Origin of the sequence: Kitasatospora sp. NPDC092286 (genome assembly GCF_044755565.1) — a bacterium.
Classification (GTDB): domain Bacteria; phylum Actinomycetota; class Actinomycetes; order Streptomycetales; family Streptomycetaceae; genus Kitasatospora.
Genome location: NZ_JBIVRD010000010.1, coordinates 1 through 55,574 on the forward strand (window position 1 = coordinate 1; position 55,574 = coordinate 55,574).

At 73.5% G+C, this 55,574-nt stretch carries 55 protein-coding genes (1 of these 55 running past the window's edge); 15 read left to right on the forward strand and 40 right to left on the reverse strand.

From position 1 onward, the window contains the following. Positions 1–481: 481 nt before the first annotated feature. Positions 482–1,750, reverse strand: coding sequence for a tyrosine--tRNA ligase (gene tyrS / locus ACIQIB_RS12170; protein WP_363608011.1), 1,269 nt, complete (start codon positions 1,748–1,750; stop codon positions 482–484). Between the two features lie 314 nt (positions 1,751–2,064). On the opposite strand from tyrS, the gene ACIQIB_RS12175 reads away from it, so the two are divergent. Further along, positions 2,065–2,607, forward strand: coding sequence for an HNH endonuclease (locus ACIQIB_RS12175; protein WP_400757747.1), 543 nt, complete (start codon positions 2,065–2,067; stop codon positions 2,605–2,607). A 22-nt stretch (positions 2,608–2,629) separates the two neighbouring features. On the opposite strand, the gene ACIQIB_RS12180 is transcribed toward ACIQIB_RS12175, so the two are convergent. The 6 genes from ACIQIB_RS12180 to ACIQIB_RS12205 form a co-directional block, all read right to left on the reverse strand. Beyond that, positions 2,630–4,495: a PQQ-binding-like beta-propeller repeat protein gene (locus ACIQIB_RS12180; protein WP_400757748.1), complete on the reverse strand. Its 1,866-nt coding sequence runs from the start codon at positions 4,493–4,495 to the stop codon at positions 2,630–2,632. A 126-nt stretch (positions 4,496–4,621) separates the two neighbouring features. Beyond that, positions 4,622–4,924: a 4a-hydroxytetrahydrobiopterin dehydratase gene (locus ACIQIB_RS12185; RefSeq protein ID WP_363607917.1), complete on the reverse strand. Its 303-nt coding sequence runs from the start codon at positions 4,922–4,924 to the stop codon at positions 4,622–4,624. 226 nt (positions 4,925–5,150) lie between these two features. Beyond that, a complete protein-coding gene (locus ACIQIB_RS12190) occupies positions 5,151–5,909 on the reverse strand; it encodes a sulfite exporter TauE/SafE family protein (RefSeq protein ID WP_363607918.1) in 759 nt (252 codons plus the stop codon). 192 nt (positions 5,910–6,101) lie between these two features. Further along, positions 6,102–7,145: an SPFH domain-containing protein gene (locus ACIQIB_RS12195; RefSeq protein ID WP_363607919.1), complete on the reverse strand. Its 1,044-nt coding sequence runs from the start codon at positions 7,143–7,145 to the stop codon at positions 6,102–6,104. 10 nt (positions 7,146–7,155) lie between these two features. Then, on the reverse strand, positions 7,156–7,578 hold the full coding sequence (locus ACIQIB_RS12200; protein WP_363607920.1) for an NfeD family protein: 423 nt from the start codon (positions 7,576–7,578) through the stop codon (positions 7,156–7,158). Positions 7,579–7,728: 150 nt separating this feature from the next. Further along, positions 7,729–8,520, reverse strand: coding sequence for an ABC transporter ATP-binding protein (locus ACIQIB_RS12205; protein ID WP_363607921.1), 792 nt, complete (start codon positions 8,518–8,520; stop codon positions 7,729–7,731). 147 nt (positions 8,521–8,667) lie between these two features. Here ACIQIB_RS12205 and ACIQIB_RS12210 point away from each other — a divergent pair, with 147 nt between their 5' ends. Further along, on the forward strand, positions 8,668–9,471 hold the full coding sequence (locus ACIQIB_RS12210; RefSeq protein ID WP_400757749.1) for a hypothetical protein: 804 nt from the start codon (positions 8,668–8,670) through the stop codon (positions 9,469–9,471). A 15-nt stretch (positions 9,472–9,486) separates the two neighbouring features. Here the strand turns inward: ACIQIB_RS12210 and ACIQIB_RS12215 are convergent, their stop codons facing one another. The 3 genes from ACIQIB_RS12215 to ACIQIB_RS12225 form a co-directional block, all read right to left on the reverse strand. Further along, positions 9,487–10,143 carry a response regulator gene (locus tag ACIQIB_RS12215; RefSeq protein ID WP_400654030.1) on the reverse strand — a complete coding sequence of 219 codons (657 nt, stop codon included), beginning with the start codon at positions 10,141–10,143 and terminating at the stop codon, positions 9,487–9,489. Beyond that, positions 10,136–11,233, reverse strand: a complete 1,098-nt coding sequence (locus ACIQIB_RS12220) for a GAF domain-containing sensor histidine kinase (protein WP_363608012.1) — start codon at positions 11,231–11,233, stop codon at positions 10,136–10,138. Before ACIQIB_RS12220 ends, ACIQIB_RS12215 begins: the two co-directional genes overlap by 8 nt. Positions 11,234–11,540: 307 nt before the next feature. After that, positions 11,541–14,099 (reverse strand): FHA domain-containing protein, encoded by a 2,559-nt coding sequence (locus ACIQIB_RS12225; protein ID WP_400757750.1) that lies wholly within the window; start codon positions 14,097–14,099, stop codon positions 11,541–11,543. 288 nt (positions 14,100–14,387) lie between these two features. Between ACIQIB_RS12225 and serB the strand changes: the two genes are divergently transcribed. Beyond that, positions 14,388–15,650 carry a phosphoserine phosphatase SerB gene (gene serB / locus ACIQIB_RS12230; RefSeq protein WP_363607925.1) on the forward strand — a complete coding sequence of 421 codons (1,263 nt, stop codon included), beginning with the start codon at positions 14,388–14,390 and terminating at the stop codon, positions 15,648–15,650. A gap of 77 nt (positions 15,651–15,727) precedes the next feature. Here serB and ACIQIB_RS12235 read toward each other — a convergent pair whose 3' ends face one another. The 3 genes from ACIQIB_RS12235 to ACIQIB_RS12245 all read right to left on the reverse strand — a co-directional run bounded on the left by ACIQIB_RS12235 (position 15,728) and on the right by ACIQIB_RS12245 (position 17,885). Next, a complete protein-coding gene (locus ACIQIB_RS12235) occupies positions 15,728–16,255 on the reverse strand; it encodes a histidine phosphatase family protein (protein WP_363607926.1) in 528 nt (175 codons plus the stop codon). A 165-nt stretch (positions 16,256–16,420) separates the two neighbouring features. Then, complete coding sequence (locus ACIQIB_RS12240; RefSeq protein ID WP_363607927.1) at positions 16,421–16,543, reverse strand: SGM_5486 family transporter-associated protein; 123 nt, start codon at positions 16,541–16,543, stop codon at positions 16,421–16,423. Between the two features lie 55 nt (positions 16,544–16,598). Then, positions 16,599–17,885, reverse strand: coding sequence for a CynX/NimT family MFS transporter (locus tag ACIQIB_RS12245; protein ID WP_400757751.1), 1,287 nt, complete (start codon positions 17,883–17,885; stop codon positions 16,599–16,601). A 131-nt stretch (positions 17,886–18,016) separates the two neighbouring features. Between ACIQIB_RS12245 and ACIQIB_RS12250 the strand changes: the two genes are divergently transcribed. Then, the gene (locus tag ACIQIB_RS12250) at positions 18,017–18,691 is read left to right on the forward strand and encodes a FadR/GntR family transcriptional regulator (RefSeq protein WP_363607929.1); all 675 of its coding nucleotides are present in this window, start codon (positions 18,017–18,019) and stop codon (positions 18,689–18,691) included. A gap of 169 nt (positions 18,692–18,860) precedes the next feature. Here ACIQIB_RS12250 and fabI read toward each other — a convergent pair whose 3' ends face one another. Both fabI and fabG read right to left on the reverse strand, forming a co-directional pair. After that, complete coding sequence (gene fabI / locus ACIQIB_RS12255) at positions 18,861–19,628, reverse strand: enoyl-ACP reductase FabI (protein WP_363607930.1); 768 nt, start codon at positions 19,626–19,628, stop codon at positions 18,861–18,863. A gap of 2 nt (positions 19,629–19,630) precedes the next feature. Next, positions 19,631–20,350 carry a 3-oxoacyl-[acyl-carrier-protein] reductase gene (gene fabG / locus ACIQIB_RS12260; RefSeq protein WP_363607931.1) on the reverse strand — a complete coding sequence of 240 codons (720 nt, stop codon included), beginning with the start codon at positions 20,348–20,350 and terminating at the stop codon, positions 19,631–19,633. Between the two features lie 383 nt (positions 20,351–20,733). On the opposite strand from fabG, the gene ACIQIB_RS12265 reads away from it, so the two are divergent. The 6 genes from ACIQIB_RS12265 (at position 20,734) to ACIQIB_RS12290 (ending at position 26,635) form a co-directional block, all read left to right on the forward strand. Beyond that, positions 20,734–21,879 (forward strand): MBL fold metallo-hydrolase, encoded by a 1,146-nt coding sequence (locus ACIQIB_RS12265; RefSeq protein ID WP_363607932.1) that lies wholly within the window; start codon positions 20,734–20,736, stop codon positions 21,877–21,879. 152 nt (positions 21,880–22,031) lie between these two features. Beyond that, entirely contained in the window at positions 22,032–23,594 is a 1,563-nt protein-coding gene (locus tag ACIQIB_RS12270; RefSeq protein WP_400757752.1) for a TldD/PmbA family protein, read from the forward strand. Then, positions 23,594–24,991 carry a metallopeptidase TldD-related protein gene (locus tag ACIQIB_RS12275; RefSeq protein WP_400757753.1) on the forward strand — a complete coding sequence of 466 codons (1,398 nt, stop codon included), beginning with the start codon at positions 23,594–23,596 and terminating at the stop codon, positions 24,989–24,991. The genes ACIQIB_RS12270 and ACIQIB_RS12275 overlap by 1 nt, the downstream gene beginning before the upstream one ends. 31 nt (positions 24,992–25,022) lie before the next feature. Then, positions 25,023–25,670 (forward strand): RNA 2'-phosphotransferase, encoded by a 648-nt coding sequence (locus tag ACIQIB_RS12280; protein WP_363607935.1) that lies wholly within the window; start codon positions 25,023–25,025, stop codon positions 25,668–25,670. Positions 25,671–25,673: 3 nt separating this feature from the next. Next, the gene (locus tag ACIQIB_RS12285; RefSeq protein ID WP_363607936.1) at positions 25,674–26,057 is read left to right on the forward strand and encodes a DUF3099 domain-containing protein; all 384 of its coding nucleotides are present in this window, start codon (positions 25,674–25,676) and stop codon (positions 26,055–26,057) included. A 308-nt stretch (positions 26,058–26,365) separates the two neighbouring features. Next, positions 26,366–26,635: a hypothetical protein gene (locus ACIQIB_RS12290; RefSeq protein WP_400757754.1), complete on the forward strand. Its 270-nt coding sequence runs from the start codon at positions 26,366–26,368 to the stop codon at positions 26,633–26,635. 17 nt (positions 26,636–26,652) lie between these two features. Here the strand turns inward: ACIQIB_RS12290 and moaA are convergent, their stop codons facing one another. The 4 genes from moaA to ACIQIB_RS12310 all read right to left on the reverse strand — a co-directional run bounded on the left by moaA (position 26,653) and on the right by ACIQIB_RS12310 (position 30,966). Continuing rightward, positions 26,653–27,642 carry a GTP 3',8-cyclase MoaA gene (gene moaA, locus ACIQIB_RS12295; RefSeq protein WP_363607938.1) on the reverse strand — a complete coding sequence of 330 codons (990 nt, stop codon included), beginning with the start codon at positions 27,640–27,642 and terminating at the stop codon, positions 26,653–26,655. A gap of 78 nt (positions 27,643–27,720) precedes the next feature. Next, a complete protein-coding gene (locus ACIQIB_RS12300) occupies positions 27,721–29,331 on the reverse strand; it encodes a cation acetate symporter (protein WP_363607939.1) in 1,611 nt (536 codons plus the stop codon). Next, the gene (locus ACIQIB_RS12305; protein ID WP_400654014.1) at positions 29,328–29,684 is read right to left on the reverse strand and encodes a DUF485 domain-containing protein; all 357 of its coding nucleotides are present in this window, start codon (positions 29,682–29,684) and stop codon (positions 29,328–29,330) included. Before ACIQIB_RS12305 ends, ACIQIB_RS12300 begins: the two co-directional genes overlap by 4 nt. A 238-nt stretch (positions 29,685–29,922) precedes the next feature. Beyond that, a complete protein-coding gene (locus ACIQIB_RS12310) occupies positions 29,923–30,966 on the reverse strand; it encodes a zinc-dependent alcohol dehydrogenase family protein (RefSeq protein WP_400757755.1) in 1,044 nt (347 codons plus the stop codon). 157 nt (positions 30,967–31,123) lie between these two features. On the opposite strand from ACIQIB_RS12310, the gene ACIQIB_RS12315 reads away from it, so the two are divergent. Both ACIQIB_RS12315 and ACIQIB_RS12320 read left to right on the forward strand, forming a co-directional pair. After that, the gene (locus ACIQIB_RS12315; RefSeq protein WP_363607942.1) at positions 31,124–32,119 is read left to right on the forward strand and encodes a DEDDh family exonuclease; all 996 of its coding nucleotides are present in this window, start codon (positions 31,124–31,126) and stop codon (positions 32,117–32,119) included. A 31-nt stretch (positions 32,120–32,150) separates the two neighbouring features. Beyond that, positions 32,151–32,951 (forward strand): SURF1 family protein, encoded by an 801-nt coding sequence (locus tag ACIQIB_RS12320; RefSeq protein ID WP_363607943.1) that lies wholly within the window; start codon positions 32,151–32,153, stop codon positions 32,949–32,951. A 26-nt stretch (positions 32,952–32,977) separates the two neighbouring features. On the opposite strand, the gene trxA is transcribed toward ACIQIB_RS12320, so the two are convergent. Together trxA and ACIQIB_RS12330 are read right to left on the reverse strand one after the other, a co-directional pair. After that, positions 32,978–33,310: a thioredoxin gene (gene trxA / locus ACIQIB_RS12325; protein ID WP_363607944.1), complete on the reverse strand. Its 333-nt coding sequence runs from the start codon at positions 33,308–33,310 to the stop codon at positions 32,978–32,980. A 3-nt stretch (positions 33,311–33,313) separates the two neighbouring features. Then, positions 33,314–33,736: a MerR family transcriptional regulator gene (locus ACIQIB_RS12330; RefSeq protein WP_363607945.1), complete on the reverse strand. Its 423-nt coding sequence runs from the start codon at positions 33,734–33,736 to the stop codon at positions 33,314–33,316. Between the two features lie 170 nt (positions 33,737–33,906). Between ACIQIB_RS12330 and ACIQIB_RS12335 the strand changes: the two genes are divergently transcribed. Next, a complete protein-coding gene (locus tag ACIQIB_RS12335; RefSeq protein ID WP_363607946.1) occupies positions 33,907–34,677 on the forward strand; it encodes an SDR family oxidoreductase in 771 nt (256 codons plus the stop codon). Positions 34,678–34,714: 37 nt separating this feature from the next. Here the strand turns inward: ACIQIB_RS12335 and ACIQIB_RS12340 are convergent, their stop codons facing one another. The 9 genes from ACIQIB_RS12340 to ACIQIB_RS12380 form a co-directional block, all read right to left on the reverse strand. Continuing rightward, positions 34,715–35,353, reverse strand: coding sequence for an alkaline shock response membrane anchor protein AmaP (locus ACIQIB_RS12340; protein ID WP_363607947.1), 639 nt, complete (start codon positions 35,351–35,353; stop codon positions 34,715–34,717). 31 nt (positions 35,354–35,384) lie between these two features. Next, complete coding sequence (locus tag ACIQIB_RS12345) at positions 35,385–36,053, reverse strand: DUF6286 domain-containing protein (RefSeq protein ID WP_400757756.1); 669 nt, start codon at positions 36,051–36,053, stop codon at positions 35,385–35,387. Then, positions 36,050–36,397, reverse strand: a complete 348-nt coding sequence (locus ACIQIB_RS12350; protein WP_363607949.1) for a hypothetical protein — start codon at positions 36,395–36,397, stop codon at positions 36,050–36,052. The genes ACIQIB_RS12345 and ACIQIB_RS12350 overlap by 4 nt, the downstream gene beginning before the upstream one ends. Further along, complete coding sequence (locus ACIQIB_RS12355) at positions 36,397–36,588, reverse strand: hypothetical protein (protein WP_196951007.1); 192 nt, start codon at positions 36,586–36,588, stop codon at positions 36,397–36,399. Before ACIQIB_RS12355 ends, ACIQIB_RS12350 begins: the two co-directional genes overlap by 1 nt. Before the next feature lie 46 nt (positions 36,589–36,634). Next, a complete protein-coding gene (locus tag ACIQIB_RS12360; protein WP_363607950.1) occupies positions 36,635–37,156 on the reverse strand; it encodes an Asp23/Gls24 family envelope stress response protein in 522 nt (173 codons plus the stop codon). 167 nt (positions 37,157–37,323) lie between these two features. Continuing rightward, positions 37,324–38,130 carry an enoyl-CoA hydratase/isomerase family protein gene (locus ACIQIB_RS12365; protein ID WP_363607951.1) on the reverse strand — a complete coding sequence of 269 codons (807 nt, stop codon included), beginning with the start codon at positions 38,128–38,130 and terminating at the stop codon, positions 37,324–37,326. Positions 38,131–38,350: 220 nt separating this feature from the next. Beyond that, positions 38,351–38,584, reverse strand: a complete 234-nt coding sequence (locus ACIQIB_RS12370) for a helix-turn-helix domain-containing protein (protein ID WP_030059940.1) — start codon at positions 38,582–38,584, stop codon at positions 38,351–38,353. A 327-nt stretch (positions 38,585–38,911) separates the two neighbouring features. Further along, a complete protein-coding gene (locus ACIQIB_RS12375) occupies positions 38,912–40,510 on the reverse strand; it encodes an ABC-F family ATP-binding cassette domain-containing protein (RefSeq protein WP_400757757.1) in 1,599 nt (532 codons plus the stop codon). 234 nt (positions 40,511–40,744) lie between these two features. Next, a complete protein-coding gene (locus ACIQIB_RS12380) occupies positions 40,745–41,677 on the reverse strand; it encodes a hypothetical protein (protein WP_400757758.1) in 933 nt (310 codons plus the stop codon). 353 nt (positions 41,678–42,030) lie between these two features. Between ACIQIB_RS12380 and ACIQIB_RS12385 the strand changes: the two genes are divergently transcribed. Continuing rightward, positions 42,031–43,116 carry a glycoside hydrolase family 26 protein gene (locus ACIQIB_RS12385; RefSeq protein WP_400757759.1) on the forward strand — a complete coding sequence of 362 codons (1,086 nt, stop codon included), beginning with the start codon at positions 42,031–42,033 and terminating at the stop codon, positions 43,114–43,116. 41 nt (positions 43,117–43,157) lie between these two features. Here the strand turns inward: ACIQIB_RS12385 and ACIQIB_RS12390 are convergent, their stop codons facing one another. From ACIQIB_RS12390 to ACIQIB_RS12430, 9 genes are all read right to left on the reverse strand, one after another. Then, entirely contained in the window at positions 43,158–44,321 is a 1,164-nt protein-coding gene (locus ACIQIB_RS12390) for a GNAT family N-acetyltransferase (RefSeq protein WP_400757760.1), read from the reverse strand. Beyond that, positions 44,318–45,073, reverse strand: a complete 756-nt coding sequence (locus ACIQIB_RS12395) for a hypothetical protein (protein ID WP_363607956.1) — start codon at positions 45,071–45,073, stop codon at positions 44,318–44,320. Before ACIQIB_RS12395 ends, ACIQIB_RS12390 begins: the two co-directional genes overlap by 4 nt. A 53-nt stretch (positions 45,074–45,126) precedes the next feature. Next, the gene (locus ACIQIB_RS12400) at positions 45,127–46,242 is read right to left on the reverse strand and encodes a glycosyltransferase (protein WP_363607957.1); all 1,116 of its coding nucleotides are present in this window, start codon (positions 46,240–46,242) and stop codon (positions 45,127–45,129) included. Next, positions 46,239–47,153 (reverse strand): polysaccharide deacetylase family protein, encoded by a 915-nt coding sequence (locus tag ACIQIB_RS12405; RefSeq protein ID WP_400757761.1) that lies wholly within the window; start codon positions 47,151–47,153, stop codon positions 46,239–46,241. Before ACIQIB_RS12405 ends, ACIQIB_RS12400 begins: the two co-directional genes overlap by 4 nt. Next, positions 47,143–48,885 carry a lipid II flippase MurJ gene (locus ACIQIB_RS12410; protein WP_400757762.1) on the reverse strand — a complete coding sequence of 581 codons (1,743 nt, stop codon included), beginning with the start codon at positions 48,883–48,885 and terminating at the stop codon, positions 47,143–47,145. Before ACIQIB_RS12410 ends, ACIQIB_RS12405 begins: the two co-directional genes overlap by 11 nt. Then, positions 48,882–50,222, reverse strand: a complete 1,341-nt coding sequence (locus ACIQIB_RS12415; protein WP_400757763.1) for an O-antigen ligase family protein — start codon at positions 50,220–50,222, stop codon at positions 48,882–48,884. Before ACIQIB_RS12415 ends, ACIQIB_RS12410 begins: the two co-directional genes overlap by 4 nt. A 5-nt stretch (positions 50,223–50,227) precedes the next feature. Beyond that, positions 50,228–51,751, reverse strand: coding sequence for an exopolysaccharide biosynthesis polyprenyl glycosylphosphotransferase (locus ACIQIB_RS12420; protein ID WP_400757764.1), 1,524 nt, complete (start codon positions 51,749–51,751; stop codon positions 50,228–50,230). Positions 51,752–52,085: 334 nt separating this feature from the next. Continuing rightward, positions 52,086–53,240, reverse strand: coding sequence for a glycosyltransferase (locus ACIQIB_RS12425; protein WP_363607961.1), 1,155 nt, complete (start codon positions 53,238–53,240; stop codon positions 52,086–52,088). 230 nt (positions 53,241–53,470) lie between these two features. Next, complete coding sequence (locus ACIQIB_RS12430; protein WP_363607962.1) at positions 53,471–53,911, reverse strand: SRPBCC family protein; 441 nt, start codon at positions 53,909–53,911, stop codon at positions 53,471–53,473. Between the two features lie 141 nt (positions 53,912–54,052). Between ACIQIB_RS12430 and ACIQIB_RS12435 the strand changes: the two genes are divergently transcribed. After that, complete coding sequence (locus ACIQIB_RS12435; protein WP_363607963.1) at positions 54,053–54,946, forward strand: HipA family kinase; 894 nt, start codon at positions 54,053–54,055, stop codon at positions 54,944–54,946. Between the two features lie 134 nt (positions 54,947–55,080). Here the strand turns inward: ACIQIB_RS12435 and ACIQIB_RS12440 are convergent, their stop codons facing one another. After that, positions 55,081–55,574, reverse strand: the end of a protein-coding gene (locus ACIQIB_RS12440; RefSeq protein ID WP_363607964.1) for a S8 family serine peptidase. It continues 994 nt past the right edge of the window; only the last 494 of its 1,488 coding nucleotides appear in the window; the start codon falls outside the window, past its right edge; it ends in the stop codon at positions 55,081–55,083.

Below are 55,574 nucleotides of genomic sequence, written 5' to 3' on the forward strand. Positions count from 1 at the left end.
TGGCGTTGACTTTTGGCACGCTGTTGAGTTCTCAAGGAACGGACACTTCCTTCAGGCCGCCTTCCAGCGGGCCCTCCGGGCGCTTCGTTCTTTCGCATTTCCAGCTTACCAGATGTTTTCCGCTCCGTTTTCCGGAGTTTCATTCATCCGATCCTGGCCGGCCAGGTCCGCTTTTCTGCGGCGACCCCCACATTAGCGCATTTCAGGATTAACCCGAAATTCCCGCTCCCACCCGTCGACAAAAACGCCGAACAACCCAAATGAATGGGCATCGAGTGAGAGTTGGGCTTGCTGAGTGTGATGGCCGCTCCGGCTGGTCCGCGGTGGCCTCTCGGCCTCTCGTGCACCTGCCCGCTTCAAGCGACTCGTCCAACATTAGGCCAGTCGGACGACCTCGTCAAACCCTGAGGGCCGGATCTGACCAGATCCGGCCCTCAGGGTTGAAAACCGCAGTTCAGCAGCGGTGTGGTTTCGGCCAGGCTCAGCCGGCCGCGGTGAGCTCCACCGCCGCCAGGTTGCGCTTGCCACGGCGCAGGACCAGCCAACGGCCGTGCAGCAGGTCCGACTCGGCCGGCACCGCCTCCTCGTCCGTCACCTTGACGTTGTTGAGGTAGGCGCCGCCTTCCTTGATCGTCCGGCGGGCGGCCGACCGGCTCGGCGACAGACCGACGGCGACCAGCAGGTCGACGATCGACTGCAGCTCGGTGACCTTGGCCTTCGGGACCTCGGCCAGCGCGGCGGCCAGGGTCGGGGCCTCCAGGTCGGCGAGGTCCCCCTGGCCGAACAGTGCCTTGGAAGCGGCCACCGCGCGCTGGTACTGCTCGGCGCCGTGGACCAGGGTGGTCAGCTCCTCGGCGAGTGCCCGCTGCGCGAGCCGGGCGGCGGGCCGCTCGGCGGTCTCGCGCTCCAGCTCCTCGACCTCCTCCTTCGTGCGGAAGCTGAAGATCCGCAGGAAGGTGGGGACGTCCCGGTCGTCGGCGTTCAGCCAGAACTGGTAGAAGGCGTACGGGGTGGTCAGCTCGGGGTCGAGCCAGACCGTGCCGGACTCCGTCTTGCCGAACTTGGTGCCGTCGGCCTTCACGATCAGCGGCGTGGCCAGCGCGTGCACCGACTTGGCGTCGGCCTTGCGGATCAGGTCGGTGCCGGCGGTGAGGTTGCCCCACTGGTCGCTGCCGCCGGTCTGCAGGCTGCAGCCGTAGCGGCGGTTCAGCTCCAGGTAGTCCATGCCCTGGAGGATCTGGTAGCTGAACTCGGTGTAGCTGATGCCCGCGTCGGAGTTGAGCCGCCGCGCGACGGCCTCCTTGGCGATCATGTTGTTGACGCGGAAGTACTTGCCCACGTCACGCAGCAGGCTGATGGCCGACATCCCGGAGGTCCAGTCCAGGTTGTTGACCATGCGCGCCGCGTACGGGCCCTCGAAGTCGAGGAAGCGCGAGATCTGGCCGCGCAGCCGCTCGACCCAGCCGGCCACCGTCTCGGGGTCGTTGAGGACCCGCTCGGCGGTGGGCTTCGGGTCCCCGATCAGGCCGGTGGCGCCGCCGACCAGACCGAGCGGGAGGTTCCCCGCCTGCTGGATGCGGCGCATGGTGAGGATCTGTACCAGGTTGCCGAGGTGCAGGCTGGGGGCCGTCGGGTCGAACCCGCAATAGAACGTGACCGGGCCGTCCGCGAATGCCTTGCGCAGTGCGTCCTCGTCGGTGGACAGGGCGATCAGACCACGCCACTGCAGCTCGTCGACGATGTCCGTCACGGTCACGATTCTCCTTCGATCGGGCGTCCGCCCGGTGCGGACCCGGTTCGTCCGGGCCCCGGTACGGAGCGACTCCAGCGTCACAAAGCCTACGCGGTCCGGGCCAGGGCTTTTCCGTCGAGGCGTCCGGCCCGGCACCGGGTCGGCGCGGGCCCGCCCCGTCCACCGCCGGCCACGCCCCGCCCCGACACCGGAAATTCCGTTGTTCGTCGGCCCGGGGCCCCTTCAGAGTGGTGCCAACGCCGCGCGGCGGCAGTGACGTGTGTGGGGACGGTCGTGCCGCCGTGGCACGCCGGTGGAAAGGGTGGGCCGAGGTGCGCAACACACTGGTTCTGAACGCGAGCTACGAACCCCTGACGACGGTGTCGCTCCAGCGCGCCGTGGTGCTGGTGCTCCAGGACAAGGCGGTGGTGGAACAGGCGCACCCGCTGCGGACCATGCGCGGTACCGGCGTCACCGTCCCGGTGCCCCGGGTGATCAGACTGCAACGGTACGTACGCGTGCCGTTCCGACAACAGGCCCCGTGGTCACGCCGCGGTGTGCTGGGCCGGGACCAGCACCTGTGCGCCTACTGCGGGCGCCGGGCCACCACCGTGGACCACCTCCAGCCCAAGTCGCGGGGCGGGGCCGACAGCTGGCTGAACACCGTGGCCGCCTGCGCCGAGGACAACCAGCGCAAGGCCGACCGGACACCGGAGCAGGCCGGCATGCGGCTGCTGCGCAAGCCGTTCGTACCGACCCCGCAAGCCACGCTGATGACGGCGCTGGGCCTGCGCGGCCCGGAGGCCCGGGACCTCGCCGTCTGGCTGCCGGCCGGAACCGTCCCGGCCGGGCCCGCGGTGCCGTCCGCGGCCTGAGGCCGTCCGGGCGGGTAGCGGGTCAGCCGGTCGCCTGGTACCCGGACGCTATGCCGAAGTTGGCCGAGTGTTCGGGTACCGCGACGACCTTGCCGCCGCCGATCAGCACCCGGCCGGAGACCAGCAGTGAGCCGGTGCCCTGCGGGAAGCTGCCGCCCATCACCTCGCCGCCGCCGTCCAGCGTGAAGCGGCTCAGGTGGGCGGGCCGTTCGCGGCGTTCGTCGGCGGCCAGCACCAGCGCCCGGTCGTCGATGGCGACCGCCCGCAGGACGCCCTTCTCCAGCGCCGCCGTCTTCCAGCGCGGCTTGCCGCTGTCCAGGTCGTAGCCCACGACCGAGACCGGTCCGCCACCGTTCGCCGGGACGACCGTGGTCACCATCGTCCGGTCCTGGAAGAACACCCGGGGTGTGGCCGAAAACGTGCCCTGGGCGACATCGAGCCGGCCCTCCCCGGTGGCGACCGGGATCTCGGCGGCCGGGTCGCCCGTCGGGCCCCAGGCGAGCACCTTGTCGTCGTCGGGTTTCCCGCCGGTGGCCAGGACGACGGACGGTTCGGCGGAGAGCACGGTCACCGTCTTCGGCTGGCTGTTCAGCCCCCGCCACCAGTTCACCTTGCCGTCGGCGGTGTTCAGCGAGACCGCCTGGTCGACGGGGGTGGAGTCGGCGCAGGAGCTGGCGACCATGACGGTCCGGCCGGTGACACCGCCGGAGAGGGTGCAGAACTTGCCCTGGCCGGTGTACTGCCAGACGTCCTTGCCGTCGGCGGACTCCCAGGCGATCACCCGGTCGTCGCCGACGGCGATCACCTTGTCCTCGGTGACGCCGATCCGGGCCGCGTAACCGCCCTTGGCGTCCGAGACGCTCTTGGTCCAAGCGGTCTTGCCGGTCTTCGCGTCGACGGCGGCGACCAGCGTGCAAGGGCTCTTCGGATCGGCCTTCGGGCGGAACAGCACCGCGCCCAGACCGGCCCCGTTCACGCTCGGCGACAGCCCGCAGGGCACCGCCCCGGCGGCCGGCGGCTCGACCGACCAGGTGGGCCGGCCGGCCGCCAGGTCATAGGCGTGGACACCGCTGGAGTCGGCCCGGACCACCGCGTCGGCCAGCAGCCAGCTACCCACCAGCGTGTCGTCGGCGCCCGGCTGCACGGCGCCGGCCGGCTGGGCGGACCAGGCCTTGGCGTGGGAGACGGCGAAGCCGGGATCACCGTCGGCGGAGGCGTTCTCGCTGCCCTCGGCGGCGACCGCCAGACCGGCGGCGACCAGCACGCCGAGCGCGGCGACACCGGCGCCGGTCCGCACCATCAGGGCCCGCCGGCCGGGCGCGTGTTCGGCCGAGACCACGGCGTCGGCGGCGGCCCGGGCCTTGGCCGTGAAGGAGGAACGGCCTGCGGAGCCGCCGGCCCGCCGGCCCGCCGACCGCGACCCCGGCCTGGCGGACGCGCCGGGTACGGCGGCCTCCGACGGCGCCGCGGGCCCCGGCTGGGGCGCCGGCTCCGGGTCGGGTTCCGGCTCGATGTGCACATAGCCGTCGGCGGAGTACTCGGCTCCGGCCGGGGCGTAGAGCTCGTCCCCGGCCGGCGGCTGCGGGACGGCGTACGGGGCGTACTGCTGCTGCTCGTGACCTGGGTACGGGGCGTACGGCTGGTACGGGCCGTCCGGGTGGCCACCGTGGCCGTACCCACCCTGGCCGTACCCGTTCCCCCCGTACCCGGCGTCGGTGCCGTAGCCAGGGGCGGTGCCGTAGCCAGGGGCGGTGCCGTACCCGGCGTCGGTGGCGTACTCGGCGGTCCCCTGCCACTGCTGCTGCTCCGGGTACCCGCCCTGCCACTCGGGCTGCGGCTGGGGGTACCAGGGCTGCTGCTGGGCGTCTCCGAGGGGATCCTGCGCCATCCGTTCCGTCCCTCCCGACCGCCTGAAGTGCGGCAGCCAGCATCTCACGCCGGGCGGAGCGGCCCGTTCCGCCCTCCGGAGAGGCCTCCGGAGGGCGGCGGGCGAGGCGCGGTGCGGGCGGGCCGGCTACCCCGCCTCGGCGCGGAAGGCCTCGTCGATGCGGCCGGCGAGCGCGAAGTCCAGCGCGGTGAGACCGCCCGCGCTGTGGGTGGAGAGCGCGAAGTGCAGGGTGCGCCAGCGGATGTCGATGTCGGGGTGGTGGTCCATCGCCTCCGCGGCCTCGGCGACGGCGACGACCACCCGGATCGCCGCCGGGAAGTCCGGGGCGTCGGCGGTCCGGACGATGCTGTCACCGTCCCTGGACCACTCCGGCCGTCCGGCCAGCGCGGCGGTGATCTCGTCCTCGGTCAGGCGTGCTCTGCTGCTCATCGAACCGCTCCCGTGGGTCGGGGGTGAAGGGTCGGGCCTTCCGCCGCGAAACGGACCGGGTGGCGGCCAGGGCCCCGGTGCGGTCCGGACGGGAAGGCGCACGTAGGAGCATAGGGAGGCGGGCTCCCGCGCGGTCGGCGACACCTCGCGGCGCCCGCCGGTGTCACGCGTCTCCCCCGCTCCGGGGCCCTCCGGGCCGTCCGCGGGCACCGGGCGCGACGGCGGATCAGCCGATCAGCAGCTTGGTGACGGCGACCAGCCCGACCACCACGATGACCCCGCGCAGCGCGGGCGGCGGCAGCTTGCGGCCCACCTTGGCGCCGATCAGCCCGCCGCAGAGCGAGCCGACGGCGATCAGCCCGGCGGCCGTCCAGTCCACGGTCGAGGTGAAGAGGAAGAACACGGCGGCGACCGCGTTGACGATCATCGCCAGCGCGTTCTTCACGCCGTTGATCCGCTGGAGGTCCTCCTGGAGCAGCATGCCCATCAGCGCCATCAGCAGGACGCCCTGGGCCGCGCCGAAGTAGCCGCCGTAGATGCCGGTGAGGAAGACGCCGCCGAGCAGCACCGCGCTTCCGTCGGGGTCTCCCCCGGGCCGGCGGCGGGCCGCGACCGCCCTGGCCACCCGGGGCTGGATCACCACCAGGACGAGGGCCAGCAGGATCAGCGCCGGGACGATCGCGTCGAAGGCGCCGCTGGGCAGTCTGATCAGCAGGACGGCGCCGACCAGTCCGCCGAGCAGCGAGGCGGTGCCCAGCCGGAGCAGTCGTCGGCCCTGGCCGGCCAGCTCCCTGCGGTAGCCGATCACGCCGCTCAGCGAACCGGGCACCAGGCCGAAGGTGTTGGAGACGTTGGCGGTGACCGGCGGGATGCCGACGGCGAGCAGGACGGGGAAGGTGATCAGGGTTCCGGAGCCGACGATCACATTGATCATCCCGGCCCCGACACCCGCCACCAGGACGGCGATCGCCTCCCAGAGCGTCATGGGTCACCTCTCGTCTCGGTCCTGTCCGAGGCGATCATGCCGGACCGGGTACCGGGCCCACCAGACCCGACCGCGATCCGGGATGTGGGACCCGGCCCGCGCCGCACCCTCGGGAACGGCCGAGGGCCCGCCTCCCGTACCGCACGGGAGGCGGGCCCTCATCGCATCAGGCGCGTCCGGAGACGCTCCGGATCACTCCGGGTCGATCTTGCGGTACTCGCGGGCCGGGTCCACCCGGGGGCGGGCGGCGCCCTTGGTGTCGGTGTCCAGCGGGCGCGGCCCGGCCGCCGGGTCGAGCGGGACCTGGGTGGCGGCCGGCGCCGCCGGGACGCTCGGCGCCGCGACCGCGCCGCCGTTCGCCCCGCCGGTCAGGCCGTTGAACGCGCCGCCGAGGCCCTTGAGCGCGTCGCCCACCTCGCTCGGGATGATCCAGAGCTTGTTGGAGTCGCCCTTGGCCAGCTCGGGCAGCGTCTGCAGGTACTGGTAGGCGAGCAGCTTCTGGTCGGCGTCGCCGTCGTGGATGGCCTCGAAGACCGTCCGGATCGCGGCCGCCTCACCGTCGGCGCGCAGCACCGCGGCCTGGGCCTCACCCTCGGCCTTGAGCACCTCGGCCTGCTTCTCACCCTCGGCGCGCAGGATCTGGGCCTGCCGGGCGCCCTCGGCGGTGAGGATCGCGGCGCGCTTGTCACGGTCGGCGCGCATCTGCTTCTCCATCGAGTCCTGGATGGAGGTCGGCGGCTCGATCGCCTTGAGCTCGACGCGGTTGACCCGGATGCCCCACTTGCCGGTGGCCTCGTCGAGCACCCCGCGCAGGCCGGCGTTGATGACCTCGCGCGAGGTCAGGGTGGACTCGAGGTCCATCGAGCCGATGATGTTGCGCAGCGTGGTGACGGTGAGCTGCTCGATCGCCTGGATGTAGCTGGCGACCTCGTAGGTGGCCGCCCGGGCGTCGGTGACCTGGTAGTAGATCACCGTGTCGATGTTGACCACCAGGTTGTCCTGGGTGATCACCGGCTGCGGCGGGAACGGCACGACCTGCTCACGCAGGTCGATCCGGTTGCGGACCCGGTCGATGAACGGGACGACGATGTTCAGCCCTGCGTTGAGCGTCCGGGTGTAGCGGCCGAAGCGCTCCACGATCGCGGCGCTGGCCTGCGGGATGACCTGAATCGTCTTGATCAGCGCGATGAATGCCACCACGACCAGGACGACCAAAACGATAAGGACGGGTTCCACGGACTCTCCCCTAGACGACCAGGGCGGTCGCGCCCTGGATTTCGACGACATCGACCTGCTGCCCCGGTTGGTACACGCTGCCGGGGTTGAGCGCACGGGCCGACCAGATCTCGCCGTTCAGCTTGATCCGCCCGCCCTCCCCGTCGACCGTTTCCGCGACGACCGCGGTGGCGCCCTGGAGCGCCTCGATGCCCATTTTGATGTTCGGGCCCTTCTTGAGCTCCCGGTACGCGATCGGGCGGACCACGACCAGCAGCGCGACCGAGACCGCGACGAAGGTCAGTACCTGCCAGACCGCTCCGGCGCCCAGCCCGGCCACTCCGGCCGCCGCCAGCGCGCCGACCGCGAACATGGCGAACTCCGGCATCGCGGTGATCACCAGCGGTATGCCGAGGCCGACGGCGGCGAGGAGCCACCAGATCCAGCTGTCCACGTGTCCATCCTAGGGAGCGAAGGGCCTTAGGGCGGAAAGTTCCCGCAGGTGGAGGGGCGGAAACCGGTCGCACGTGCGACCGGCCCCGGTTCAGCGGACTTCAGTGGCCGTCAGCGGGCTCACCGGAGACCTCATGAGGCGTCAGCGGCCTCAGCCGAGCGGCAGGCCCTGGGCGGACCAGCGGTCGCCGTGCCGCTCCAGGGTCAGCGGCAGGCCGAAGCAGAGCGACAGGTTGCGCGCGGTCAGCTCGGTGTCGATCGGGCCGGCGGTGAGCACCTTGCCCTGACGGATCATCAGGACGTGGGTGAAGCCGGGGGCGATCTCCTCGACGTGGTGGGTGACCATGGCCATCGCCGGCGCGAACTCGTCCTGCGCGAGCGCGCCGAGGCGGCGGACCAGGTCCTCACGGCCGCCGAGGTCGAGGCCGGCGGCGGGCTCGTCCAGCAGCAGCAGCTCGGGGTCGGTCATCAGCGCGCGGGCGATCAGGGTGCGCTTGCGCTCGCCCTCGGAGAGGGTGCCGAACTTGCGGGCGGTGAGGTTGACCATGCCGAGCCGGTCGAGGAGCGCGAGCGCGCGGGACTCGTCGGTCTGCTCGTACTTCTCCTGCCAGCTGACCGTCATGCCGTACGCGGCGGTGAGCACCGTCTGCAGCACGGTCTGCTCGGCGGGCAGCTTGTCGAACATGGCCGCGCCGGCCAGGCCGATCCGCGAGCGCAGCTCGAAGACGTCGACCTCGCCGAGCTTCTCGCCGAGGACGGACACCTTGCCGGCGGTCGGGAAGAGGTACGTGGAGGCGATCTGCAGCAGGGTGGTCTTCCCGGCGCCGTTGGGGCCGAGGATGACCCAGCGCTCTCCCTCGGAGATGGACCACGAGACCTGGTCGACCAGCGCGCGCCCCTCCCGGACCACGGATACGTCCACCAGCTCCAGCACGTCGCTCATGCCTACGCCTTCCCCAATACAGAAATACGGCCGTCGGGTGCGGGCGGGCAGCCACTCCGGCGGCCGGTGGGCACGGAGTGGGTGCGCCGCACGCGCATGGGCAAACCTACGCCACGCGGATGACCGCCGATTCCGTAGGCTGGCCGGATGCTCGTGACTCCTGCCGACAATCCGTACGAAGAGCCCCGTTCGGGGCGGTTGACCGCCTGGGGCAACGCTCTGCTGAACGGCCTGGTGCCGCCCGACAACGCCGCCGCCGCGGTGCTCGGCGCCGACGAGAGCCACCGGGTGACCGGGCTGCCCGGGGACGGGCCCGGGGAGCTGCACGGGCTCACCTGGGCGCTGGGGCGGCTCCGGGTGCTGGGGGTGAAGGGCCTGCGGCTGGCGCTGCCGAGCGCCGGGCACCCGCTGGGGCTGACCGGCCCCGCGTCGTTCAACCAGCGCGCGTTGGACGCGGGCGAGGCCGTGCTGGCGGTGGGGGTGCCGCTCGGGCTGGTGCCGGAGATCGAGGTGTTCGGCCCGGCCGGGGACCGCTCGGCGACGGTCCTGTGGCGCTGCTCGGAGGTGGACGACGTCCCGCCCGCCGATGTGCCGTCGCTGCACGAGGCCGAGCGCGAGCTGGTGGACGGGCTGCGCGAGGCGACCGTCCTGCTGGCCCGGCTGGATGTCGCCGGGGCCGGCCCCGAGGCGCTGCGGGCCCTGGACGCCTACCGCCGGCGCGGCCACGTCGAGCTGCTCGCGCCCGGCTACCCGCCGCGGGCGGTCCGGGTGCTGGAGTCGGCCCGCCAGGTGTCCGCGCTGCTCTCGATCGCCTCGGGCGGCCACGGGGCGGCGGTCAGCGCCTCCGAGATGGCCGCCCGCCAGGGTGCCCTGGCGCCCCTGCGGCGGACCGCCCGGCGGGCCCAGGTGGCGGCGTACAACGCCCTGGTGGACGAGCGCGGGGACCGCTGAGCCCGCGGGCCCCGCTCAGGCCTCCCTGGCCGCCCCGTTGCGGACGGCCCAGAGCGCGGCCTGGGTGCGGTCGGCGAGGTCCAGCTTCATCAGGATGTTGGAGACGTGGGTCTTCACCGTCTTCTCGGAGAGGTGCAGGCTCCGGGCGATCTCCCGGTTGGAGCGCCCGTCGGCGATGTGGCCGAGCACCTCGCGCTCGCGTTCGGTGAGGGTGCCGCCGCGGCCCTGCGGAGCACGGGGGCCGTCGTCGGCGAGCAGCGCCTCGGCGAGTTCGGGCTGGAGCAGGACGTGGCCGGCGTGGACCGAGCGGATCGCGCCGGCCAGCGCCTCCGGGTCGACGTCCTTGTAGACGTACCCGGCGGCGCCGGCCCGCAGCGCGGGGACCATCGTGCGGTGCTCGGTGAAGCTGGTGACGATCAGGATGCGGGCCCGGCTGCCCTCGCCCTTGAGGGTGCGCAGCGCCTCGATGCCGTCCACGCCCGGCATCTTGAGGTCCATCAGGACGACGTCGGGGTCGAGCTCCCGGGCGCGGTCCACGCCCTCGGCGCCGTCGGCGGCCTCGCCGACCACCTCGATGTCGTCCTGCACCTCCAGGAAGGTGCGCAGGCCGCGGCGGACCACCTGGTGGTCGTCGACCAGCAGGACGCGGATCGCTGGCGTGGTGTCAGGCACCGGGGACCTCCATCTCGACGACCGTTCCCTTCCCGGGGGCCGATTCCAGGGTGAGCGTGCCGCCGACGGCGGCGGCACGGTCGCGCATCGAGGCCAGGCCGAGGTGGCGGCCGGCCCGGCGGACGGACTCCGGGTCGAAGCCCCGGCCGTCGTCGCGGACCCGCAGGACGGCGCCGCGGGCGGACGTGCCGGCCAGGGTGACGGTGACCCGCCCGGCGCCGGAGTGGCGCAGCGCGTTGTGCAGGGCCTCCTGGGCGACCCGCAGCAGGGCGGCCTCCTGGGCCGGCGGCAGGGCGCGGACTCCGTCGGCGGCGAAGACGAGGTCGGCGCTGTGGGCCCGGTCGAGGACCTGCACCTGGGAGGCGAGGGTGGCGCTGAGGCCGTCCTCCTCCAGGGCGGCGGGGCGCAGTTCGACGACGACGGCGCGCAGTTCGTCGGCGGCCTCGGCGGCGAGGCGGGCGACCTCGGCGAGTTCGGCGCGGGCGCGGGCCGGGTCGCGCTCGACCAGGGTGGCGGCGGCCTTGGCGGTGAGGCGCAGCGAGAAGAGCTTCTGCGAGACGGCGTCGTGCAGGTCGTGGGCGATCCGGGCGCGTTCGCCGGCCAGGGTGAGTTCGCGGCTGCGCTCGTAGAGGCGGGCGTTGGAGAGGGCGAGGGCGGCGTGCGCGGCGAGTATCCGGAGCAGTTCCTCGTCGTGGTCGGTGAAGCCGCCGCCGAGCCGCTTGTTGGCGAGGAAGATGACGCCCATGACCTGCGGCTCGTCCTCGACGGCGTCGGTGTCGAGGATCGGCATGCCGAGGAAGGCGTCCATGTCCGGGTGGGCGGCCGGCCAGCCGCCGAAGGCGGGGGCCCGGCGGACGTCGGCGAGCCGGGTGGGCCCGGTCTCGTGGAGCATCTTGGCGAGGACGCCGTGCTGGCGGGGCAGCGGGCCGATGGCCTTCCACTGCTCGTCGGTGATGCCGTCGACGACGAACTGGGCGAAGCCGCCGTGGTCGTCCGGTACGCCGAGGGCCGCGTACTCGGCGCCGAGCAGGTCGCGGGCGGAGGCGGTGATCCGGCGCAGGACCTCGCGCACCTCCAGGTGGCGGCTCATCCCGAGCAGGGCCTGGCTGACGGCCTCGATACCGGCCAGGCAGGGCTCGCAGGCGGGCAGTGGACCGGTGGGCGGCGGGCCGACCGGTATCCGGCCGACGGGGAGCGGTCCGGCCGGGGGCCGGCGGTCGCTGGACGCGGGGGGCATACCGCCAAACTACCGCCGCGCGGCCGCCGCCCGCGTCGGTCCGAGGGCGCGCGGGGCGCAGGTCCGAGGACCTACGCCCCGGGCCGGAGCGGCACCGGAACGCCGGGGGGCGGCCCTCCCGGATCGGGGAGGGCCGCCCCGGTGGAGCGGGCGAAGGGGGTCAGCCCTTCTGCATGACCTCGGGCTCGTGGCGGCGCTGGAGGCGGGTCACGATGACGCCGATGACGACCGACATCGCGATCAGCACACCGGCGTCGAGGAGCAGCTGGCCGACGTTGTGGCCCCAGACCGCGTCGTACTCGGGGTTCTGGAGGTCCTTGTTCCAGGGGCCCATCAGCTTGGACAGGTCCAGCGTGGTGGCGACCACGCCGACGCCCCAGCGGGCCGGCATCAGCCAGGCGAACTGCTCCAGGCCCGGCTTGCTGAAGATCTGGAAGAGGCAGCCGGTGAAGACGACCTGGATGATCGCGAACATGACCAGCAGCGGCATGGTCTTCTCGGAGGTCTTCACCAGCGCGGAGATCATCAGGCCGAACATCATCGAGGCGAAGCTCAGCAGGATCAGGCCGGTGCTCATCTCGATGATCGGCAGGCTCTTGACGATCAGCCCCTCGGAGGGCAGCTTGCGCGGCAGGAAGCCGACGGCGGAGATGACCGCGCCCTGGATCACGCTGAAGAAGCCCAGCACGATGATCTTGGACATCATGTACGCCGAGCGGGAGAGCCCGGTGGCCCGTTCCCGTTCGTAGATCGCCCGTTCCTTGATCAGCTCGCGGACCGAGTTGGCCGCCCCGGAGAAACAGGCGCCGATCGCCAGGATCAGCATGATCGTGGCGGCCCCGCTGTTGATCCCGAGCTGCGACTTCGGGTTCCTCGCCAGGCCCGCCTCGTTCGGGATCAGCACGCTGACCAGCCCGACCACCGCCGGCAGCAGGACGGAGAGCGCCAGGAAGCCCCGGTCCGAGGCGAGCACCGAGGCGTAGCGGCGGATCAGCGTCCACAGCTGCGAGCCCCAGCTCTGCGGCTTCGGCGGGCGGACCGCCTCCCGCACGATCTGGGCGGACTGCGCGGCCGCGGAGTCCACGTCCGCGGAGTACTGCTGGTAGTGCACCGAACCGCGGTAGCGGCCGGCCCAGTCGTGGTCCGGGTAGTTCTCGAAGGCCTGGAAGACATCGGCCCAGGTCTCGTACCCGAAGAAGTGCAGCGCCTCGTCCGGCGGGCCGAAGTAGGCCACCGAACCGCCCGGAGCCATCACCAGCAGCCGGTCGCAGAGCGCGAGTTCGGCCACCGAGTGGGTGACGACGAGGATGGTGCGGCCGTCGTCGGCGAGGCCGCGCAGCATCTGCATGACCTCGCGGTCCATGCCCGGGTCGAGGCCCGAGGTGGGCTCGTCCAGGAAGATCAGCGAGGGCTTGGTGAGCAGTTCCAGCGCGACCGAGACGCGCTTCTGCTGGCCGCCGGAGAGCGCGGTGATCCGGTTGTCGGCGCGCTTGTCCAGGCGCAGCTCGTACAGCACCTCGTCGATCCGGGCCTCGCGCTCGCGCGCCTCGGTGTCGCCGGGGAAGCGCAGCCGGGCCGCGTACTTGAGGCCGGTGCGGACGGTCAGTTCCTTGTGCAGGATCTCCGACTGCGGCACCAGGCCGATGCGCGAGCGCAGCTCGGCGAACTGCTTGTAGAGGTTGCGGCCGTCGTAGAGGACGTCGCCGCGGTCGGCCGGGCGGTAGCCGGTGAGGGCGCGCAGCAGGGTTGACTTGCCGGAGCCGGACGGGCCGATGACGGCGACCAGCGACTTCTCCGGCACGCCGAAGCTGACGTCGTTGAGCAGGATCTTCTTGGCGCCCTTGTGCTCGACCTCGACGGTCAGGTGGCGGGCGGAGAAGGAGACGGCGCCGGTGTCGACGAACTCCTGCAGCTGGTCGCCGACCAGGACGAAGCTGGAGTGGCCGACGGTCAGCCGGTCCTGCGGGCCCATCAGCTGGCGCTGGACGGGCTGGCCGTTGAGGAAGATGCCGTTGTGGCTGCCGAGGTCGATGATCTCGTAGCGGCCGTCGGGCAGTTGGCGCAGCTCGGCGTGGTGGCGGGAGACCTGGAGGTCGGAGACCACGACGTCGTTGTCGAGCGCGCGGCCGATCCGGACGGTGCGCATGGCGGCCGTCAGGTTGCGGATGACCGTCGGCTGCGGGCCGCCGTCGTGCTGCGGCGCCTGCTGCTGCGGGAAGCCGCCGTGCGGGGGCGCCGGCGGGGCGAAGTCCTGCCGCGGCGGGAACGGCTGCTGCTGCCCGCCCCACTGCGGCGGCGGCTGCGCCGGGGGCTGCTGGACGGGCGGCTGCTGGGCCCACTGCTGCTGCACCGGGGGCTGCGGCGTCGGGGCGGCGGCGCGGCTGGTGACGGCCTCGTGCCAGGCGGGGGCCGGCGCGGCGGCCTGGGCGGGCGCGGAGAAGTTCAGCCGGAGGCCGTTCTCGGCGTTGCCGAGGTTGACCGCGGCGCCGGGGAACAGCTGGGCCTGCAGGGTGCGGGCGCCGCCGGTGTAGGTGCCGTTGGTGCTCCCGTGGTCGTCCAGCTGCCAGCCGGTTCCGTTGAAGGAGATGGTGGCGTGCTGCCAGGAGACCCTGGCATCCTCGAACGGGAAGTCCGACTGCGGGTTGCGCCCGATGCTGTAGGACCGCCCCGGCTCCAGAGTCCGCTGCTGTCCGTTGATCTCAATGACGAGTTGCGGCACTGCTCGCCTGCCCCGCTCTCTCGGTCCCCCGATTGTGACCCCGGCCGGGGCCGCGATGATCGTGAATCTGACGGGGGAATCATTCCAGCCCCTCGCCCGGGGACGAAAGTCGCCCCTGACGACTGTGACCAGGCGGAAACGATTCGCCGACGGACCCGTACCACACCCCCGCGTCACCTCTCCGTCACCCATCCGTCACCCGGGTCGTACGCACACCTCCGATACGTCCGTCCGCGAGGTGGACGGGTGCCGTGGCGGCGGCGGGCGGCGGGTAGCGTGGGGGGCACCATGAACGCATCGCCCTTGGCCGCTGAGCCGCTTCCCGCCCCGCAGCCCCGGACCGAGGACGAGCGCACCCTGCTCGTCAAGGTGTTCGGCAAGGACCGTCCCGGCATCACCGCCGGCCTCTTCACCACCCTCGCCGGGTTCGGCGTCGAGGTGATCGACATCGAGCAGGTGGTGACCCGGGGCCGGATAACGCTCTGTGCCCTGGTGACCCCCCCGGCCGGCGGCGCGCCCGGCGCCGAGGGCAGCCTGCGGGCCACCGTGCACCGCTGGGCGGAGGAGCAGAAGCTCCAGGCCGAGATCATCTCCGGCATCGGCGACAACCGGCCGCGCCGTGAGGGCCGTTCGCACGTGACCGTGCTGGGCCACCCGCTGACCGCCGCCGCGGTCTCCGCGCTGACCTCCCGGATCACCGCCTCCGGCGGCAACATCGACCGTGTCTTCCGGCTCGCCAAGTACCCGGTGACCGCCGTCGAGCTGGCCGTCTCCGGTGTCGCCACCGACGAACTGCGCGCCGAGCTGGCCCAGGAGGCGGCCACCCAGCGGGTGGACATCGCGGTGGTCAGGGCCGGCCTGGAGCGCCGGGCCAAGCGGCTGGTGGTGATGGACGTCGACTCCACGCTGATCCAGGACGAGGTGATCGAGCTGTTCGCGGCCCACGCGGGCTGCGAGGAGAAGGTCGCCGAGGTGACGGCGGCGGCGATGCGCGGCGAGCTGGACTTCGCCGAGTCGCTGCGCGCCCGGGTGGCGCTGCTGGCCGGGCTGGACGCCGGCGTGACCGAGAAGGTGCGCGCGGAGGTCCGGTTCACGCCGGGCGCGCGCACCCTGATCCGCACACTGCAGCGGCTCGGTTTCCAGGTCGCGGTGGTCTCCGGCGGGTTCACCCAGGTCACCGACCACCTGGTGGAGCAGCTGGGGCTGGACTTCGCGGCGGCCAACACCCTGGAGGTGGTGGACGGCAGGTTCACCGGCCGGGTGGTCGGCGAGATCGTGGACCGGGCCGGCAAGGCCCGCTGGCTGGCCCGGTTCGCCGAGCAGGCGAAGGTGCCGCTGGAGCAGACGGTGGCGATCGGCGACGGCGCCAACGACCTGGACATGCTGAACGCGGCCGGGCTCGGGGTGGCGTTCAACGCCAAGCCGGTGGTGCGCGAGGCCGCGGACACCGCGGTGAACGTGCCGTTCCTGGACACCGTGCTGTACCTGCTGGGCATCACCCGCGAGGAGGTCGAGGCGGCCGACGCGCTGGACGGTACGCCGACCGAGTAGCGCGCGGTCGGCCGGGCGGGCCCCGGGACGGACGAGAGGGGCCCGAGGAGCACTCCTCGGGCCCCTCTCCCCCGAGGTCAGTCCTGCGGCGTGAAGTAGGAGACCAGCGCGGCCACGCCCGGCTCGACGCCCTTCCACGAACCGCTGAAGCTGAGCACCGCGATGGCGGCGGTCGGGAAGCCGCCGAGCCGCAGCCGTTCCAGCGCCTCCCGGTCGCCCTCGTCCCCGGCCAGCACCTGGGTCAGCCCGAGCACTCCGGGGTTGTGGCCGACCAGGACCAGGTCGGCGTACTCCTCCGGGGTCTCCTGAATGACGGTGATGATCTCGCCGGGGCTGGCCTCGTACACCCGCTCCTCGTACACCGTCTTGCGCGACCGCTTGGGCAGTTCGTGCGCGGCGAGCTTCCAGGTCTCGCGGGCGCGCAGAGCGGTGGAGCAGAGCACGTAGTCGGGGTTGATGCCGGAGTCGGCGAGCCAGCGGCCGGAATCCGGGGCCTGGTGGCGGCCCCGGTCGGCCAGCGGCCGCTCGTGGTCGTCGACGCCGTTGGGCCAGTCGGCCTTGGCATGGCGGAGAACGATGATCCTGCGGGGCGTGTCGGCGCTCATACCCAGCAAGCTTGGCAGAAAAGCCGCTGCGGGGCGCGGTGCTGCCCGATGGCGCCACCCTGAGGGGTGCAGGGTGTCATGATGCGCCGTTCGCCGGGGTTCGTCCGCCGGACGGGCGCCGGACGGCCGGGGCGCCGAGGGGCGTCCCGGGTACGGCGCGCCCGGTCAGCCCAGGCTCTGGGCGACGCTGGCGACGATCACCAGCAGGACCACGATGCCGACGATCGCCGCGGCGATCTGGCCGAGCTTCTTGTGGCCGTCGGTGGGGTTGGGATCAAGTACGGGCATGACCGGATTCTCCCACCCCGGTCATGCCCGTCGGTCACCGACCCCTCGGTGTTGGTCAGTTCTTGACCGGGACCGCGGCCGGGTGGACCGCCTCGTCCTCGATGTGCCGGGCCATCGCGGCCCGCAGGCCGAACAGCATCTGCGGCACCAGCAGCAGGGCCAGGAAGCCCAGCGGCAGGTACCACTCGCCGGTGGCCTGGTAGAGCCGGCCGATCAGGATCGGGCCGGGGATGGAGATCAGGTAGCCGACGCCCTGGGCGAAGGCGGAGAGCTGGGCCACCCCGCCGGCCGTCCGGGCGCGCAGCCCGATCATGGTCAGCACCAGCGGGAACGCGCAGTTGGAGAGGCCGACCAGGACCGCCCAGGCCCAGGAGGCGGAGGCGGGGGCCAGCGCCAGGCCGGTGTACCCGGCGATGCCGCAGGCGGCGAGCACCACGACGAACAGCCGCTGGTCGCCCCGACGGGCGGCGAGGTTGGGCAGCACGAAGGAGACCGGCACGCCGATCGCCATGGTGATCGCCAGCAGCACCCCGGAGGCGCTCTCGGAGACGCCGGAGTCCTGGAAGATCTTCGGGAGCCAGCCCATCACCACGTAGGCGCCGGTGGCCTGGAGGCCGAAGAAGCAGGCCATCGCCCAGGCGGTCCGGCTGCGGGTGATCGGCAGCCGGACGGTGGTCGTGCCGCCGGCCCTGTCGCCGCGCTCGCGCCGGGACAGCATGACGGGCAGCCAGAGCAGCAGGGCGAGCGCGCCGAGCGCGGCCCAGACGCCCAGGCCCACCCGCCAGTCGCCGCCGAGCGAGCTGGTCAGCGGCACGGTGACGGCGGCGGCCAGCGCGGTGCCGGCCGACAGCGACATGGAGTAGAGGCCGATCATCGGGCCGACCTTCTCCGGGAAGTACCGCTTGATCACCACGGGGATCAGCACGTTGGAGACCGCCACACCGACCAGCGCCAGCGCGGTCAGCAGCAGGAAGACCGCCGTGCCGCCGGCGAACGAGCGGGCCAGCACGCCCGCGGTGATCGCGCCCATGCCGGCGGTGATCACCGCGATCGGCCCGGCCTTGCGGGCCATGCCCGGCGCGGCGAAGCCGAACAGGGCGAAGCAGAGCGAGGGGACGGCGGTGAGCAGGCCGGCCAGCGTCGGGTTCATCCCGAGGTCGGCACGGACCTGGTCGAGCAGCGGCCCGAGGCTGGTGACCACGGGGCGGAGGTTGAAGGCGGCGACGGCGATCGCGACGGCGAACAACCAGCCGACGCGCGTGCCACGGGTGGCGGGGGGCCGCTCGGTCTGCGGCCGGGCCTCGGTTCGGGAGGAGGCGGTGGTGTCTGCTGCGGGAGGCATGGGAGCCATCATAGAATGATGGGATGAATTAGCGCATCCTCGAATTGGCATGATGTCCCGACCCACCCGTCGGTCCGGCCCACCCGTCTGCCGCCGGCCCCCGCCGATCCCGAATCCGCAAGGAGTCCCCCGTGGCGCTGTCCTCGCCGAGACGCACCCCGCTGTCCGATCAGGTGATCTCGCAGCTGCGCGCCCAGATCACCTCGGGCGAATGGCCCGTCGGCTCGCGCATCCCGACCGAGGCCGCGCTGGTCGAGCAGCTCGGAGTGGCCCGCAACACCGTCCGCGAGGCCGTCCGCGCCCTCGCCCACAACGGCCTGCTGGACATCCGCCAGGGCTCCGGCACCTACGTCCTGGCCACCAGCGAGCTGGCCGGCGTGATGCACCGCCGCTTCGCCGACGCCGACCTGGCCCAGGTCGCCGAGCTGCGGGTCACCCTGGAGGCCTCGGCGGCCGGGCTGGCCGCCACCCGCCGCACCGAGCGCGACCTCGGCCTGCTGGAGGCCACCCTGGCCCGCCGTGAGGACGCCTGGCGCTCCGGCGACGCCGAGGACTTCGTCCAGGCCGACGCCGCCTTCCACCAGGCCGTCGTCGCCGCCGCCCACAACGACGTGCTCGCCGCCGTCTACGCCGACCTCGGCGAGGTCACCCGGGCCCATCTGCGCCACGACGTCGGCCCCGAGCTGATCGCCGAGCGCTACCTCGGCCACGACCGGATCGTGGACGCCATCCGGGCCGGCGACCCCCACCGCGCCTCGGACGAGGCCGGCCGCGCCATCGGCGCCTGCACCCCGGCCGAGGCCTGACCCGGTCCCGGCTCCCGGGTTCCCGCGCCCGGCAACCCCGGGCCGGACAGCCCCTGGTGAGAGCGGGCCCCGGCCCTGCCGCCCGAAGCGGCGAAGAACGCGACCCGCCCGGTACCCCTTGCGAGGGATACCGGGCGGGTCGGGTGTTGGACCGGGTGCGCCGCCGCCGTCAGGCGCCGATCGCGTGCAGGCCGCCGTCCACGTGGACGATCTCGCCGGTGGTCTTGGGGAACCAGTCGGAGAGCAGGGCCACGACGCCGCGGCCGGCCGGCTCCGGGTCGGTCAGGTCCCACTTCAGCGGGGAACGGCTGTCCCAGGTGGCGGCCAGGTCGCCGAAGCCCGGGATGGACTTGGCGGCCATCGAGCCGATCGGGCCGGCCGAGACCAGGTTCACCCGGATGTTGCGGGAGCCGAGGTCACGGGCCATGTAGCGGGAGGTGGCCTCCAGCGCGGCCTTGGCCGGGCCCATCCAGTCGTACTTCGGCCAGGCGAACTGGGCGTCGAAGGTCAGGCCGACCACCGAGCCGCCGTCCTGCATCAGCGGCAGCAGCGCCGTGGTGAGCGACTTCAGCGAGAACGCCGAGACGTGCATGGCGGTCGCCACGGACTCCCACGGGGTGTTCAGGAAGTTGCCGCCCAGGGCGTCCTGCGGGGCGAAGCCGATCGAGTGGACGATGCCGTCCAGGCTCGGCAGGTGCTCGCGGACCTGGTCGGCGATGCCCGCCAGCTGCTCCTCGCTGGAGACGTCCAGCTCCAGCACCTTGACCGGCTTCGGCAGCTTCTTGGCGATGCGCTCGGTCAGGCTCGGCCGCGGGAACGCGGTGAGGATGATCTCGGCGCCCTGCTCCTGGGCGAGCTTCGCGGTGTGGAAGGCGATGGAGGACTCCATCAGCACACCGGTGATCAGGATCCGCTTGCCCTCAAGGATTCCACTCATGATCAGTGACCCATGCCCAATCCGCCGTCGACGGGAATGACGGCTCCGGTGATGTACGCGGCCTCGTCCGAACCGAGGAACCGCACGGTGGAGGCGACCTCGGCGGGCGCCGCGTAGCGGCCCAGCGGCACGCCCGAGACGATCTCCGCACGGCGCTCGTCGCTGAGCACCGCGGTCATGTCGGTGTCCACGAAGCCGGGGGCGACCACGTTGACGGTGATGTTGCGCGGGCCGAGCTCGCGCGCCAGCGACCGGGCGAACCCGACCAGGCCGGCCTTGGAGGCGGCGTAGTTGGCCTGACCCGGCGAGCCGGAGAGGCCGACCACCGAGGAGATCAGGACAACACGGCCCTTGCGCGCCCGCATCATCAGCTTGGAGGCGCGCTTGACCACCCGGAACGTGCCGGTCAGGTTGGTGTCCAGGACGGAGGTGAAGTCCTCCTCGGACATGCGCAGCAGCAGGGTGTCGTGGGTGATGCCCGCGTTCGCGACCAGCACCTCGACCGCGCCGTGCTTGGCCTCGACCTCGGTGAACGCCGCATCGACCTGCGCGGCGTCGGTGATGTCGCAGCGCACCGCGAGGACCTCGTACTTCTCCAGCGCCTCGGGTACCTCACCCGAGCGGCTGGTGATGGCGACCTTGTCGCCCGCCTCGGCGAAGGCCAGGGCGATCGCGAGGCCGATGCCCCGGTTTCCTCCGGTGACGAGAACCGAGCGGCTCAACGATCCACCTCTCTCCGTTGGATCCGCGTACGGCGAAACGCGCACGCAGTGTGACGGTATCGGTCGGCCCGGGGCGGCGACGAATCGGTCTCCCACAGCGCCTTACCGGCGGAACTGTCGCAATCCGACAATCCGCGTCCGAGGCGGCGGCCGGCCGCCTCCAGGTCGTTGTGCTGCCGCGGTCCCGCCGTTGTCGTGTCCGCTGTCGTATCCGCTGTCGTGATCCGCGGAACGGGAACAACAGGGACGGCCGGGAACAACACGGGCGGGCACGCCCGTTGCCCCGGTGGTGCGGGACAACCCGGGGCCGGCCGTACCGACTTCTGGACGGGCCCCGCCGTGCGGGGCCCGGCGCCCCGGCGACGAACGAAGGCAGAGCACGGATGAGCGAGGCACAGCCCGGTACCACCCGCCGGCGCGGACGACTGCTGGCACTGGCCGTCCTGGCGGCCGGCGCGGGAGCGGCCGCCTGGTCGCTGCGCGACCTGCCGGCGGCGTTCGGGCGGCGACCGGACGGCGACCGCGAGGAGCGGGTGCGCGACTCGCCGCAGTACCGCGACGGGGTCTTCCACAACGCGCCCTCCACGCTGGCCCGGGCCGGGTCCGCCCCCGACTTCGACCGGGACACCGCGCGCCGGATGCTGTTCCAGCGCGAGGGCCGGGTACCCGCCAACCCGGTCCCGACCGTCCGCCCGGCCGACGGGTCGCGCCCGGCCGCCGAGGGCGTGGAGATCACCTGGTACGGACACGCCTCCGCCCTGGTGGAGATCGAGGGCTCCCGGGTCCTGCTCGACCCGGTCTGGAGCGACCGCTGCTCCCCCGCCGCGCACATCGGCCCCAAGCGGCTGCACCCGGTGCCGGTGGAGCTGGAGGAACTGCCGCGGGTCGACGCGGTGCTGATCTCCCACGACCACTACGACCACCTGGACATGGCGACGGTCAAGCGTCTCGTCCGCAGCCAGTCCGCGCCGTTCGCGGTCCCGCTGGGCATCGGCGGCCACCTGCGCCGCTGGGGCGTCCCGGAGCACCGGATCATCGAACTGGACTGGGACGAGACCTGCACCCTCGGCGAACTGGTGCTCACCCTGACCTCCGCCCACCACTTCTCCGGCCGCGGCCTCACCCGCAACACCACCCTCTGGGGTTCCTGGGTGATCGCCGGGCCCACCCGCAAGGTCTTCTACACCGGGGACTCCGGCTACTTCGAGGGCTACGCGAAAATCGGCGACCAGCACGGCCCGTTCGACGCCGCCCTGGTGCAGATCGGCGCGTACGACGCGGCCTGGGCCGACATCCACATGACGCCCGAGGACGCCGTCCGTGCCCACCGCGACCTCGACGCGGGCCTGCTGGTGCCGGTCCACTGGTGCACCTTCAACCTGGGCCTGCACCCGTGGGCCGAGCCGGTCGAGCGGCTGCTCGTCGAGGCCAAGGCGCAGGCCGTCCCGCTGGCGGTGCCGCGCCCCGGCGAGCGGGTGGACGTCGACTGCCCGCCGGAGCTGGACGGCTGGTGGGAGAGCGTCTCCTGACGCACGGCCCGGAAGGTCCCCGCGGCGCCCGCCACCGGCGCGTGTCACCGGGGAAATGAGCTGGCCGAAACCCCATGGACGGGAAATGATTCGGTGCGGGCATCCCTGTGCGGGGGTGCCCGCACCGCCATCCCCCCGACCAGGGAGCCCGATTGACTCCGAAGCCCCCGACCAGCAGCGCCCGTGCCCCGCACGGGCGCGCCGTCGACGCGCTGTTCCTCGCCTACCCGCTGCGCACCCTCGCCGACGCGGCGCTCACCCGGGCCCGTGAACTCGGCGCCGCCCACGCCGACTTCCGTCTGGAGCGGGTCCGCAGCGCCTCCTGGCGGCTGCGCGACGCCCGCCCGGCCGGCACCTCCGACAGCGTCCAGCTGGGCTTCGCCGTCCGGGTGCTTCTGGACGGCGCCTGGGGCTTCGCCGCCGGGGTGGACCTCACCCCCGCCGCGGCGGCCGGGGTCGCCGAGCAGGCCGTCGCGGTGGCCCGGCTCTCCGGCGGGATCGGCCGCGCGGCAGGCTCGAAGGAGCTCGTCGAGCTGGCGGACGAACCGGTCCACCCGGACGTCACCTGGGTCTCCTCCTACGAGGTGAACCCCTTCGAGGTGCCGGACGCCGAGAAGACGGCCCTGCTCGCCGACTGGAGCTCCCGGCTGCTCGCCGCCGAGGGCGTCTCGCACGTCCAGGCCACGCTGCTGACGGTCCAGGAGAACAAGTTCTACGCGGACACCGCCGGCACCGTCACCACCCAGCAGCGGATCCGGTTGCACCCCACGGTCCAGGCCACCTCGGTCGACGAGCGCACCGGGGCCTTCGACTCGATGCGCACCCTGGCCCCGCCGGCCGGGCGCGGCTGGGAGTACCTGACGGGCACCGGCTGGGACTGGAACGCCGAGCTGGCCGAACTGCCCGTCCTGCTGGCCGAGAAGATGAAGGCGCCGAGCGTCGAAGCCGGCCGCTACGACCTGGTCGTCGACCCGTCCAACCTCTGGCTGACCATCCACGAGTCGATCGGCCACGCCACCGAACTGGACCGCGCGCTGGGCTACGAGGCCGCCTACGCCGGCACCTCCTTCGCCACCTTCGACCGGCTGGGGTCGCTCCGGTACGGCTCCGAACTGATGCACGTCACCGGCGACCGGACCGCCGAACACGGCCTCTCCACCATCGGCTACGACGACGAGGGCGTCGCCACCCAGTCCTGGGACCTGGTCCGGGACGGCATCCTGGTCGGCTACCAGCTCGACCGGAGCATGGCCAGACTGAAGGGCTTCGAGCGCTCCAACGGCTGCGCCTTCGCCGACTCCCCCGCCCATGTGCCGGTCCAGCGGATGGCCAACGTCTCGCTCCAGCCGGCCGCCGACGGCCCCGACACCCAGGGGCTGTTCGCGGGCGTGGAGAACGGCCTGTACATCGTCGGCGACCGTTCCTGGTCGATCGACATGCAGAGGTACAACTTCCAGTTCACCGGCCAGCGCGCGTACGCCATCAGGAACGGCGAACTCGCCGGCCAGGTCAAGGACTTCGCCTACCAGGCCACCACCACCGACTTCTGGGGCTCGATGGCGGCCGTCGGCGGCCCGCAGACCTACGTGCTCGGCGGCGCCTTCAACTGCGGCAAGGCGCAGCCCGGCCAGATCGCGGCGGTCAGCCACGGCTGCCCCTCGGCGCTGTTCCGCAACGTCAACGTGCTCAACACCCAGCAGGAGGCGGGTCACTGATGACCGCGACGCAACCCCACGAACTCGTCGAGCTGGCGCTCGGCCTCTCCCTCGCCGACGGCTGCGTGGTGATCGCCGACGAGGAGTCCACCGCCAACCTCCGCTGGGCCGGCAACGCGCTGACCACCAACGGCGTCACCCGGGGCCGCCGGCTCACCGTGATCGCCACGGTGGCCGGCGCCGAGGGCACCGCCTCCGGCGTGGTCTCCCGCGAGGCCGTCGCGCCGGACGAGGTGGAGAGCCTGGTCCGGGCCGCCGAGGAGGCCGCCCGCGCGGCCGGCCCGGCCGAGGACGCCCAGCCCCTGGTGGCCGACCGGCCGTCCTCGCCCGGCTTCACCGAACCGCCCGCCGAGACCTCGATCGAGGTGTTCGCGGCCTTCGCGCCCGCCCTCGGCGAGGCCTTCGCCCGGGCCGCCGCCCAGGGCGAGCTGCTGTACGGCTTCGCCCGGCACGAGATGGTCTCCAGCTACCTGGGCACCTCCACCGGCCTGCGGCTGCGCCACGACCAGCCCACCGGCATGGTCGAGCTGAACGCCAAGACCGCCGACCTCTCCGGCTCGGCCTGGGCGGGCACCGGCACCCGGGACTTCACCGACGTCGACGTCACCGAGCTGCACGCCCAGCTGACCAGGCGGCTCGCCTGGGGAGCCCGGAGGATCGACCTGCCGGCCGGCCGGTACGAGACCCTGCTGCCGCCCTCGGCGGTGGCCGACCTGCTGGTGTACATGAGCTGGTCCTCCGGCGGCCGGGACGCGGCCGAGGGCCGGACGGTCTTCTCCCGGCCCGGCGGGGGCACCCGGATCGGCGACAAGCTCGCCGGCCTGCCGCTGACGCTGCGCTCCGACCCGGCCGAACCGGGCCTGGAGACGGCGCCGTTCGTGCTGGCGCACTCCAGCGGCGGGGACTCCTCGGTCTTCGACAACGGCCTGGAGCTCACCGCCACCGAGTGGATCCGCGAGGGCGTGCTGACCGATCTGGTCACCACCCGGCACTCCGCCGCGCTGACCGGCCTGGCGCTGCGGCCGGCCGGGGACAACCTCGTCCTGGAGACCGCCGACCAGGCGTCCGCGCCGACCCTGGACGAGATGATCGCCCGCACCGAGCGCGGCCTGCTGCTCACCTGCCTCTGGTACATCCGCGAGGTGGATCCGGCGACGCTGCTGCTCACCGGCCTCACCCGGGACGGCGTGTACCTGGTGGAGAACGGCGAGGTCGTCGGCGCGGTGAACAACTTCCGGTTCAACGAGTCGCCGGTCGACCTGCTCGGCCGGATCACCGAGGTGGGCCGCACCGAGCGCTGCCTGCCGCGGGAGTGGAGCGACTGGTTCACCCGGGCCGCGATGCCGCCGGTGCGGGTCCCGGATTTCAACATGAGTTCGGTCAGCCAGGCGTCCTAGGGCGCCTGACCACGGGGGAAGGATCGAGAGAGTGGACGAGAAGCGCACGGTCAGGACCAGCAAGATGCTGTCGCGGATCCTGCGGCACGACCCCGGCCGGGTCGGGATCACCCTGGACGCGGCCGGCTGGGTCCGGGTGGACGTCCTGCTCGCCGCGCTGGCGGCGAAGGGGAACCGGCTGACCAGGGCCGAGCTGGACCACGTGGTGGAGACCAACAACAAGCGCCGGTTCGCCTACTCCGAGGACGGTCTCTCGATCCGCGCCAGTCAGGGGCACACGGTGGCGGTCGACCTCGGTCTGACCGCCACCGAGCCGCCGGCGGTGCTGTACCACGGCACCGCCACCCGGAGCCTCGACCCGATATTCCACGAGGGCCTGCGCCCGATGGCCCGGCAGGACGTCCACCTCTCGGCGGACACCGAAACGGCCACCAGGGTCGGCGCCCGGCACGGCCGCCCGGTGGTCCTGACCGTGGACGCGGCGGCGATGGCGGCGGCCGGCCACGAGTTCCGGGTCAGCGCCAACGGCGTCTGGCTCACCGCCGCGGTACCGCCCGAGTACCTCGGCCGGCTCCGCCAGGACGCGCCCCTCCGCCCCGGTCTCGTCGGCGGCCCCGGCGCGGCGTACCGTGAGGAGGCCGCGCGGCGAGACGCGCGGGTGCCTGGACGAGGACGGTAGGACATGGGCAAGAGCGCCGGCGATGGAGAGGTCTACCGGATCACGGGTGCGCGCAGCAGCCTCACCGAGGACGTCCGCGGGCGGCAGCGGCGCTATGTGGCCTCGATGCTGCTGCGCACCGTCTGCGTGCTGCTGGCGGTGGTCCTGTGGGACGTCCAGCGGGTGCTGGCGTTCGTCGCGCTGGCCGGCGCGGTCCTGCTGCCGTACTTCGCGGTGCTGATCGCCAACGCGGGCCGGGAGAAGGCGCCTGGACTGCCGAGCACCTTCGACGTGCCGGCCGGCACCCCGCTGATGCTCGGTCCCGGCGGTCAGGGTGGGGCGGGTGCGACGCATGGTACGCCCGGTGCGAAGGGCGATCCCACCGATTCTTCACAGGACTTGAGCTGACTGCCCGTTTTGCTCTGGTATCCAGCAATTGCCTTAGAGGAAAGCTCAAAAGAAGCTCAGATTAATCATGCAAGACCTCCCCTTAAGTCACCCCTACCGTGACATACTGCGTACGCGCTCCGCATCCCCCGTCGGAGCGACGGACCGACGCCGGGCGGCTCCCCCCGTGGCTGCCCGGCGTCGCCATGCCCGGATCCGGGTGGCGCCCCGCGTGGCGTACGGGCGGCCTCGGGCCGCGAACGGGGGCGTGCCGGGCGCGTGACAGACTGGCGGTACAGACGACCCGCCTACCGCTGAGGACGGCCCCGATGGACTCCCCGCAGACGCAGACGCCGGTCTGCTCCGCCAAGGGCTGCCGGGCGGACGCCCGCTGGGTGCTGGTCTGGAACAACCCCAAGCTGCACACCCCGGACCGCCGCAAGACCTGGCTGGCCTGCGAGGAGCACCGCGAGCACCTGTCCCAGTTCCTCGGTGTGCGCGGCTTCCTCAAGGAGGTCGTCGCCTTCGCCGACTGGACCCCCGAGAGCACCGGGAACACCGGGAACACCGGGGACGAGCAGGCCCGGCCCCTTCCGTAGGCACCCTGGGCCACGCCCTACCCGCCGATCGCCGACATCGGCCGATCGGGCTGGAGGAACTCGGGGTTGTCGATCCCGGCACCGGCCTTCTTGCCCCACATCGCCGCGCGCCACAGCGCCCCGATCTCGGCGTCGTCGGCGCCCGAGCGCAGGGCGGTCCGCAGATCCGTCTCCCCGGTCGCGAACAGGCAGTTGCGCACCTGGCCGTCGGCGGTCAGCCTGGTCCGGTCGCAGGCGCGGCAGAACGGGCGGGTGACGGAGGCGATCACGCCCACCCGGCCGGGGCCGCCGTCCACCAGCCAGCGCTCGGCGGGTGCCGCGCCCCGCCGGACCGAGGGCTCGGGGGTGAGCGCGAAGCGGGCGGCGAGCCGCTCCAGGATCTCCTCGGCGGTGACCATCGACGTGCGGTCCCAGCCGTGCTGCGCGTCCAGCGGCATCTGCTCGATGAACCGCAGCTCGTACCCGCGCTCCAGGCACCAGGCGAGCAGCTCCGGCGCCTCGTGGTCGTTGACCCCGCGCATCAGGACGGCGTTCAGCTTGACCGGCGCCAGCCCGGCGGTCTCGGCGGCGGCCAGCCCGTCCAGGACGTCCTGGTGCCGGTGGCGGCGGGTGAGGGTGTGGAAGGTGTCCGGGTCGAGGGTGTCGAGCGAGACGTTGACCCGGTCCAGCCCGGCGGTGCGCAGCGCCTCGGCGGTCCGGGCGAGGCCTATCCCGTTGGTGGTGAGGGAGAGTTCGGGGCGCGGTTCGAGCTCGGCGCAGGCGGCCACGACGGCGACCAGTCCGGGCCGCAGCAGCGGCTCGCCACCGGTGAAGCGGACCTCCCGGACGCCGAGGTCACGGACGGCGAGGGCGATCAGCCGGACGATCTCCTCGTCGGTGAGCAGGTCGGGCTTGGCCAGCCACTGCAGGCCCTCCTCGGGCATGCAGTAGGTGCAGCGCAGATTGCACCGGTCGGTGAGGGAGACCCGCAGGTCGACGGCGCGGCGGCCGAAGGTGTCGAGCAGCACGGCGGTCCCTTCCGGAGAATGCGGCCGGCCCGGCCACCGTCACGGCGGGGCCGGGCCAGCCTAGTCATCGCCCGGCTGTCAGTGGGCGCCCAGTCCGGTCAGCGACCGAACCTCCAGTTCAGCGTACTTCGCCGGATCGGCGCGTTCCTTCGAGAGGAGGGTGGCGACCCAGCCCGCCAGGAAGCCGACCGGGATGGAGACCAGGCCGGGGTTCTCCAGCGGGAACCAGTGGAAGTCGTGGTTCGGGAAGAGCGAGGTCTTGGCGCCGGAGACGACCGGCGAGAAGAGCACCAGCACCACCGAGGTGACCAGCCCGGCGTAGACCGAGCTGACCGCGCCGGTGGTGGTGAACCGCTTCCAGAACAGCGAGTAGAGCAGGGTGGGCAGGTTGGCCGAGGCGGCCACCGCGAACGCCAGGGCGACCAGCGCGGCGGTGTTGAGCTTGCCCGCGAAGAGACTGAGCACGATCGCGACCGCGCCGATCGCGACGGCGGCCCATTTGGCCGAGCGCACCTCCTCCTTCTCGCTGGCCCGGCCGCGCCGGATGACGTTGGCGTACAGGTCGTGCGCGAAGGAGGCCGAGGAGGCCAGGGTGAGTCCGGCGACCACCGCGAGGATGGTGGCGAACGCGACGGCGGAGATCACCGCCAGCAGGATCGCCCCGCCGGTGGAGCCCGCACCGCCGCCGAGTTGCTCGGCGAGCAGCGGGGCGGCGGTGTTGCCGGAGGACTTGGTGTCCTCGATCGCCTTGTGGCCGACCAGCGCGGCCGCGCCGAAGCCGAGCGCCAGGGTCATCAGGTAGAAGGCGCCGATGATGCCGATCGCCCAGAGCACCGACTTCCGGGCCGCCTTGGCGGTGGGCACCGTGTAGAAGCGGACCAGGATGTGCGGGAGTCCGGCGGTACCGAGCACCAGGGCGATCCCCAGGCTGATGAAGTCGAGCTTGCTGGTGCCGGTGGCGCCGTACTTCAGCCCCGGTTCGAGGAAGGCGGCTCCCTTGCCGCTGGCGTCGGCGGCGGCGCCCAGCAGCGCGGAGGGGTTGAAGTGGTACTTGGCGAGGACCAGCACGGTCATCAGCGCGGTGCCCGCGATCAGCAGCACGGCCTTGACGATCTGCACCCAGGTGGTGCCCTTCATCCCCCCTATCACCACGTAGATCACCATCAGTGCGCCGACGGCGACGACGGTCAGGCGCTTGGCGCCGTCCCCGCTGACGCCGAGCAGCAGCGCCACCAGCGTCCCCGCGCCGACCATCTGGGCCAGCAGGTAGAAGATCGACACCACGATGGTGGAGACCCCGGCGGCGGTGCGGACCGGCCGCTGCCGCATCCGGAAGGCGAGTACGTCGGCCATGGTGAAGCGGCCGGAGTTGCGCAGCGGTTCGGCGACCAGCAGCAGGGCGACCAGCCAGGCGACCAGGAAGCCGATCGAGTAGAGGAAGCCGTCGTAACCGGAGAGCGCGATGGCGCCGGCGATGCCGAGGAAGGACGCGGCGGACATGTAGTCGCCGGAGATGGCCAGACCGTTCTGGAAGCCGGTGAAGCCGCGGCCGCCGGCGTAGAAGTCGGCGGCGTCCTTGGTCTGCCGCCCGGCCCAGACGGTGATGCCGAGGGTGGCCAGCACGAAGAACCCGAAGAGGGTCATCGTCAGGCCGCGGTGCTCGGTGGCGGAGCTGGCGAGCAGGGTCATTCGGCGGCCTCCCGGGGGGCGTGGACCACGGCGCCCTGGGCTTCGCGGATCGCGGCGGCGGGCGGGTCGAGCCGCCGGTCCGCGTAGCGCGCGTACCAGGCCGCGATGGCGAAGGTGGTGACGAACTGCAGCAGCCCCAGCACCAGGGCGACGTTGATGTGCCCGACGACCCTGGTGCCCATCAGGCCGGGCGCGTAGCTGGAGAGCAGGATGTAGAGCAGGTACCAGAGGACGAATCCGATGGTGACGGGGAACGCGAAGCTCCGGAACGAGTGCCGCAGGGCACGGAACTCCCTGCTCTCATCGATGAGTTGGACTTCCGTAGGGACAGTGGTGATCGACGGCGATTCCACTCTGACTCCTCACTCCTTCGGCGTGGCGGTCGCACAGGTGGAACGAGCGGACGTGAGCGGAGTCACAGTCCGGCTGCGCGCCGCGCAATGCTAGGAGGGTCGCACCCGCCCCGGAAGGGTTTGACCGTGTTCAGCCGACCATTCACCCCCTCGTGCTGCCCAATTGGCCGAAAACCATCACTTCCGGGCATGCGAAAGGGCGGCACCGGCCTGCGGTGCCGCCCCTGGTGACGCCGGATCAGAAGGCGATCCGCACCTTGAGGGCGGAGCGGTCGTCCATCGCCCGGTAGCCGTCCGGGACGCCGTCCAGGTCCACCGTGCGGTCGAAGACCAGCCCGGGCTCGATGGCGCCGGAGAGAACGTCGGGCAGCAGCTCGGGGATGTAGGCGCGGGCGGGGGCGACACCGCCGTTGAGCGAAACGTTTCGGCCGAACATCTGACCGATGTCCACGCCCGCGCTGCCGCCGTGCGGCACACCGACGTAGCCGACCGCGCCGCCGTCCCGGGCGATCGAGACCGCGGTGCGCATCGACTCCTCGGTGCCGACGGCCTCCAGCACGGCGTGCGCGCCCTGGCCGCCGGTCAGCTCCTTGACCGCCTCGATCCCCGCCTCGCCGCGCTCGGCCACCACATCGGTCGCGCCGAAGCGGCGGGCCAGGTCGGTCCGGGCGGTGTGCCGGCCGAGCGCGATGATCCGGCCCGCACCGAGCCGGCGCGCGGCCAGCACGCCGCACAGGCCCACCGCACCGTCGCCGACCACCGCGGCGGTGGACCCCGGCCGCACCCTGGCCGAGACCGCCGCGTGGTGCCCGGTGGCCATCACGTCGGAGAGGGCGAGCAGGTTGGGCAGCAGCTTCTCGTCCGCCGCCGCCTCCCTGGGCAGCCCCACCAGCGTGCCGTCGGCGTACGGGACGCGCACCGCCTCGCCCTGACCGCCGTCCGAGCCGACCTGGCCCCAGAAGCCGCCGTGCGGACAGGAGGTCTGCAGACCCTCGCGGCAGAACTCGCAGGTGCCGTCCGACCAGACGAACGGGGCCACCACGAGGTCGCCCGGCCTGAAGCCGCGCACCTCGGACCCGGCGTCCTCGACCACGCCGAGGAACTCGTGCCCGATCCGCTGCCCGGCCGTCCGCGCGGCCACACCCCGGTACGCCCACAGGTCGCTGCCGCAGATGCAGGCGTTCACCACCCGAAGGACGACATCGGTGGGCTGCTGGATCACCGGGTCCGGTACGTCCTCGATCCGGATGTCGTTGGGGCCGTGGATCACGGTGGCGCGCATGAGGGTTCGTCCTTCGCAGAGGCCGTCGCCGGGGGTGGCGAACGACCGGGAGATATTCGACCGGATGTACGACGAATACGTCGACCACTCTATTCCGGCCCGTCCGCCACCTCATTTCGACCGGACCCGGCCCGGACGGCGCTTATTCTGTTTGACCATGCATGCGATCCAGCCCGAGACGTACGGCGCGCCGCGGACCGTCCCCGTCCCCGCCCAGCGCTCCGCCGCCCCCACCGAGGGCTTCGCGGTGGTCGACGTCGAGACCACCGGCCTCGGCCGCTCGGACCGTGTCATCTCGGCGGGCGTCTACCAGCTGGACCCCGACGGCGAGGTCACCGACCACTGGTACACCCTGGTCAACCCCGAGCGGGACCCGGGACCGGTCTGGATCCACGGCCTGACCGACGAGCTGCTCGCGGACGCCCCGACCTTCCCGCAGATCGCCGGGGCACTCGCCGAGCGGCTGCGCGGCCGGGTGCTGGTCGCCCACAACGCGCTCTTCGACTGGAACATGATCTCCCGCGAGTTCTCCCGGGCCGGCCTGCACGCCCCGGTGGACCAGCGGCTCTGCACCATGGTCCTCTCCCGCGACCTGCGGCTCCCGCTGCCCAACGGCAAACTGTCCTCGCTCGCCGCCTACTTCGGTGTCCAGCAGCGCCAGGCGCACAACGCCCTGGACGACGCCCGGGTGCTCGCCGAGGCCTTCCGCCCCAGCCTGCACCTGGCCCGCCAGGGGGGCGTCCCGCTGCCGCTGCAGGCCTGCGTGGCCGTCACCGACCTCGGCGAGGACGAGCCCGCGGCGCCCGGCCGCGCCTCCTGGACCGGCTCCTCGTACCGCCAGGCCAGGAAGCGCCCGCCGTGCCCGTACCCCAACCCGGGGCGCTGGGAGGACGGCAAGCCGCTGGTGCAGGGCATGCGGGTGGCGATCACCGGCGACACCGCCACCGACCGCGAGCTGCTGGAGGACCGCGCGGTGGAGGCCGGCCTGCACATCGCCACCTCGGTGAGCCGGCTCACCAGCCTGCTGGTCACCAACGAGCCCGGCAGCTGGAGCGGCAAGGCCCGCAGGGCCCGCGAGGTCGGCACCCCGGTGGTCACCGAGGACGCCTTCCTCCAGTTGCTGCGCGAGGTCGCTCCGCACCCCGGTGCGTGATCGCGCCGTGAGGTGGGCGTACCGTGCCCGTGTGTACCGTTTTCTGCTCTCCCGGCGCTGGCTGATCACCCTGCTGATCGCCCTGCTCCTGATCCCCGCCACGATCAGGCTGGGGTTCTGGCAGCTGCACCGCCACGAGGCGCGGGTGGACCGCAACGAGCTGATCACCCAGGCCCTCACCGACCGGCCGGTCCCGTTCGACACCCTGTCGGCGACGCCCGGTTTCACGGTGCCCAAGGACCTGACGTGGCGCGCGGTGACGGCCACCGGACAGTACGACCCGGCGCACGAGTTCGTGGTCCGCAAGCGGACCGACTCCAGCGGGGACAAGATCGGTTACTTCGTGATCACCCCGCTGGCGCTCGCCGACGGCAAGGGCACCGTCCTGGTCAACCGCGGCTGGGTGCCGTCCGGCGACTCCGCCACCGCCTACCCGCCGGTGCCGGCCGCGCCGGCCGGCGAGGTCGCCCTCACCGGCCGGCTGCGTGCCGACGAGACCGCGGCCGGCAGCGGTATCCGCGACCGGGCCGGCCTGCCCGACCGGCAGTTCAACCTGATCAGCACCGAGCAGCAGGCCAAGGAGACCGGTGCCACCCTCCTCGGCGGTTACCTGGAGCTCACCGACACCGCCCCGGCCCCCGGCGACCAGCCCCAGCTGCTGCCCGAGCCCAACCACTCCGACATCGGCCCGCACATGGCGTACGCGATCCAGTGGTGGCTGTTCACCGCGATGATCCCGGTCGGTCTCTGGGTGATCGTCCGCCGCGAGGCCAGGGATCGCGCCAAGGAGGCCGCCGAGGCCGAGGTGCCGCCGGTGGCCGTACCGGCCTGACCTCCGGCGGCCCCGCCGGAGCCCGCTCAGAGCACGTCGTCCAGCTCCCGCAGCAGCCGGGTCTTGGCCCGGGCACCGACCACGGACTTCACCGGCTGCCCGTCCCGGAACACCATCAGCGTCGGCATCGACAGCACCCCGTACGCCGCCTGCGTCTGCGGATTGCTGTCCACGTCCAGCTGGACCACGGTCATCCGGTGCCCCTCCTCGCGGGCCAGGTCGGCCAGCACCGGCGCCATCATCCGGCACGGCGGGCACCAGTCCGCCGTGAAGTCCACCAGCACCGGCCCCTCGGCCGCCAGCACCTCGGCCGCGAACGTCTCGTCCGTGACCGCCGGCACCCCTGTGATCTGCACCATCGTCTACGTCTCCTTCCAATCGGTCGCCAACTCGCAGAGCGGCGCCTGCCCGGCCCCGGCCGCCAGCTCGTCCCGGGCGAGCTCCGCCCGGGAGAACTGTTCGGCCACCTGCGCACGGACCTCCTGGAGCCGGGCGATGCACTCGTCCAGCTCGGCCAGCTTGCGCCGGTAGACCTCCAGCGAGGCCGGGCAGGAGTCCCCCTCCGGGTGACCGGCCTGCAGGCACTCCACGAACGGCCGGGTCTCCTCCAGCCCGAAGCCGAAGTCCTGGAGGGTGCGGATCTGCCGGAGCAGCCGCAGATCGTCCTCGCCGTAGGCGCGGTAGCCGTTGCCGGCCCGCCGGGCGGGCAACAGCCCGAGCTGCTCGTAGTACCGCAGGGCCCGGGTGGTCGTCCCCGCCCGCCTCGCCAGCTCGCCGATCCGCATGACCGCACCGCTCCTTCCGGCCGCCGTCCGAACGCCGCCGTCCGGACGCCGCCGTGAACGACGGTAGACCTTGACGCCGACGTCAAGGCCAGCCCCCGGGGTCACTCCCCCGGAACCCCGGCCCGGCGGGCCCCTACCCGCCCGCTGCCGCCACCCGGCAGGATGGGGGCATGGATCTTGGACTGAAGGACAGGGTGTACGTGGTCACCGGCGCCACCCGGGGCCTCGGCCTCGCGGCCGCCCGGGAGCTGGCCGCCGACGGTGCCCGGGTGCTGGTCAGCGGCCGGGGCAAGGAGTCGGTGGCGGCGGCAGTCGCCGAACTGGACGCGCTCGGCGGCCGGGGGGCCGCACACGGCCTGGTGGCCGACAACGCCGACCCGGCCACCGCCGCCCGGCTGGTGACGGAGGCCGCCGAGCACTTCGGCCGGCTGGACGGCGTACTGATCAGCGTCGGCGGCCCGCAGGCCGGCCCGGTCTCCACCGCCGCCGAGGAGGCCTGGCGCGACGCCTTCGAGTCGCTCTTCCTCGGCGCCCTGCGGATCGCCCGGGCGGCGGCCGACGCACTCGGCGCGGGCGGTGTGATCGGCTTCGTGCTCTCCAGCTCGGTCCGCCAGCCCATCCCCGGCCTCGGCATCTCCAACGGCCTGCGCCCCGGCCTGGCGATGGCCGCCAAGTCGCTCGCCGACGAGCTGGGGCCGCGCGGCATCCGGGTGGTCGGCCTGCTCCCGGCCCGGATCGACACCGACCGGGTCCGCGAACTCGACGCCCTCGGCGGCGACCCCGAGGCCGCCCGCACTCACCACAGCGCCGCCATCCCGCTCGGCCGGTACGGCACCCCGGAGGAGTTCGGCAAGGTCGCCGCCTTCCTGCTCTCCCCCGCCGCGTCCTACCTGACCGGCGTCATGGTCCCGGTCGACGGCGGCGCCCTGCGCGGCCTCTGACGTGACCGGAGGGGGCGGCCCACGCCACCCCCTCCGGTCACCGGACCCGCGGCTGTCTGCGCCGGCCTCGGCGGCGCGGCTCGGTGTGCTTCGCCCGCAGCACCCGGACGCGGAGGTCGGCCCGCAGCGCGGTCAGCCCGAGGCTGGCCGCGGCGTCGGCGCGCGGACCGGTGTCGAAGTGCTCGACCAGCGCCGCCGGGTCCCCGCCCGGGGTCAGCCGGACGGCGCCGCGCAGCCGCGGCCCACCCGGCGCACGCACCAGCCGGACGCCTGCCCGCTCGACCTCGGGGAGCACCACCGTGCCCGTCTCCAGCGCGTCCTCCAGCGCGTGGGTCCGCAGCCGCAGCCGCAGCCCGGGCGCGCCGGGCGTGGGGACGTCGATGCTCGCCGGGCCGCTGCGCCGCAGCTGGGCGAAGAGCCACCAGATCATGCCGGCCACCAGGACGGTCAGTCCGCCGATCACGGCGGGCCACCACCAGGAGGCGTCCACCCAGCGGGTCCGGGTGCGGACGCTGACCACCGGCTGGTCCGGCGAGGTGAGCGGCCACCACGACGGCGGATCCACCCCGAGCCGCCCGTACAGGTCGAGCCCGCCGGCCAGCACCAGCACCCCGACCGCCAGCAGCACCACCCCGGCCACTCCCAGCAGCACCCGGTTCACGGTGGACCGGCTCATCCGTCGGCTCCTCTCTCCGCCCGTACGCCGCTCATCCGCCCGCTCCGCGCGTTCCGGACCCCGGACGGTCCGCCCGGACGTCGAGCCGCAGCGGCCGGGCCAGGGTCACCCGCGCCAGCTCCTCCCGCAGCCGGGCCTGGACGAAGGCCGGATCGGCGGGACCCACCAGGGTGACCCGGACCCGGCGGCGGTTGATCCGGATCACGATGTGCTCGACACCCGGCAGCCCGGCGGCGCGGTCGGCCAGCAGATGGCCCACCCCGGCGCGGTCGATGGCGGCGGCGGTCTCACCGTGCGGCCGCAGCGCGAGCCAGCGGCGCAGGCCGGGCGCGAAGGCGAGCCAGAGCAGCCGACCGCCGAGCAGGGCGGCGGCTCCGGCACCGATCAGCACCCAGAGGTCGTCCAGGTGCCGGGTGGCCAGCTCGTCGGCGGTCTCGGCGCGCCACCGGAGGGCGGGGTGCCCGGTGCGGACGGCGACCACGTCGTAGAGCAGCGCCCCGGCGATCACCAGGACACCGGTGGCGACCAGCGCGGCGGCGGCCGTCCGCGCGGACCGCGGCCGGGGCACCCGGGCCGCGACGGTCCGTGGCTCGCTCGGCGCCCCGGTGGACGGCTCGGTGGGCGGCTCGGTGGGCGGCTCGGTGGGCGGGCCCGGCTCGGCCGCCCCCTCCGACGGTGTCCCGGGCGTCTGCTCGGTCATGCGCGGCCCCCGGTCACCAGCCGCTCGACGACCACCACCACCCCGGCCACCCTGGTCCCGGTCAGCCCGCCGACCTGCGCGGCGATCCGCTCGCGCACGGCCCGGGCGAGCGCCGCCAGGTCGGCGGGGAAGGGCAGTTCGACGGCGACCCGGACGGTGACGGTGCTGCCCGGCGTGGAGACGGACACCCTGGGCGGCCTGCCCCGCTCCGCCCGGCCGTGCCACGCCTCGGTGAGCGCCTCGCGAGCGGCCCGGGCGGCGATCCGGGCGTAGACGCGGTCGGCGACCCGCAGCCGGCCCCGGGCGCCGGGGTCACGGGGGGAGGTGGTCGCGAGGGCCGCCATCAGCGGCGCCGGTCGCGGCCGCGCAGCAGGTCGCCCAGGTCACCGAGCTCTATGTCGCCCTCCAGCAGTCGCCCGACCACGAAGCCGACCAGCCCGAGCGCGGCCACCAGCAGGAAGGCCGCGAACCCGCCGAAATATCCGGCGAAGCCCAGGGCCATACCCACCACCAGGCCGACGATGGCCAGGTTCATCCGCTCCTCCTCGTCCTCCGCCGCCGGCCGGGTCCGGCCGGTCGGGCTACTTCAGCTTGGGCCGCTGGCCGGAGGAGAGGGTCTCCTCTTCCTCCTCCTCGACGTCCGGTTCGTCGGGGAGATGGACGTCGTTGACGGCGATGTTGACCTCGACGACTTCGAGGCCGGTCATCCGCTCGACCGAGTCGATGATGTTCTCCCGTACCTGGCGGGCCAGTTCGGGGATGACCACGCCGTACTCGACGACCAGGGCGATGTCGATGGCGGTCTGCTTCTCGCCGACCTCGGCCTTGATGCCGCGTCCGATGCTGGACTTGCCGCCCGGCACCCGGTCGCGCATCGCGCCGAAGGTGCGGGAGAGACCCGAGCCGAGGGCGTGGATGCCGGAGACCTCGCGGGCGGCCATACCGGCGATCTTCTCCACCACGCCGACGGCCAGCGCGGTGCGTCCGCGCTCGCTCGCCGACCTCTTCCCCTCGGCGAGCGAGGAGGACGAGGAGGACGAGGCCGAGGAGGCGGCGGCGGAGGGGTTCTTGTGCAGCGTGGCGGGCGTCGGAGTGTCAGGCATGAGCGCTTCTCCCGTCGTACGGCCATAGCTATATCCCGAATCACTCCAACTCTGGCATTTCGCCACGATTCCCGCCCCCGGAACGGCGGCCGGCCGGCCCGGGGAACGCCGAGGGCCCGGCTCCCCGGGATCGCCCCCGGAGCCGGGCCCTGCCCGCGCGGTGGGCGTCAGTCGCCGAGGCCGGCCAGATCGCGCAGGCGACGGGCCTGCGCCACCCGTTCGGCCGAGCGCTGCTCGTCGTACGAGCGCCCGCCCGCGCCCTGGAGCAGGGCCTTGGTCTCGATGACGGCGTCCCGCGGCGCGGCCAGCAGCGCGGCGGCGAGATCACGGGCGGTGGCGTCCAGCTCGGCGGCGGGGACGGCCAGGTTGGCCAGCCCGGTGGCGGTCGCCTCCTCGGCGCCGACCCAGCGCCCGGTGGCGCAGATCTCCAGCGCCCTGGCGTAGCCGACCAGTTCGGTGAGCGGCTTGGTGCCGGCCAGGTCGGGGACGAGGCCGAGCGAGGTCTCCTTCATGGCGAACTGGACGTCGTCGGCGACCACTCGCAGGTCGCAGCCGAGGGCGAGCTGGAAGCCGGCGCCGACGGCGTGGCCCTGGACGGCAGCGATCGAGACCAGGTCGGGGCGGCGCCACCAGGTGAAGGCCTCCTGGTAGGAGGCGATGGTGTCGTCGAGGTCGCGGTCCGCGGCGGCGGCCAGCTGGAGGAAGGTGCGCTCGCCGGGGATGCCCTCGGGGGTGAACATCGCGCGGTCCAGGCCGGCGGAGAAGGAGACGCCCTCGGCGCGCAGCAGCACCACCCGGACCTGGCCGGGCAGCTGCCGGCCCACGGACGCCAGGGCGCGCCACATCGCGGGCGACTGGGCGTTACGCCGTTTGGGCTGACAGAGGGTGACGGTGGCGAGCGCGCCGTCGATCTCCAGACGGACGCCGTCCTGCTCCCAGCTCGGGGCCTGCGGGTCGGTGGCGGGGGCGGTCATGCGGGGACCTCCGGTGGCGAGGGACGTGGCTACCGGAGAGTAACAAAACTGGCGGCGCAGCGGCAGACGCCGGCGCGGAAAGATCGGGGCGCCGGGACGGACGCCACCGCGGACATGACGATCGGCGGCCGGTTCGCTGTGGCCGGGGGCGGGCGATCGATGCCGCCTCCCCGGTCGGCGCCCTGCCGCCGAGTCATCCGCTCATAGAATTGACGGACCGTCAGGAACCAGCCCCGGCAGTAGCTTTGTTCTTGCCACGCGTGGCACCACCGCGGCCCCGGAGGATCACTCCGGACTCGCTCAGCATCCGGTGCACGAAGCCGTACGAACGACCGGTCTCCTCCGCGAGAGCACGAATGCTCGCCCCGGAGTCGTACTTCTTCTTGAGATCGGCCGCGAGCTTCTCACGCGCGGCACCGGTCACCCGGCTGCCCTTTTTCAGAGTCTCGGCCACCCGTGCCTCCTCGTAGCGTTGCTCGGTCAGATTCCCATGATCACCCATCCACAGCGTCCTGGCCACCCATTCGACAAGGTCGATGTCGGGAATGCGCGGTCCGTCGGTGGTGATCCGAGCGCACAAGGGCGCTCACGCAGAGTGCACGCCCCCGGGGCGATACCGCCGTCCGGAGCGAAACGGCTGATCAGCAGCGTCGGCCCGACCACGATCGAGTGGCGGGCCGACAGGAGCTACTCAAACGGAATGCCGGACCTCTTCATTCCCGGACACGCCGTAAGGACTAGTTTTTCTGGTCCAAAAAGCGGAGGAGGTGTCTACCGCCGGTCAGGCGAGCGAGACCAGATCGGCGTACGCCGGGCTCCACAGGTCCTCCACACCGTCCGGCAGCAGGATGATCCGCTCCGGCTGGAGCGCGTCGACCGCGCCCTCGTCGTGGGTGACCAGCACGACCGCGCCGCTGAACTCGCGCAGCGCGCCGAGGATCTCCTCGCGGCTGGCCGGGTCGAGGTTGTTGGTGGGCTCGTCGAGCAGCAGCACATTGGCACTGGAGACCACCAGCGCGGCCAGCGCGAGCCGGGTCTTCTCACCGCCGGAGAGCACCCCGGCGGGCTTGTCGACGTCGTCGCCGGAGAACAGGAACGAACCGAGGATCTTGCGGATCTGCACCAGGTCCGTGTCCGGCGCCGAGGAGCGCATGTTCTCCAGCACCGTGCGGTCCGGGTCCAGGGTCTCGTGCTCCTGGGCGTAGTAGCCGATCTTCAGGCCGTGGCCCGGGACGACCTCGCCGGTGTCCGGCTTCTCCACCCCGGCCAGCATCCGCAGCAGGGTGGTCTTGCCGGCGCCGTTGAAGCCCAGCACGACGACCCGCGAACCGCGGTCGATCGCCAGGTCGACATCGGTGAAGATCTCCAGCGAGCCGTACGACTTGGACAGGCCGCTGGCGGTCAGCGGGGTCTTGCCGCAGGGCGCCGGGTCCGGGAAGCGCAGCTTGGCGACCTTGTCGTTCATCCGGACCTGCTCCAGCCCGGAGAGCAGCTTGTCCGCGCGGCGGGCCATGTTCTGCGCGGCCACCGTCTTGGTCGCCTTGGCGCGCATCTTGTCCGCCTGCGCGTTGAGGGTGGCGGCCTTCTTCTCGGCGTTGGCCCGCTCGCGCTTGCGGCGCTTCTCGTCGTCCTCGCGCTGCTGCTGGTACTGCTTCCAGCCCATGTTGTAGACGTCGATCGCGGAGCGGTTGGCGTCCAGGTAGAACACCTTGTTGACGACCGTCTCGACCAGGTCGACATCGTGCGAGATCACGATGAAGCCGCCCTTGTAGGTCTTCAGGAAGTCCCGCAGCCAGACGATCGAGTCGGCGTCGAGGTGGTTGGTGGGCTCGTCGAGCAGCAGCACGTCGGAGTCCGAGAAGAGGATCCGGGCCAGCTCGACGCGGCGGCGCTGGCCACCGGAGAGGGTGTGCAGCTGCTGGCCGAGGATGCGGTCCGGCAGGCCCAGGGCGGCGGCGATGGTCGCGGCCTCGGCCTCGGCGGCGTACCCGCCCTTGGTGAGGAACTCCGTCTCCAGGCGCGCGTACTTCTTCATCGCGTTCTCCTGGGTGGCGCCCTTGCCGTTCGCCATCCGGTCCTCGTTCTCGCGCATCTTCCGCAGCACGGTGTCCAGACCGCGCGCGGAGAGGATGCGGTCCTTGGCGAGGACGTCGAGGTCGCCGGTACGGGGATCCTGCGGGAGGTAGCCGACCTCGCCGGAGCGGGTGACCGCACCCGCGGCCGGCATGCCCTCGCCGGCCAGCACCTTGGTGAGGGTGGTCTTGCCGGCGCCGTTGCGCCCGACCAGACCGATCCGGTCGCCCGGGGCGACCTTGAAACTGGCGGACTCGATCAGGATCCGGGCACCGGCGCGCAGCTCAAGGGCGTTGACGGAAATCATGGCTGGGGACTACTCCTGGGACGTGGGCGGGCGCCTGGGCATGGCCCGGGGCCGGGCAGCGGGAAGGGGCTTCGTCGGTGATCGGCGGACCGCACGGGGGCGGCGCCGCTCGCCCGCTAGTGCCCGGAGAGAACAGCCATGACGGCAAGTCTACCGGGCCGCGCGAGACGGCCTCCGGGAATTACCGTGGCGGGGTACCGGGACCGGGGCCGGGCCCGGGTCTCCGGACGCGCCCTACGGCTGCGGATCACCCGCCGGGGCCGCGCAGGAACCCTCCGGGCGGACGGCGGCGAACGGCTCGGCCGGGCTGCCGCAGGCCGCCTCGGGGGCCGCCGCCTTGGTGTCGAACACCTTGGGGCCGACGATCGGGCCGTCCGAGATCAGCACCCGGCGGCCGTCCAGCGCCTTCAGCGACACCCCCGGGCCGGCGCTGAGCTGCCAGCCGGTGCTGTCCAGCCGGTAGCCGCTGACGCCGCCGGAGACCGGCTGACCGCCGCCGCCGCTGGTGCAGCTGCGCGGGACCAGCACCGCGTAGTCCGTCCCCACCGTGCGCGTCGGGTCGTAGACGCAGTTGCCGGGCGGCTTGGAGTTGTAGCGCAGGTCACCGTCGGCGTCGCGGAGGCCCATGGTCAGGTTGGGGGTGACCACGGCCACCCACGGCGAGGTCTCCTGGACGGTGTACAGCGCGGTGGCGGCCCGCTCCGCCGCGAGCTGCTTGCGCTGCTCGTCGGTGCGCTTGTCGGCGCCCGGCTCGCCCTCGCCGCGCAGCCAGTCCGCCAGCCCGGGCACGGCCCGGTGCCAGCGCACCTCGTGGTCACCGGGCCGGACCGAGGTGATCAGGCCGTCGTCCCAGAGCACCACGGCGTTCTCCCCCGCCATCGCCTGGTACAGCGCGGTGGCGCCCTCCCGGCGGTAGGACCAGGCGTGCTCCCCGGTGGCGCGGTTGTACGCCTCCAGGCCCGGGCCCACCCGCAGCTCCAGGTCGGCCGCGCCCGGCGACTGCGCGTTGACCGTGCTGGCGCTCGCGCCACCGGGCTCGGCCACCCGGTCCCCGAACGGCACCGGCTTGTTGGCATGCGCGGCAGCGCCCGCCACAAGGACCAGCAGCACCGCCAGGGCAGGGAGGATCGATCGGGGGGTGAGTACACGCAGCGGCTTCCAGGACACGGGCGGAGCGTACCTTTCTCCCCCCGCGCGAGTCAGCCGGGCATGGCCGTGCGCCCGTTCCGCGGACCGCTCGATGGCCGGATCGCACCCCTCGCCCGGTCCCACCCCCGACCTGCGCCGTCGGGCCCCGTCCGGTCGGGGCGCCAGCTCCGCGGGGCGCCCCGGTAGGGCCCCCAGGGCCGCCCGGACTGTTACAGAGGTGATACACGGCCCGCTGCGGCAGACGGCGTTCGAATATCGCCCACTTTAGGGTGACATTCGGCTTTTCCGACGCCCGTTGGGCCTACTGTCTGCGAGCGGGGGACCACGGTCCGTCCATCCCGCACCGCTCCGCGACGCCCGGAGGAAGACCCATGCGATTCGGCCGCCTGGCGCTGGCCGCCGCCTCCCTGCTGCTGCTGACCACGGCCAGTGTCCCGGCCGGGACCCCGCTCAGCCAGACCGAACGGCACACCCTCTCCTCGGACGCCATCCAGCCCCGCGGCGCCGCCACCCGCCCGGCCGTCCAGCGGGCCGGGCACGAGCCGCCGTTCGGGGCCTTCGTCGGTTCCTGGGACACCTACATCCCGCAGATCGACCACTTCGCGAAGTGGCTGAATGACGCCAATCTGCAGGTCGGCCACACCTATCTGGCCGGAAACAGCTGGGCGGACGTCGAGGGCGAGGCCATGGTCCTCGGCATGTGGTCGCAGTGGCGGCTGGCGGACCCGGCCCGGATACTCGTGCTCGGCGTGCCGATGCTGGTGCCCAGCGAGGCGAACGTGCCGGACGGCGAGGTGGCCAGGCTGCTCGGCCAGGGCGTGCAGGGTGACTTCGACGGCCACTTCCTCAAGCTCGCCCGCCGTCTGGTCGCGCTGGGCGGCGCCGACGCCGTGCTCACCCTCGGCTGGGAGATGAACGGCGTCACCTACACCCACCGCTGCAAGCCCGACCCGACCGCCTGGAAGGCGTACTGGCGGCGGATCGTCGGGGTGATGCGCTCGGTGCCCGGGCAGCGGTTCCGCTTCGACTTCACGCCCAACCGGGGGCTGGACGCCATCCCGTGGACCAGGTGCTACCCGGGCGACGACGTCGTGGACATCATCGGCATGGACAGCTACGACCAGCCGGCCGGCGCCACCTTCGACGACTACGTCCGCGAGCCGTACGGGCTGCAGGACCAGGTGGAGTTCGCCGCCAAGCGCGGCAAGCCCGTCTCGTACCCGGAGTGGGGGCTGTTCCGCAACGGGGACAACCCGGAGTTCGTGCAGCGGATGGTGGAGTGGATGCGCACCCATGACACCAGCTACCAGACGGTCACCGACTACTGTCCGCACGGGTTCTGGCAGTGCGACCGGAACCCGCGGTCCACCGCCCGGTTCCGGCAGCTGATGTCGGGCTCCGTGGGGGCGCCCGCCACGGCGCCCCCGAGCACCACCCCGGTGCCGGGCCCGCGCTGAGCGGGGCCCGGCACCGGGGGCGGCCCGGGCCGGCGGCCGGTTCAGCTCCGGCGATGCGCCACCAGCGCCTCCTTGAACCTCGGCAGGCGGGTGGTCAGCACCCGCACCACCGCCTGCCGGGCCCGGACCGAACCGGCCCTGACGGCGGCCGCCGGGGCCGGACCGCGCGGGCCGAACAGCAGCCGCTGGTTGGCCAGCTGGTCCGGCCGCCAGCGCTGCTTGTACGGCTCCTGGCCGCGCAGCAGGCTGAGCACCGGAACGCCCGCACCGACCGTCTCCTCCAGCGCCGCGCCGAACAGCAGCCCGGCGATGTCCAGCCGCTCGCGCAGCCGCGGGTGCGCGCCGTACAGGTAGAGGCCGCCGAAGGACGGGCAGAGCAGCAGCAGGTTCACCGCGACCAGCTCGTCGTCCAGCCAGTACTGGTGGACGGCGGCGCGGCCGGTGGCGACCAGGCCGGTGGTGGACTCGGTGAGGTGGCGGGCGAACCGCTCGGTCCGGTGCTCCGGGGTGACGCCGCGCTGCTGCCACTGCAGGAAGTGCAGCCGCAGCAGGGCGTCCAGCGCGTCGGGCACGTCCTCGGGCGGCGTCGGGCGGACCTCGACCCCGGCCTCGGCGATCTTGCGCAGCTTCACCCGGGTGCGCTGGGCGGTCTTGCCGGGCACCCGCTTGAGCAGCTGGTCCATCGGGACGGCCGGCAGGTACTGGCAGAGCGAGTCGGCGAACCGGCGCCGGCTGCCCCGCCACTGCTCGAACACCCGCTGCACCGCCGCCTCCGGGTGCACCTCGCGCAGCTCCAGGCTGTGCCAGGGGCGGGTGAGCGGCAGGGCCTCGGCGAACGCGGCGGCGGCGCGGTCGGCGCAGGCGTCGTCGAGCAGGATGTCGGTGAAGTCGATCAGGCCGTCGCCGAGCCCGGTCAGCCCGCCGAGCGGGCCGCCGCGCCGCCGGAAGGCGCCCGCGCCGACCAGCCGGCCGTCCTCGCGGACCAGGACGACCAGCAGCTCGCCGGGGCGGCCGTACTGGCGCCACCAGGAGCACTGCCAGGCGGCGGCCTGGAAGAAGGTGGCCGTCCGGCAGCGGCCGGCCAGGTCGTCCCACTCCTCGGCGAGGGTCTCCAGGGCGTCGTCCTCGCGGCGCAGCTCGCTGGTCCAGCGCGGGGTGCCGGTCTGGGCGGGCAGGCCGGTGGCGGCCACCGCCTCGGTGCTCATCGGGGGCTCCCGGCGGCGGTCTTCGGCTCGGCGGGGGCCTGGAGCGCGTAGACCCCGGGCTCGCCGGGTCCGTCCGGGTACGCCTGCGGTGCGGTCTGCGCGGCGCCGGTCCGGGGGCGCGGGGTGGTAACGGACCCGGGCACCGGCGGGGCGGCCGGCACCGGCTCGGCGGGCCGGGGACCGGGCTCGGCCCCGGGGCTGCGGCGGCGGGTCGCCAGCACCAGTGCGCCGATCAGCAGGCCGGCCGCGCCGCCGACCGCGACGTCCAGCCGGGCCGAGGGTGTGGTCGGCTTGCCCGGCTCGGCGGCCGGGGCCAGCGGGACCAGCCGGACGCCGGTCTCCTTGCTGTTGGCGTTGGCGAGGGCGACCAGGGAGCGGGCCACCGCGTCGGCGGTCTCGACGGCCTCCCGCGGCCTGGCCCCCGTCCCGGTGATCTCGATCACCGGGGCGTCCGGGGAGGTGGTCCCGTGCACCAGGGTCTCCAGCTCGGAGAGCCGGTGGCCGGTCTCGGCGGCGGCCGTGCCGAGCACCTGCGGCTGGCCGGCCAGCCGGCCGTACGCCTGGGCGAAGTTGACCGCGACGGCGTTCTCCCCGGGGTTCTGCGGCACCACGACCACATAGGAGTTGGCGGCGTACGACGGGTGCGCGACGGCGGCGTACCCGGCGCCGGCGGCGGCGCCCAGCGGCACCGCCAGGGCCACCGGCCACCAGCGAAGGGCCAGGGTGCGGACGCTTCGGCGCGATTCGGACATGGGGTGCTCCGTAGGGTGTGGGGCGGTCCGGGGTTGCACGGGCCGCCGGCCGGTCAGGCGGGTGCCAGGCGGTCGTAGAGGGCGCCCAGGTCGGCGGCCACCCGGACGATGTCGTAGTGGCCGACCGCCGGGGGGTGGGGCAGCGGGGCGGTGCTGTGGATGTTGAGGTGGCGCAGGTCGCGCAGCGCGGCGGTGTACGCGGCGGCCTCGGAGGGGATCCGGCGGGCCTGCGGGGCGGCGGCGGGCGGCAGTTCGTCCAGGGCCGGGCAGGCGCTGTGGCGGACCGGGAGACCGGCCGCGAGGCCCTCCAGGACGCCGAGGCCGAAGGTCTCCTCGGTCGAGGGCGCGGCCAGCACGTCCAGGGCGGTGAGGAGTTCGGGCACGTCGTCGCGTTCGCCGGTGAGCACCAGCCGGTCCCGGACGCCGAGCCGGGCGGCCCGGCGCTCCAGGGCGGCGCGCTCCGGGCCCTCGCCGATCAGCACCAGCCGGGTGCCGGAGTCCACCGCGGCCAGGGCCTCCAGCAGGACGTCGAAGCGTTTGCCGGGCACCAGCCGGCCGACCCCGCCGACCACCCAGCTCCCCTGCGGCAGGCCGAGTTCGGCCCGTACCCGGCGGCGCACTGCGGCCCGTTCGGCGTCCGGCCTGCGGTAGCGGGCGGCGTCGATGCCGTTCGGGATCAGCTCGACCCGGGCCGGCGGCACCCCCCACGCGTACAGGGTCTGGGCGACCTGCCGGGAGACCGCGACGGTGGTGGTGCCGAGCCGCTCGGCGGCCAGGTAGAGGCCCTTGACGCCACGGGTGACCGGACGGCCCTCGATCGCCCCGGCGTGCAGCGAGTGCTCGGTGGCCACCACCGCCCGGACCCCGGCGAGCCGGGCCGCCGGCCGTCCGTAGAGCCCGGCCCGGTAGAGGTGGGTGTGGACCAGGTCGTAGCCGCCGGCGCGGATCAGCCGGACCAGCCGGGGCAGCGCGCCGACGTCCCGGTTGCCGCGCATCGCCAGGTGGTGGACGGTCACCCCGTCGGCGCGCAGCGCGTCGGCGACCGTGCCGGGGTTGGTCAGCGCGGCCACCTCGCAGTGCTGGTGCGCGGGCAGATGCCGCAGCAGCAGCTGGAGTTGGCGTTCGGCGCCGCCGGAGGCGAGGCCGGTGACGATGTGCAGCACCCTCACCGGCCGGCCTCCCGGCGGGTGGCGACGCGGCTGCGGCGCAGTTCGGTGACGGTGTCGCGCAGCCGGTGCCGGCCGCGTTTGGCGCGCAGCCGCCAGGCGCCGTCGCGGTCGCCGACGTAGCAGCGGGGCAGGGCGTAGCGGCCGGTCAGCGGGGAGTGGGCGATGGCGCAGGCGTGGTCGTAGCCGGCGTCGCGGACGGCGAGGGTGGCGGGCAGGTCGACGGCGCCGTACGGGTAGCAGAAGCCGGTGACGGGACCGCCGACGACCTCTTCCAGGGCCCGGCGGCTCTCCCTGGTCTGGGCGGCGAGCACCTCGGCGGGCAGGCCGGGCAGGGCCTGGTGGCCGAGACCGTGCGAGCCGATCTCCCAGCCGGTGGCGGCGAGTTCGGCGACCTGCCGGCCGGTGAGCAGCTTCTTGCGCGGGCCCTCGGTGTCCCAGTCGTTGTCCCGGCCGAGCAGGTCGGCGACCACGTACGCGGTGGCGGTGAAGCCGTACGCCTGGAGGATCGGCACGGCGTGCCGGGCGAAGTCGGCGTAGCCGTCGTCGAAGGTGAGGCCGACCAGCCGGTCGCCCCGGCCGGCCGCCCGGGCCCGCAGGAGTTCACGGACCGAGACGCCGCGCCGGCCGCGCCGGTGCAGCCAGTCCATCTGGTCGGCGAACCGCTCGGGGCTGACGGTGAGCCGGTACGGGTCCTCCTGCTCGACGGCCACCGAGTGGTACATCAGGATCCACGGGTGGGGGGCGCCCGGGCCGGGCGGTCCGGCGGCGGGGCGGCGGCTTCTCGGCAGCCTCGCCGAGGGGCGGAGGACGTCGGTGCGCGGCGGGTCGGTGCGCGGGCCCGCCGACGCCGGCAGGACGGAACCGCGTACGCCCGGCCGGGCCGGACGGGCGGAACCCCGTTCAACGTCCATGGGAGGGCTTCCCTTCGTCGACGACAGGTGACGGGTTCAGGGCCCGCACGGCGGCGAGGACCGGGCCGCGCACCTCGCGGGCACCGAGGCCGGTGCCGAGGGCGGCGAAGGCCAGCGCCACGGTGAGGCCCCCGAGCAGGGTCGAGAGCAGCGGGTCGGCGGGGAGCCCGGCGACGGCCGCGCCGGCCGCGGCGGCGCCACCGGCGGCGGCCAGCAGCAGGGCGTGGCCGCCGAGCACCCGCCGCAGCCGCAGCGCGATGCCCCGCAGGACGAGGCCGCGCAGCAGCAGCACGGCGGTGGTGGTGATGCCGGCGGCGTTCCCGGCGGCGAGTCCGAGGGCGCCGAACCGGGGGGTGGTGAGCAGGCCGACCACGGCGGTGACGGCCAGGCCGAGCACCATGGCGGCGGCCGGGAGCCAGTCGAGCAGCCGGCGTCCGCCGTCCTCGGCGCCCGGCTCGCCGGCCCGGCGGACCACCGGACGCAGCGAGAAGTACGGGCGGATCATCACACCGATCAGTGCCTGGGCGGGCAGGCCGAAGCTGTAGACCCGGATCACGGCGGCGGTGGCGGCGGTGTCCCGTGGGCCGAAGGCGCCGCGTTCGAAGAGCAGGGCGACCGTCGAGGGCGCGCAGGCGAGCAGGAAGGCGGTGCCGAGCAGCACGACCGCGGCGGCCTGGCCGAGGTCCTTCTCGACCCGGTCGCGGGCGGCGGCGAGGTCACCGGCCGCGAGCGCGCGGGCGACCAGCGGGAAGGTGACGGTGCAGATCAGGAGGGCGGCCGTCATGGCGAGCTGGGAGACCTTGGCCGCGTAGTTGAGATGCGAGATGGTGCCGGGCGGCAGGGCCGAGCCGAGGAAGCGCTCGATGAAGACCTGGGCCTGGCGGGTCAGGGTGAAGGCGGCCACCGGGAGCAGGGCGAGCGGGATCAGCACCAGCGAGTCGGCGGGGCGCCGGCCGCGGACGGGGCGGCCGGCGCGCAGCCGGCGCAGGAACGGGCCGACCAGCAGCCCGGCCATCAGCAGACTGCCGGCGGCGACGCCGATCGCGGCGGAGCGCACCCCCCAGAACGCCTGACAGCTCAGCAGGACGCCGAGGATGCCGACGTTGTAGGCGACGTAGATCCCGGCGGGGGCGGTGAAACGGTGGTGGGCGCGGAGCGCGGCGGCGAGGTAGCCGGCCACGCCGAACGGCAGCACGGTGAGCGCGGTGATCCGGGTGCAGCTGACGGCCAGCCCGGGGTCGGCCAGGCCGGGGGCGAGGAACTCGACCAGCCGGGGGGCGCCGAGGGCGGTGCCGAGCGAGAGAGTGCTGAGCGCGAGCAGCAGCCAGGGCAGCGTGGAGCGGACCAACTGCCGTACCGGGTCGGGACCTTCGGGGTGCTCCTCGCGCAGCACCAGGGCCAGGGCGAAGGCGGGCACCATGAGGAAGGACATGGCGTCCTCGATCAGCAGCGGCGCGGCGGTCTCCGGGACGGTCCAGGCGACCAGGAAGGCGTCGGTGCCCTGGTTGGCGCCGAAGTAGCGGGCCAGCAGCAGGTCGCGGAGGAGTCCGAGGGCGGAGCCGGCGGCACTGAGCACGGCCGTGACGCCGAAGGCCTTGGCGAGGAAGCCGCGCCGGGGGGCGGTCGCGGCGCCGCCGGGCCGGGCGGGCCCGGCCGGGGCGGCGGGCCCGCCGGCCGGGGCGGTGCGGGGGGCGGGCAGCGCCGGTGTCAGCGCGGGGCGGTCGGTGGTCACCGGGCGACCGCCCCGGGGGTGCCGGCACGGGCGGTGCGGGCGGCGAGGCCGAGGACGACGGAGGTCAGCACGGTGGTGGTGCCGCCGATGTCGGAGTAGAGGTAGTCGACCAGCACCCAGACCAGCAGGGCGAGGGCGCCCAGCCCGGGCCCGCCGCCCGGCCCTCCCGGGTGGCGCAGGCAGCCGATGAGGAGGCCGAGGAAGAGCGCGGTGTAGGCGACGATGCCGATCAGGCCCTGCTCGCTGAGGACCAGGAAGTACATGTTGTGCGGGGAGAGCAGCGGTTCGCGCTGGAAGCCGATGGTGGCGTCGGCGGCGTCGCTGCCGGAGGAGAGCCGCAGCGGGGCGTGGCTGTCGCGCAGCTGCTGGAAGGCCTTGGGCCCGGCGCCGCCGACCGGGTGGTCCTGCCAGATCCGGGTGGCGGTGGTCCACAGGTCGTAGCGGTCGGAGACCGACTGGTCGGGGGCGGCCGAGACGGAGCCGATGCTGCTGAGCCGGTCGGTGACGCCGGAGGCGCCGAGACCGAGGCCGCCGACCAGGACCACGACGGCGGCGAGGCCGAGTACGGCGCTGCGGACGGCGAGCCGGGCATCGGCACGCAGCAGCAGGACGACGGCGGCGGCGCCGGTGGCGATCCAGCTGCCCCGGCTGAACGAGACGGCGAGCGGGAAGACGAGGAAGGCGGCGGCCGCGTACATCGCCCGGCGCAGTCGGCGGTCGCCGCCGGGGCCGCGTTCGCCGAGAGCCAGGGCGAGGGCCGCGAGCAGGCCGAAACCGACCACGGTGGACATCGCCATGATGTCGAGCGCGCCGAAGGTGCCGACGGCCCGGATCGGCCGGCCGGTGTAGGAGGCGCCGGTGCCGGTGAGGTACTGGTGGGCGCCGACGGCGCCCTGGATCAGCGCGGCGGCGACGAAGGAGCCGAGGACCAGCCGCTGGTCGGTGCGGTCGCGCAGGGCGCACAGCACGCCGACGGGCACCAGGACGAACACCTGGGTGAGCCGGACGAAGCCGGTGAGGCTGGTGGCCGGGTCGATCGAGCCGACGGTGGCGACGGCGGCGGCGAACACGATCCCGCCGAACAGCGCGCAGGCGGCCGGGCCGAGCACGGGCGCCCGGCCGCGCAGCAGGTGGACGGCGGTGACCGCGACCAGGGCCAGCGAGGCGAGGTCGGCCGCGGTGATGTGGACGGCGGCGGTGACGTCCTTCTCCCCGGTGGGGACGCAGACCAGCAGCACGGTGGCGGCGGCGAGCAGGCTGGGCCGGGCCGCGAGCACCGCGCCCGCCCGGCGTAAGAGCCGGGCGGGCCCGGGGGCGGCGGAGAGGGTGAGGGCCACGGTGGTCAGCTCCCGTCCGGGTGGAGCATGAGGGCGGCCGTGCGGCAGAGGATCTTGACGTCCTGCCAGAGGCTCCAGCTCTCGATGTAGCGGTTGTCGAAGCGGACCCGGTCCTCGATGGAGGTGTCCCCGCGCAGACCGTTGACCTGGGCGAGGCCGGTCAGGCCGACCGGGACGCGGTGGCGGTCCGCGTACTCGGGGTGGACCTGGCCGAACCGCATGACGAAGTAGGGGCGTTCGGGGCGCGGGCCGACCAGGCTCATGTCGCCGCGCAGGACGTTCCACAGCTGCGGCAGCTCGTCCAGGGAGCTGCGCCGCATCACCTTGCCGACGGCGCCCATCCGGTGGTCCTGGGAGATGTTCCAGCGGGTGGCCGACTCGTGTTCGTTGCTGGGGCGCAGGGTGCGGAACTTGAGGACGGTGAAGACCCGGCCGTCGAGCCCGGTGCGCTGCTGGCGGAAGAGCACGCCGGAGCCGGTGTCGAAGCGGACCGCGAGCGCGCACAGGGTGAGGACGGGGGCGAGGAGGAGCAGGCCGAGGGCGGCGGCGACGACGTCCAGGGCGCGCTTGGCGGCCCAGCCGGGGCGGCGCATCGCCGGGCGGCCGACCCGCAGGCAGGGGAAGCCCCAGAGGTGGTCGCCGCCGGCCGGCCGGCCGGTCTCCAGCGCGCCGTACTCGCGCAGCGCGGGCACCAGCCAGACCTGGCAGCCGAGCCGGGCGGCGTCGCGCAGGGCGGCGGCGGTCTCGGCCTCGTCGGCGGCGCCGGCGGTGGCGACCACGTGGTGCACGCGGTGGCGGCGGACCTCGCGCTCCAGCACCTCGCGGCCGCCGAGCACGGGCAGGTCGGTGCCGCCGGCCAGCAGCGGCGGGTCGGGGTCGAGGAAGCCGACCGGGCGCATCCCGTACTCCAGGCGCTCGCTGAGGGCGGCGGCGACCCGGCGGCCGAGCCGGCCGGCGCCGAGCACCAGGACGGGGCTGGGGCGGCTGCGGCGGATCCGGCGGACCAGGTGGTAGAGCAGGGCGCGGCAGCAGACCGCGAGCAGCAGCTGGGTGCCGAGCAGGACGGTCAGCCGGGCGGGAGTGGCGGGGCCACAGTCGGGCCAGCGGCCGTCGAGGCAGCCGGCCAGGGTCACGGAGAAGGCGGTGGCGACCACGGCCCGGACGGTCAGCGCCGGGAGTTCGTCGAGGACGGAGAGGGTGAGCCGGAGGCGGTAGAGGCCGCCGGCCAGGTTGAGCGTGAGCAGCAGTGGCAGCAGGGCGGCGACGCCGAGCAGTGGCTCGACCCGGACGGCCGGGTCGAGGACGCGGTTGGCGGTGCCGGTGGCGGTGCACAGGGCGAGCGCGTCGACGGTGGCCAGCGCGGCGGGCAGGGCGAGGCGGGAGCGGATCGGCCTGCGGTGGCGGCGGGCCGGGGGTGCGCTGCGGGTGTGGGTTGACCGGGGCGGGCGGTCGAGCAGCCCGATGGCGGGGCGGCGCGGGCCGGCCAGGGACCGGCCGGCCCGCGGCACGCTGTCGTGGTCAATGGTCATCAGCGCACGAACTCCCCTGCTGTGTGCCCGGGGTGACGGCGTCCCGGCACCGGTTGGCCCGGGGCGGCCGTCCCGGCCCGGTGGGCGCGGTCCTGACAACACCTGCTGCCGCTGGCGGCTTTCGGTTCCCTCACGAATTTCCGATGTGAAATCGAAATGAAGCAGGCGAAATCCGACAATACCGAACTTCGGCTTGAATGCCGGAAGTTACCTTGCCGTTTCATTCCAGCCGCCCATTAATAGGTATTTCCGACTTGACGCCTCGCCCTTATCCGGCTGAGGGTGCGAATACGACAGCGCCTGAACGGCGGGGCATTCACGGCATGTGAAACGATCAGATCCGCTCTGGGACACGGGGGCGGCGGCGCCCCGCCGCCGGACCGGCACCCAGCAGGTCCCGATAGAGCGCATCCACCTGTTCGACCACCGAGCGCACGTCATGACGGGCGACGGCGTGCTCGCGCAACCGCGCGCCGCGGCGTTCGCACTCGATCGGATCGGACAATGCTTCGGCCATTCGGGTGGCGAGCGGGGTCACTTCCTCGGGCGGCACCACCGCTTGCTCCCGCTCGGCCGGCGGCAGGCATTCACGGGCCCCCGGCACATCGGTCAGCAGCACCGGGCGGCCGGCCGCCATCGCCTCCAGCGGGGCCAGCGCCATCCCCTCCCAGCGGGACGGCAGCACCACCAGATCGGCCGCCGCCAGCCACGGCCGCGGGTCCGGCACGTCCCCGGCCAGCCGGACCCTGGACGGCCCGGCGGACTCCCGGACGGCGTCGGCCAGCCGGGTCTCGTCCGGCCCGCCGCCGACCAGCGCCAGGCGGGCCCGCGGCACCCGGCGCAGCACCTCGGGCCAGGCGGCGAGCAGCACGTCCTGGCCCTTCTGCCGGCAGAGCCGCCCCACGCAGACGGCCAGCGGGGCGTCCAGCTCCAGCCCGAGCGCGATCCGGGCGGCCCGGCGCTCGGCGGGCGCGTAGTGGCGGACGTCCACCCCGTTGGGCACCACCGCCCAGTCGGCGTGCAGGCCCGCCGCCGCCCCGTCGGCCCGCTCCTGGACGCTGACGCAGAGCAGCCGGTGCGCCCAGCGGGTCGCGTACCGCTCCCAGCGCAGGGTGGCGGCGGCCAGCGCCCCGTCCACGGCCGCGAACGACCAGGCGTGCGGCTGGAAGACGGTCGGCACCGTGCCGCGAATGGCCAGCCGGCCCGCGAGCCCGGCCTTGGAACTGTGCAGATGGACCATGTCGGGCGCGGCCGCCCGGACGATCCGGCGCAGTCTCCAGGCCTCGGCGGCGGTGGCCGGTCCTGGCGAGCGGCGGGCCGGCCAGTCCTGGACCAGCGCGCCGGCGGCGGCGGCCTCCCCGGCCAGCCGGCCGCCTCGCGGACAGGCCACCAGCACCCGGTGGCCGGCCTCGCGCTGACCCCGGACCAGATCGGTGACCACGCGGGCCACTCCACCGTCGACGGGCTGGGAAATGTGAAGGATCGTCATATGCACGGCGGCGAGCCTAGGGTCGCTCCACCGCGCCGGAGGGCCCTAGCCACTCCCAGGGGGCGGCCGTCCACCCGTACGGCTCGAGGCTCGCACGGGTGGTCGAAATCGCCGAATTCCCTTACGAATTCACCCGCCAGGGGCCGGACTCCACGGATCCGGCGGAGCCGGGTGGCGCCGCCGGCTCCGCGGATCGGGCAGACCCCGCGGATTCGGCGGACGCCGATGATTCAGCGGACCTCGGCGGCGAGGTTCGCCAGTACCTGGTCGTGGATCCGGTTCAGACCCTTCGGAGCGAAGGTCCGCTCGAAGAAACCGCCGATACCGCTCGCGCCCTGCCAGGTGGCCGAGACGGTGACCTTCGACCGGCCCTCGCCGGCCGCCGAGACCGTCCAGGTGATCACCATGCTGGAGTTGGCGTCCTTCTCCACCAGCTGGTCGGGCTTCGGCGCCGACACGGTGAACAGGCAGTCCCGCACCCGCTTCTCGGTGGCCTGGAGCCTCCAGTGCACCTGGGTGCCCGCGCCGGTGCCGCCCGCCCGCACCTCGTACTCGCTGTACTGTCCGGGCAGCAGCTTGGGGCGGGTCACCTGGTAGTCGGCCAGCGCCTCGTACACCCGCTCCGGGGCCGCGTCGTAGACCCGCTCGGTGGTGGCCAGCACCTGTCCCATGACCGTGTTCTCCTCGTCTGGTACGTCCGGTTTCACCGGCAAGCCAACCACAGCGGGCGCCGTACGACCGCCCGGGGCTCAGGGCGGTCGTGAGCCCCCGGTCCGCTCTGCCGGGCCGGGCCACCGGCTATGGTGGCCGGTGTGCTCGATCAGGTGACAGCAACGCGCTACGTCGACCCGCTGCGGGCCGGCGGCTCGGTGCCCGGCGTCGTGGAGACCGACGACCTGGGTACCTATGTGGTCAAGTTCACCGGCGCCGCGCAGGGCCGCAAGGCGCTGGTGGCCGAGGTGATCGTCGGGGAGCTCGCCCGGCGGCTCGGTCTGCGGGTGCCCGAGCTGCGGCTGGTCGACTTCGACCCCGCGGTCGCCGAGAGCGAACCCGACACCGAGGTCCAGGACATCCTCAGAGCCAGCGGCGGTCTGAACCTCGGGATGGACCTGCTGCCCGGCGCCCGCGACTTCAGGCCCGGCATGATCCCGGTGGACCCGGCCGAGGCCGGCCGGGTGGTCTGGCTGGACGCCCTCACCGGCAATGTCGACCGCACCGTGCACAACCCCAACCTGATGGTCTGGCACCGGCGGCTCTGGCTGATCGACAACGGCGCCGCGCTGATCTTCCACCACCGCTGGTCCACCGCCGAGGCCGCCGTCGGCAAGCGGTACGACCTCAGCTCCCACGCCCTCGGCGGTTACTCCCCGGACGTCCGGCTGGCCGACGAACAGCTCGGCCCGCTGGTCACCGCCGGGCTGCTGACGGAGGTGCTGGCGGTCGTCCCCGACGAGTGGCTGGCGGACGAGCCGGGCTTCGACTCGGTGGACGCGCTGCGCCAGGCGTACGTCGCGCATCTGGCCGCGCGCGCGGCGCTCTCCTCCGCGTGGCTGCCGGACGGCTTCGCCACGCCCGAGCAGCTGCGCGAGGCCGACCTCCGGCGGACCGCCCGGGCCAGGGCCGGCCGGCCCGCCTGGCTCCAGGAGGTCCCCGACCTGCACGGAAAGCCGTCCGTCGAGACGGCCTGGAACCAGCACGTCGAATGACCCGGGGGTAGCAAGAAGGTGGGGAACGGGACCTGGGTCCCGCTCCCCACCTCACTGTTGGTTCAGCCGGTCCGGCGGACGGCCGGTCGGCCGGTCAGCGTGCGAGCCGGTCGGCACGTGAGCGCCTCAGGGCGTCACCGCCACCACTGGACCGCCTTCTCGGCGTTGATGATGCCCGCGCCGTAGAAGCCGTTGTCGTTCGCGCCGCCCTCACAGGTGGCGGCGTAGACGCCGGTGCCACCCGGGTTGAACGGGGCCGACGGGCAGGCGTGCGACTCGGCCTGGTTGGTCAGCAGCTCGGTGAGCTCCTCCGGGTTCGCCCACGGGTGGGTGCTGGCGAGCAGCGCGACCACGCCGGCGGTGTGCGGGGAGGCCATCGAGGTGCCCTGCATGTAGCCGTACTTGCCACCGGGGATGGTGGAGAGGATGCGGCCGTTCTTGTCCGGGGTGTCCGGGATCTGGTAGAGCCGGTCACCGCCCGGGGCGGCCACGGTCACCTTGTGCTTGCCGTAGCTGGAGTAGTAGGACTTGTCGCCCTTGACGCCCACCGAGGAGACGGCGATGACGCCGTCCAGCTCGGTCGGCAGGTTGAGGCAGTCCTTGGTGATCGGACGGGTGCCGGGGGTGG

Coding starts and splice junctions, on each gene's coding strand:
- ACIQIB_RS12385 (WP_400757759.1), top strand. CDS start 42,031: ATGCGATTCGGCCGCCTGGCGCTGGCCGCCGCCTCCCTGCTGCTGCTG.
- ACIQIB_RS12375 (WP_400757757.1), bottom strand. CDS start 40,510: ATGATTTCCGTCAACGCCCTTGAGCTGCGCGCCGGTGCCCGGATCCTG.
- ACIQIB_RS12205 (WP_363607921.1), bottom strand. CDS start 8,520: ATGAGCGACGTGCTGGAGCTGGTGGACGTATCCGTGGTCCGGGAGGGG.
- ACIQIB_RS12350 (WP_363607949.1), bottom strand. CDS start 36,397: ATGGCGGCCCTCGCGACCACCTCCCCCCGTGACCCCGGCGCCCGGGGC.
- ACIQIB_RS12285 (WP_363607936.1), top strand. CDS start 25,674: ATGGGCAAGAGCGCCGGCGATGGAGAGGTCTACCGGATCACGGGTGCG.
- ACIQIB_RS12300 (WP_363607939.1), bottom strand. CDS start 29,331: ATGACCCTGCTCGCCAGCTCCGCCACCGAGCACCGCGGCCTGACGATG.
- ACIQIB_RS12180 (WP_400757748.1), bottom strand. CDS start 4,495: ATGGCGCAGGATCCCCTCGGAGACGCCCAGCAGCAGCCCTGGTACCCC.
- ACIQIB_RS12340 (WP_363607947.1), bottom strand. CDS start 35,353: ATGAGCCGGTCCACCGTGAACCGGGTGCTGCTGGGAGTGGCCGGGGTG.
- ACIQIB_RS12290 (WP_400757754.1), top strand. CDS start 26,366: ATGGACTCCCCGCAGACGCAGACGCCGGTCTGCTCCGCCAAGGGCTGC.
- ACIQIB_RS12210 (WP_400757749.1), top strand. CDS start 8,668: ATGCTCGTGACTCCTGCCGACAATCCGTACGAAGAGCCCCGTTCGGGG.
- ACIQIB_RS12310 (WP_400757755.1), bottom strand. CDS start 30,966: ATGCGCGCCACCGTGATCCACGGCCCCAACGACATCCGGATCGAGGAC.
- ACIQIB_RS12220 (WP_363608012.1), bottom strand. CDS start 11,233: ATGAGCCGCCACCTGGAGGTGCGCGAGGTCCTGCGCCGGATCACCGCC.
- ACIQIB_RS12360 (WP_363607950.1), bottom strand. CDS start 37,156: ATGCCTGACACTCCGACGCCCGCCACGCTGCACAAGAACCCCTCCGCC.
- ACIQIB_RS12355 (WP_196951007.1), bottom strand. CDS start 36,588: ATGAACCTGGCCATCGTCGGCCTGGTGGTGGGTATGGCCCTGGGCTTC.
- ACIQIB_RS12405 (WP_400757761.1), bottom strand. CDS start 47,153: ATGGACGTTGAACGGGGTTCCGCCCGTCCGGCCCGGCCGGGCGTACGC.
- ACIQIB_RS12390 (WP_400757760.1), bottom strand. CDS start 44,321: ATGAGCACCGAGGCGGTGGCCGCCACCGGCCTGCCCGCCCAGACCGGC.
- serB (WP_363607925.1), top strand. CDS start 14,388: ATGAACGCATCGCCCTTGGCCGCTGAGCCGCTTCCCGCCCCGCAGCCC.
- ACIQIB_RS12235 (WP_363607926.1), bottom strand. CDS start 16,255: ATGAGCGCCGACACGCCCCGCAGGATCATCGTTCTCCGCCATGCCAAG.
- trxA (WP_363607944.1), bottom strand. CDS start 33,310: ATGGTGCAGATCACAGGGGTGCCGGCGGTCACGGACGAGACGTTCGCG.
- ACIQIB_RS12190 (WP_363607918.1), bottom strand. CDS start 5,909: ATGACGCTCTGGGAGGCGATCGCCGTCCTGGTGGCGGGTGTCGGGGCC.
- ACIQIB_RS12275 (WP_400757753.1), top strand. CDS start 23,594: ATGACCGCGACGCAACCCCACGAACTCGTCGAGCTGGCGCTCGGCCTC.
- ACIQIB_RS12330 (WP_363607945.1), bottom strand. CDS start 33,736: ATGCGGATCGGCGAGCTGGCGAGGCGGGCGGGGACGACCACCCGGGCC.
- ACIQIB_RS12345 (WP_400757756.1), bottom strand. CDS start 36,053: ATGACCGAGCAGACGCCCGGGACACCGTCGGAGGGGGCGGCCGAGCCG.
- ACIQIB_RS12245 (WP_400757751.1), bottom strand. CDS start 17,885: ATGCCTCCCGCAGCAGACACCACCGCCTCCTCCCGAACCGAGGCCCGG.
- ACIQIB_RS12420 (WP_400757764.1), bottom strand. CDS start 51,751: ATGACCATTGACCACGACAGCGTGCCGCGGGCCGGCCGGTCCCTGGCC.
- ACIQIB_RS12365 (WP_363607951.1), bottom strand. CDS start 38,130: ATGACCGCCCCCGCCACCGACCCGCAGGCCCCGAGCTGGGAGCAGGAC.
- ACIQIB_RS12335 (WP_363607946.1), top strand. CDS start 33,907: ATGGATCTTGGACTGAAGGACAGGGTGTACGTGGTCACCGGCGCCACC.
- ACIQIB_RS12430 (WP_363607962.1), bottom strand. CDS start 53,911: ATGGGACAGGTGCTGGCCACCACCGAGCGGGTCTACGACGCGGCCCCG.
- ACIQIB_RS12240 (WP_363607927.1), bottom strand. CDS start 16,543: ATGCCCGTACTTGATCCCAACCCCACCGACGGCCACAAGAAGCTCGGC.
- ACIQIB_RS12315 (WP_363607942.1), top strand. CDS start 31,124: ATGCATGCGATCCAGCCCGAGACGTACGGCGCGCCGCGGACCGTCCCC.
- ACIQIB_RS12395 (WP_363607956.1), bottom strand. CDS start 45,073: ATGTCCGAATCGCGCCGAAGCGTCCGCACCCTGGCCCTTCGCTGGTGG.
- ACIQIB_RS12185 (WP_363607917.1), bottom strand. CDS start 4,924: ATGAGCAGCAGAGCACGCCTGACCGAGGACGAGATCACCGCCGCGCTG.
- ACIQIB_RS12425 (WP_363607961.1), bottom strand. CDS start 53,240: ATGACGATCCTTCACATTTCCCAGCCCGTCGACGGTGGAGTGGCCCGC.
- ACIQIB_RS12265 (WP_363607932.1), top strand. CDS start 20,734: ATGAGCGAGGCACAGCCCGGTACCACCCGCCGGCGCGGACGACTGCTG.
- fabI (WP_363607930.1), bottom strand. CDS start 19,628: ATGAGTGGAATCCTTGAGGGCAAGCGGATCCTGATCACCGGTGTGCTG.